The sequence below is a fragment of the Brevibacillus dissolubilis genome (genome assembly GCF_006170445.1).
Classification (GTDB): domain Bacteria; phylum Bacillota; class Bacilli; order Brevibacillales; family Brevibacillaceae; genus Brevibacillus_B; species Brevibacillus_B dissolubilis.
In genome coordinates this window covers 170,993-227,215 of sequence record NZ_VCNA01000004.1, presented here as the reverse complement: position 1 = coordinate 227,215, position 56,223 = coordinate 170,993, and the positions used below count along the sequence as shown (strand labels likewise).

57 protein-coding genes (2 of these 57 only partly in view) are annotated in these 56,223 nt (G+C 50.2%); 36 read left to right on the top strand and 21 right to left on the bottom strand.

Features of this window, described 5'->3' with window-relative positions:
- Positions 1-103, bottom strand: partial view of a DUF1885 family protein gene (locus tag FGI41_RS10200; protein ID WP_139490019.1) — the 5' end (the start) only. It extends 326 nt beyond the left edge of the window; 103 of the gene's 429 nt are visible here — the first part of the coding sequence; the start codon lies at positions 101-103; its stop codon lies off the left edge, out of view.
- 196 nt (positions 104-299) lie between these two features.
- Between FGI41_RS10200 and FGI41_RS10195 the strand changes: the two genes are divergently transcribed.
- Entirely contained in the window at positions 300-824 is a 525-nt protein-coding gene (locus FGI41_RS10195) for a MarR family winged helix-turn-helix transcriptional regulator (RefSeq protein WP_139490018.1), read from the top strand.
- A 53-nt stretch (positions 825-877) separates the two neighbouring features.
- Here FGI41_RS10195 and FGI41_RS10190 read toward each other — a convergent pair whose 3' ends face one another.
- A complete protein-coding gene (locus FGI41_RS10190; protein WP_176560205.1) occupies positions 878-1,894 on the bottom strand; it encodes a 4Fe-4S binding protein in 1,017 nt (338 codons plus the stop codon).
- Positions 1,895-2,054: 160 nt separating this feature from the next.
- Between FGI41_RS10190 and FGI41_RS10185 the strand changes: the two genes are divergently transcribed.
- The 4 genes from FGI41_RS10185 (at position 2,055) to FGI41_RS10170 (ending at position 5,869) form a co-directional block, all read left to right on the top strand.
- Positions 2,055-2,354 (top strand): DUF3055 domain-containing protein, encoded by a 300-nt coding sequence (locus FGI41_RS10185; protein WP_139490016.1) that lies wholly within the window; start codon positions 2,055-2,057, stop codon positions 2,352-2,354.
- A 166-nt stretch (positions 2,355-2,520) separates the two neighbouring features.
- Positions 2,521-3,336 (top strand): alpha/beta hydrolase, encoded by an 816-nt coding sequence (locus FGI41_RS10180; protein ID WP_139490015.1) that lies wholly within the window; start codon positions 2,521-2,523, stop codon positions 3,334-3,336.
- Between the two features lie 157 nt (positions 3,337-3,493).
- A complete protein-coding gene (locus tag FGI41_RS10175; protein ID WP_139490014.1) occupies positions 3,494-3,619 on the top strand; it encodes a GapA-binding peptide SR1P in 126 nt (41 codons plus the stop codon).
- A gap of 129 nt (positions 3,620-3,748) precedes the next feature.
- Positions 3,749-5,869 carry a TolB family protein gene (locus tag FGI41_RS10170; protein WP_139490013.1) on the top strand — a complete coding sequence of 707 codons (2,121 nt, stop codon included), beginning with the start codon at positions 3,749-3,751 and terminating at the stop codon, positions 5,867-5,869.
- Positions 5,870-6,986: 1,117 nt separating this feature from the next.
- Here FGI41_RS10170 and FGI41_RS10165 read toward each other — a convergent pair.
- Entirely contained in the window at positions 6,987-8,459 is a 1,473-nt protein-coding gene (locus FGI41_RS10165) for an aminotransferase class I/II-fold pyridoxal phosphate-dependent enzyme (RefSeq protein WP_139490012.1), read from the bottom strand.
- Between the two features lie 191 nt (positions 8,460-8,650).
- Between FGI41_RS10165 and FGI41_RS10160 the strand changes: the two genes are divergently transcribed.
- Positions 8,651-9,619: an NAD(P)H-dependent flavin oxidoreductase gene (locus FGI41_RS10160; protein ID WP_139490011.1), complete on the top strand. Its 969-nt coding sequence runs from the start codon at positions 8,651-8,653 to the stop codon at positions 9,617-9,619.
- 83 nt (positions 9,620-9,702) lie between these two features.
- Here FGI41_RS10160 and FGI41_RS10155 read toward each other — a convergent pair whose 3' ends face one another.
- A complete protein-coding gene (locus FGI41_RS10155; RefSeq protein ID WP_139490010.1) occupies positions 9,703-10,350 on the bottom strand; it encodes a YktB family protein in 648 nt (215 codons plus the stop codon).
- A 327-nt stretch (positions 10,351-10,677) separates the two neighbouring features.
- On the opposite strand from FGI41_RS10155, the gene FGI41_RS10150 reads away from it, so the two are divergent.
- On the top strand, positions 10,678-11,277 hold the full coding sequence (locus tag FGI41_RS10150) for a YkzI domain-containing protein (protein WP_176560204.1): 600 nt from the start codon (positions 10,678-10,680) through the stop codon (positions 11,275-11,277).
- 106 nt (positions 11,278-11,383) lie between these two features.
- Here the strand turns inward: FGI41_RS10150 and FGI41_RS10145 are convergent, their stop codons facing one another.
- A complete protein-coding gene (locus tag FGI41_RS10145; RefSeq protein ID WP_139490008.1) occupies positions 11,384-12,478 on the bottom strand; it encodes a PilZ domain-containing protein in 1,095 nt (364 codons plus the stop codon).
- A gap of 178 nt (positions 12,479-12,656) precedes the next feature.
- On the opposite strand from FGI41_RS10145, the gene FGI41_RS10140 reads away from it, so the two are divergent.
- From FGI41_RS10140 to speD, 3 genes are all read left to right on the top strand, one after another.
- Positions 12,657-13,172, top strand: a complete 516-nt coding sequence (locus FGI41_RS10140; protein WP_139490007.1) for a DUF4446 family protein — start codon at positions 12,657-12,659, stop codon at positions 13,170-13,172.
- A gap of 317 nt (positions 13,173-13,489) precedes the next feature.
- A complete protein-coding gene (locus FGI41_RS10135) occupies positions 13,490-14,095 on the top strand; it encodes a hypothetical protein (protein WP_139490006.1) in 606 nt (201 codons plus the stop codon).
- A 238-nt stretch (positions 14,096-14,333) separates the two neighbouring features.
- Entirely contained in the window at positions 14,334-14,738 is a 405-nt protein-coding gene (gene speD / locus FGI41_RS10130; protein WP_139490005.1) for an adenosylmethionine decarboxylase, read from the top strand.
- A 126-nt stretch (positions 14,739-14,864) separates the two neighbouring features.
- Here the strand turns inward: speD and FGI41_RS10125 are convergent, their stop codons facing one another.
- The 3 genes from FGI41_RS10125 to FGI41_RS10115 are packed head-to-tail and all read right to left on the bottom strand — an operon-like array spanning position 14,865 to position 19,089.
- On the bottom strand, positions 14,865-16,286 hold the full coding sequence (locus tag FGI41_RS10125; RefSeq protein ID WP_139490004.1) for a YhcN/YlaJ family sporulation lipoprotein: 1,422 nt from the start codon (positions 16,284-16,286) through the stop codon (positions 14,865-14,867).
- 49 nt (positions 16,287-16,335) lie between these two features.
- Positions 16,336-17,592 carry a hypothetical protein gene (locus FGI41_RS10120; protein ID WP_139490003.1) on the bottom strand — a complete coding sequence of 419 codons (1,257 nt, stop codon included), beginning with the start codon at positions 17,590-17,592 and terminating at the stop codon, positions 16,336-16,338.
- The gene (locus tag FGI41_RS10115; protein WP_139490002.1) at positions 17,593-19,089 is read right to left on the bottom strand and encodes a hypothetical protein; all 1,497 of its coding nucleotides are present in this window, start codon (positions 19,087-19,089) and stop codon (positions 17,593-17,595) included.
- A gap of 181 nt (positions 19,090-19,270) precedes the next feature.
- On the opposite strand from FGI41_RS10115, the gene typA reads away from it, so the two are divergent.
- The 3 genes from typA (at position 19,271) to FGI41_RS10100 (ending at position 21,950) form a co-directional block, all read left to right on the top strand.
- Positions 19,271-21,106 carry a translational GTPase TypA gene (gene typA / locus FGI41_RS10110; RefSeq protein WP_139490001.1) on the top strand — a complete coding sequence of 612 codons (1,836 nt, stop codon included), beginning with the start codon at positions 19,271-19,273 and terminating at the stop codon, positions 21,104-21,106.
- Positions 21,107-21,341: 235 nt separating this feature from the next.
- On the top strand, positions 21,342-21,668 hold the full coding sequence (locus tag FGI41_RS10105) for a YlaH-like family protein (RefSeq protein ID WP_139490000.1): 327 nt from the start codon (positions 21,342-21,344) through the stop codon (positions 21,666-21,668).
- Positions 21,669-21,680: 12 nt separating this feature from the next.
- Positions 21,681-21,950: a hypothetical protein gene (locus tag FGI41_RS10100; RefSeq protein ID WP_139489999.1), complete on the top strand. Its 270-nt coding sequence runs from the start codon at positions 21,681-21,683 to the stop codon at positions 21,948-21,950.
- 218 nt (positions 21,951-22,168) lie between these two features.
- Here FGI41_RS10100 and FGI41_RS24875 read toward each other — a convergent pair whose 3' ends face one another.
- Positions 22,169-22,342 (bottom strand): hypothetical protein, encoded by a 174-nt coding sequence (locus tag FGI41_RS24875; RefSeq protein WP_176560203.1) that lies wholly within the window; start codon positions 22,340-22,342, stop codon positions 22,169-22,171.
- Between the two features lie 302 nt (positions 22,343-22,644).
- On the opposite strand from FGI41_RS24875, the gene FGI41_RS10095 reads away from it, so the two are divergent.
- Positions 22,645-24,078 (top strand): hypothetical protein, encoded by a 1,434-nt coding sequence (locus FGI41_RS10095; RefSeq protein ID WP_139489998.1) that lies wholly within the window; start codon positions 22,645-22,647, stop codon positions 24,076-24,078.
- 6 nt (positions 24,079-24,084) lie between these two features.
- On the opposite strand, the gene FGI41_RS10090 is transcribed toward FGI41_RS10095, so the two are convergent.
- Positions 24,085-24,423: a DUF5665 domain-containing protein gene (locus tag FGI41_RS10090; protein ID WP_139489997.1), complete on the bottom strand. Its 339-nt coding sequence runs from the start codon at positions 24,421-24,423 to the stop codon at positions 24,085-24,087.
- Positions 24,424-24,533: 110 nt separating this feature from the next.
- On the opposite strand from FGI41_RS10090, the gene FGI41_RS10085 reads away from it, so the two are divergent.
- On the top strand, positions 24,534-24,986 hold the full coding sequence (locus tag FGI41_RS10085) for a pyridoxamine 5'-phosphate oxidase family protein (RefSeq protein WP_139490192.1): 453 nt from the start codon (positions 24,534-24,536) through the stop codon (positions 24,984-24,986).
- On the opposite strand, the gene hlpB is transcribed toward FGI41_RS10085, so the two are convergent.
- The 4 genes from hlpB to FGI41_RS10065 all read right to left on the bottom strand — a co-directional run bounded on the left by hlpB (position 24,983) and on the right by FGI41_RS10065 (position 29,455).
- A complete protein-coding gene (hlpB, locus tag FGI41_RS10080) occupies positions 24,983-25,294 on the bottom strand; it encodes an HNH nuclease-like protein HlpB (RefSeq protein WP_139489996.1) in 312 nt (103 codons plus the stop codon). The two genes, FGI41_RS10085 and hlpB, sit on opposite strands and share 4 nt — an antisense overlap.
- Before the next feature lie 90 nt (positions 25,295-25,384).
- On the bottom strand, positions 25,385-26,638 hold the full coding sequence (locus tag FGI41_RS10075) for a helix-turn-helix domain-containing protein (RefSeq protein WP_139489995.1): 1,254 nt from the start codon (positions 26,636-26,638) through the stop codon (positions 25,385-25,387).
- Between the two features lie 132 nt (positions 26,639-26,770).
- A complete protein-coding gene (locus FGI41_RS10070; protein WP_139489994.1) occupies positions 26,771-28,030 on the bottom strand; it encodes a tetratricopeptide repeat protein in 1,260 nt (419 codons plus the stop codon).
- Between the two features lie 384 nt (positions 28,031-28,414).
- A complete protein-coding gene (locus FGI41_RS10065) occupies positions 28,415-29,455 on the bottom strand; it encodes an aldo/keto reductase (RefSeq protein WP_139489993.1) in 1,041 nt (346 codons plus the stop codon).
- A 570-nt stretch (positions 29,456-30,025) separates the two neighbouring features.
- Between FGI41_RS10065 and FGI41_RS10060 the strand changes: the two genes are divergently transcribed.
- Positions 30,026-30,574, top strand: coding sequence for a DUF3238 domain-containing protein (locus FGI41_RS10060; protein ID WP_176560202.1), 549 nt, complete (start codon positions 30,026-30,028; stop codon positions 30,572-30,574).
- Positions 30,575-31,014: 440 nt separating this feature from the next.
- Here FGI41_RS10060 and FGI41_RS10055 read toward each other — a convergent pair whose 3' ends face one another.
- Entirely contained in the window at positions 31,015-31,662 is a 648-nt protein-coding gene (locus FGI41_RS10055; protein ID WP_139489991.1) for a YhcN/YlaJ family sporulation lipoprotein, read from the bottom strand.
- Positions 31,663-31,910: 248 nt separating this feature from the next.
- Between FGI41_RS10055 and FGI41_RS10050 the strand changes: the two genes are divergently transcribed.
- The 3 genes from FGI41_RS10050 to FGI41_RS10040 all read left to right on the top strand — a co-directional run bounded on the left by FGI41_RS10050 (position 31,911) and on the right by FGI41_RS10040 (position 34,729).
- The gene (locus FGI41_RS10050) at positions 31,911-33,245 is read left to right on the top strand and encodes a PhoH family protein (RefSeq protein WP_139489990.1); all 1,335 of its coding nucleotides are present in this window, start codon (positions 31,911-31,913) and stop codon (positions 33,243-33,245) included.
- Positions 33,246-33,622: 377 nt separating this feature from the next.
- Positions 33,623-34,051 (top strand): hypothetical protein, encoded by a 429-nt coding sequence (locus FGI41_RS10045; protein ID WP_139489989.1) that lies wholly within the window; start codon positions 33,623-33,625, stop codon positions 34,049-34,051.
- 93 nt (positions 34,052-34,144) lie between these two features.
- Positions 34,145-34,729, top strand: a complete 585-nt coding sequence (locus tag FGI41_RS10040) for a hypothetical protein (RefSeq protein WP_139489988.1) — start codon at positions 34,145-34,147, stop codon at positions 34,727-34,729.
- Positions 34,730-35,149: 420 nt separating this feature from the next.
- On the opposite strand, the gene FGI41_RS10035 is transcribed toward FGI41_RS10040, so the two are convergent.
- Positions 35,150-35,644, bottom strand: a complete 495-nt coding sequence (locus FGI41_RS10035) for a hypothetical protein (protein ID WP_139489987.1) — start codon at positions 35,642-35,644, stop codon at positions 35,150-35,152.
- Between the two features lie 90 nt (positions 35,645-35,734).
- Between FGI41_RS10035 and FGI41_RS10030 the strand changes: the two genes are divergently transcribed.
- From FGI41_RS10030 to FGI41_RS10015, 4 genes are all read left to right on the top strand, one after another.
- Positions 35,735-36,373 (top strand): MBL fold metallo-hydrolase, encoded by a 639-nt coding sequence (locus FGI41_RS10030; protein WP_139489986.1) that lies wholly within the window; start codon positions 35,735-35,737, stop codon positions 36,371-36,373.
- A gap of 98 nt (positions 36,374-36,471) precedes the next feature.
- Positions 36,472-36,630, top strand: a complete 159-nt coding sequence (locus FGI41_RS10025; RefSeq protein WP_218015224.1) for a cbb3-type cytochrome oxidase assembly protein — start codon at positions 36,472-36,474, stop codon at positions 36,628-36,630.
- 127 nt (positions 36,631-36,757) lie between these two features.
- The gene (locus FGI41_RS10020; RefSeq protein WP_139489985.1) at positions 36,758-37,192 is read left to right on the top strand and encodes a MarR family winged helix-turn-helix transcriptional regulator; all 435 of its coding nucleotides are present in this window, start codon (positions 36,758-36,760) and stop codon (positions 37,190-37,192) included.
- A 50-nt stretch (positions 37,193-37,242) separates the two neighbouring features.
- Positions 37,243-38,601, top strand: coding sequence for a CapA family protein (locus FGI41_RS10015; protein ID WP_255298414.1), 1,359 nt, complete (start codon positions 37,243-37,245; stop codon positions 38,599-38,601).
- A gap of 222 nt (positions 38,602-38,823) precedes the next feature.
- On the opposite strand, the gene FGI41_RS10010 is transcribed toward FGI41_RS10015, so the two are convergent.
- Both FGI41_RS10010 and FGI41_RS10005 read right to left on the bottom strand, forming a co-directional pair.
- Positions 38,824-39,885, bottom strand: a complete 1,062-nt coding sequence (locus tag FGI41_RS10010; RefSeq protein ID WP_139489984.1) for a coiled-coil domain-containing protein — start codon at positions 39,883-39,885, stop codon at positions 38,824-38,826.
- Positions 39,886-39,908: 23 nt separating this feature from the next.
- Positions 39,909-40,988 carry a hypothetical protein gene (locus tag FGI41_RS10005; RefSeq protein WP_139489983.1) on the bottom strand — a complete coding sequence of 360 codons (1,080 nt, stop codon included), beginning with the start codon at positions 40,986-40,988 and terminating at the stop codon, positions 39,909-39,911.
- A 100-nt stretch (positions 40,989-41,088) separates the two neighbouring features.
- On the opposite strand from FGI41_RS10005, the gene FGI41_RS10000 reads away from it, so the two are divergent.
- Positions 41,089-42,207: a class I SAM-dependent methyltransferase gene (locus FGI41_RS10000; RefSeq protein ID WP_139489982.1), complete on the top strand. Its 1,119-nt coding sequence runs from the start codon at positions 41,089-41,091 to the stop codon at positions 42,205-42,207.
- 522 nt (positions 42,208-42,729) lie between these two features.
- Here FGI41_RS10000 and FGI41_RS09995 read toward each other — a convergent pair.
- Together FGI41_RS09995 and FGI41_RS09990 are read right to left on the bottom strand one after the other, a co-directional pair.
- Positions 42,730-43,002, bottom strand: a complete 273-nt coding sequence (locus FGI41_RS09995) for a DUF2626 family protein (protein WP_139489981.1) — start codon at positions 43,000-43,002, stop codon at positions 42,730-42,732.
- 96 nt (positions 43,003-43,098) lie between these two features.
- Complete coding sequence (locus FGI41_RS09990; RefSeq protein WP_139489980.1) at positions 43,099-43,818, bottom strand: helix-turn-helix transcriptional regulator; 720 nt, start codon at positions 43,816-43,818, stop codon at positions 43,099-43,101.
- 229 nt (positions 43,819-44,047) lie between these two features.
- Between FGI41_RS09990 and FGI41_RS09985 the strand changes: the two genes are divergently transcribed.
- From FGI41_RS09985 to FGI41_RS09975, 3 genes are all read left to right on the top strand, one after another.
- A complete protein-coding gene (locus tag FGI41_RS09985) occupies positions 44,048-44,428 on the top strand; it encodes a Spx/MgsR family RNA polymerase-binding regulatory protein (RefSeq protein ID WP_139489979.1) in 381 nt (126 codons plus the stop codon).
- Positions 44,429-44,855: 427 nt separating this feature from the next.
- Entirely contained in the window at positions 44,856-45,614 is a 759-nt protein-coding gene (locus FGI41_RS09980; protein ID WP_139489978.1) for an enoyl-CoA hydratase/isomerase family protein, read from the top strand.
- 153 nt (positions 45,615-45,767) lie between these two features.
- Positions 45,768-46,490, top strand: coding sequence for an RsfA family transcriptional regulator (locus tag FGI41_RS09975; protein WP_139489977.1), 723 nt, complete (start codon positions 45,768-45,770; stop codon positions 46,488-46,490).
- Positions 46,491-46,565: 75 nt separating this feature from the next.
- Here the strand turns inward: FGI41_RS09975 and FGI41_RS09970 are convergent, their stop codons facing one another.
- Complete coding sequence (locus tag FGI41_RS09970; protein ID WP_139489976.1) at positions 46,566-47,033, bottom strand: N-acetyltransferase; 468 nt, start codon at positions 47,031-47,033, stop codon at positions 46,566-46,568.
- Positions 47,034-47,239: 206 nt separating this feature from the next.
- On the opposite strand from FGI41_RS09970, the gene accC reads away from it, so the two are divergent.
- The 9 genes from accC to bshC all read left to right on the top strand — a co-directional run.
- A complete protein-coding gene (accC, locus tag FGI41_RS09965; protein ID WP_139489975.1) occupies positions 47,240-48,574 on the top strand; it encodes an acetyl-CoA carboxylase biotin carboxylase subunit in 1,335 nt (444 codons plus the stop codon).
- Between the two features lie 36 nt (positions 48,575-48,610).
- Positions 48,611-48,823, top strand: coding sequence for an acetyl-CoA carboxylase biotin carboxyl carrier protein subunit (locus FGI41_RS25425; protein WP_139489974.1), 213 nt, complete (start codon positions 48,611-48,613; stop codon positions 48,821-48,823).
- A 72-nt stretch (positions 48,824-48,895) separates the two neighbouring features.
- Positions 48,896-49,792: a hydroxymethylglutaryl-CoA lyase gene (locus tag FGI41_RS09955; protein WP_139489973.1), complete on the top strand. Its 897-nt coding sequence runs from the start codon at positions 48,896-48,898 to the stop codon at positions 49,790-49,792.
- A 21-nt stretch (positions 49,793-49,813) separates the two neighbouring features.
- Entirely contained in the window at positions 49,814-50,587 is a 774-nt protein-coding gene (locus tag FGI41_RS09950; protein WP_139489972.1) for an enoyl-CoA hydratase, read from the top strand.
- A gap of 76 nt (positions 50,588-50,663) precedes the next feature.
- A complete protein-coding gene (locus tag FGI41_RS09945) occupies positions 50,664-52,205 on the top strand; it encodes an acyl-CoA carboxylase subunit beta (RefSeq protein WP_139489971.1) in 1,542 nt (513 codons plus the stop codon).
- Positions 52,206-52,563: 358 nt separating this feature from the next.
- A complete protein-coding gene (locus tag FGI41_RS09940) occupies positions 52,564-53,478 on the top strand; it encodes a ketopantoate reductase family protein (protein WP_139489970.1) in 915 nt (304 codons plus the stop codon).
- 24 nt (positions 53,479-53,502) lie between these two features.
- Entirely contained in the window at positions 53,503-53,889 is a 387-nt protein-coding gene (locus tag FGI41_RS09935) for a DUF3397 domain-containing protein (protein WP_139489969.1), read from the top strand.
- A gap of 27 nt (positions 53,890-53,916) precedes the next feature.
- Positions 53,917-54,477 carry a helix-turn-helix domain-containing protein gene (locus FGI41_RS09930; protein ID WP_139489968.1) on the top strand — a complete coding sequence of 187 codons (561 nt, stop codon included), beginning with the start codon at positions 53,917-53,919 and terminating at the stop codon, positions 54,475-54,477.
- 125 nt (positions 54,478-54,602) lie between these two features.
- Positions 54,603-56,223, top strand: the 5' portion of a protein-coding gene (gene bshC / locus FGI41_RS09925; RefSeq protein ID WP_139489967.1) for a bacillithiol biosynthesis cysteine-adding enzyme BshC. 26 nt of this gene lie beyond the right edge of the window; the window shows 1,621 of its 1,647 coding nt (coding positions 1-1,621); its start codon is at positions 54,603-54,605; its stop codon lies beyond the right edge, outside the window.

The window sequence follows — 56,223 nt, the reverse complement described above, 5'->3', positions numbered from 1 at the left end:
TTTTGTCAATGTAGCCTTGTAAAAGCGTTTTCACATCAGCAAGTGAAATAGCGGATGCAGATGAACCCTCAACAAGATATATGTAGGCAGATTGCATGTTCACGTTGATTTTCACTCCTATGGATCTTTCATAACATTCCTTTTTCTAAGTGTAGCATTCCTGCCTTTCTTTGACAACTGAAGAAGGTTTAGCGAAAATAATTGATTATATTTTCTGAAAAGTGTACAATGAGAAAAATGTTATATTTATTAATTTTTTATTATAAAAGACAGAGTGAAAGGCTGGGGGAGTGTCGACTATGCAGGACGCGTCGATCCGTCAAGTGTATGAAGCGTTAAATACGTTGCGGGCCATTAATGTTGTGAATAAGGATGACTGGGAAAAAGCAGCCAAGGCGGCTGACCTTGATTCATCGGTACAGTTAAATATTTTGTGGATCATCTATTGCTACGAAGGTGTGCGTGTGACGCAGATCGCCGAATGGACGTTCTGGCACCCATCCTCCATCGTGATTCATATTAAGAAGCTGATGGAAAAGGGTCTTGTGACCATTGAAAAATCTGATGTGGACGGCCGCGTGGTTCATGTCTTCCCTACGCTTGCCGGGAAGCTGGCCATCGAGAACAGCCGTAAGAACGCACCAACGATCTTCCGTCTGACCAATGCGCTTGAGCGTCTTCGTGAGCGCTACAGTCCAGTTGTCGTGGAGCTGTTCTTTGAATGCTTGGCCTTTTTGGCAGAATCCTTGCACGGTACGGAAAAAGTACGCTGGATTCAGGAGGGCGAAGACAGGCTTCCACAAAGCAAAACATCAGTCGGCTAAAATTCCCAACATAATATTCACAACATTAACAGGCCAAAAAGAGCCGCTCCTGGTTACGGAAGCGGTTTTTTGGCGTTGTAGCTGCTTTGGCTGAGATTAGTACCACGCGGCACAGGAAAAATGGTGACGCGGCGGACAACGGTTCTGTTCTGCTGATTGGCAATTGCCATTTCTATCATATAATTATGACCAATATCAGCAGCATCTGTGTAAAACAGCAGCGGTCTTGTGGCAGACGAATCTCCAGGGACGTTGATTTGCTCGGGAAGCTTGGTCTGCCAATGCCCAGGGATGCCGTTATAGGTGATGGAGAACTCATTTGGAATTTTTTTCATATTCTCAATAGTAAGCTCATAACTAAAAATATACTTCCCGTGCGATGGAATTCCATCCAGCTTTTTCGCCACATCTGCATAGAAGCCGGAGCGGTTGAGCGCAAGCATGGTGGTCACAGAGATCAGGGAGACCATCACGACCAAGAGACCAATCCGTACCGGGGTGAAAAGACGCTTGGATGAAGTACCTGACGAGAACGCATTCTGCAGTACACCATAGGGGCAGGCCTGCTGACAAAAGCGCAGGCGAAAGCGGTACGTCATGAAAAAAAAGACGAGACAGGAACCAATGAAGAAAAAGCCCTGTATATTAGCAAGAGAACCTGTCGTGATCAATCCCCATAACTCGACGGGAGCCATGAAGTAGCTGAGCAGACAGAACGCGATGAGTGGAGCTGCAATCAGTGACACGAGCAGATCAACCGTGTGACGGATGAAGGGATTGCGCATGTTGGGCGACTGGTTCAGCCGGATCAGCAGGTTGGAGAACGTGCCGTGCGGGCAGACAAAACCACAAAACATCCGATGAGCAAACTGACTCAATGTTACAAATGTAAAAACAATGGTTAATATCACTAACAAGAGGATGTACCCTTCGGAAAAGGCAAACTTTTCACGAAATAAATAAAAGTGGAGGTGAACCAAGTCCATCCGGAACAGATCCAACAAGGGGACGAGGAAGAACATCACGAGCGCAAGCAGCTGGACAGCGGGACGCGTATAGGGTAGGCTCATTCGACTCTTCCCCCTCATGTAAGTGGGTACATGATTGTTTTTCGCTTTTTGCACTGCTTTTATCATGACAAAAGCATGACAATATCGTGACATACTGGTTCTTGGCCCAAGAGAAAACGAATAGGCTATTATAATCAAAAAATTGATGGGAGGGGTATGGATGGAAATTTATGATAACCTGTATGATGTGAGTGAGAACGCGAACGTGCGCTTTTTCGGTTTTGTGTCTCAGAAGCAACGGTATGATTTTGGAATCGTTTACACGCACCGTTTTTATGGCAAGCCGCTCGTCATCTGTATGCAGACCGGACAGTCAACCCTTCTCAGCTCTGAGGATGCCGTGAATCCGACCTATCTGCAAAAAATTTTCCGCCTCGATTGCCCGGATGAAGCAGATGAACTGTCAAGATTTTTCCAGGAGAACCTCCCTTCGCTTCCGTTTGAGGAAAACCAATACTAGATGCAACCACAAGAGCAGCCGTGCAGCATACGGCTGCTTTGTTTTTCAAGCGGAGAGGCTTGGTGGGGCCTGATGGCAGGAGACTTTTCCTTCTGCCTTTTTCTGTTTATAGTAAAGGAATAACCGGAAGCGCTTTCGGCAGCAACTGAACGGGAGGGAAATAAAGATGAATTTGTACATAAAAGATTGGCTTGTGCCGGATGCTAAGGGATCAGTGGTGCTCATCCACGGGACAGGGGAGCATAGTGGACGGTACGAGCATGTGGCAGAGGAGCTGAACCGGTACGGGTATAACGTCTATTCAGGTGATTTGCCGGGATTTGGGCAGTCACCGGGGGTGAAGGGGCATATTAACCGTTTTGACGAATATATAGAGGCTACCGAGCATTTCTTGAACCGTGCGATTGCGGCAGAGCCAGAGGGGCACCCGATTTACCTCTTGGGACATAGCCTGGGCGGTCTGGTGGTGACCCGCTTCGTACAGACCTACGCTGACCGTAAGCGGCTGGCTGGGGTGATCCTGTCCTCTCCATGCCTCAAGGTGCTGATGGAGGTCCCTAAGTGGAAAGAAGCCCTCGCTAACCTGCTGAATCAAGTCTATCCTACGCTACGCGTCGCCAGCGGCATCCAGCCGTCCGATGTGATGCGGGATCAGGTGATCCAAGCCAAAACCAAGGCAGACCCGTTTTATGCCACTACACTAAGCGTACGTTGGTTTAATGAGTTGAACCGTGCGATGCATGATGCTGGAGCCGATGTGGGCAACATCGACATTCCGCTGTTGATTCTGCAGGCGGGTGCTGACCGGTTGATCGATCCAAAAGGGGTAGAGGAGTTTTTCGAACGTGTACCGGCTGTGCAGAAGAAGCTGGTGATGTTTCCTGGCTTTTATCATGAGATTTTTAATGATTTCGACCGGCAAAACGTTTTCGATGAGATGATCAGCTGGTTGCAGGAGCGGGAAGCCAGCCTAAAGGTGTAAATGTGACATACTAATTAAATGATGAAAAAGGCGGTCTGTTCATGAGATCGCCTTTTATTTAACTATTGACGTATTTAGTATGTCATATTATTATGAATGTATCATAACAATAAGTTGTGGGTACATTTGAAACCAATCACCTTGGGGGGACTTATTTATGGGTACAATCGTTTGTCAAAACTGCGGAAGTGTTATTGATCATTTCGAATCCAATCAAGTGAAAACGCTTTACGGAGTTTGCAACTGCCCTTGTCCGCGCGACCAGAAGAAAGATAAAGAATAATTACCATAATCGTCGTAAATGATGTAACCCTTTTTCTTGATGACTCGTCATTAAGAAAGAGGGTTTTTTGATGGTAGGAAACCTGTATAATGGAGAAGTAGGATTGAACAGAATGGAGGAATACGTATCATGAATAAAAAGCGCGTCCAAGGCTTTGTGGCCGCAACACTCATGGCTACTGCCTTGTGGAGCGGGTCTCCCGTGCAAGCGGCTGGCGGCATCGGCTATGAAGAAAAGCTTTCACCGGAAATGCCAAGCCCTACACAAGCAGGGATCGACATTTCAACTGACTACGCGGTATGGATTAATGAGGACGACGATGATCAGGGGATCGTTGTCTACGATATGGATAACGGTACGAGCTTTGTAGTGGCTGCCAATGGGAAGGATAAGCTGCTCCCAAAAGTGGACGGCAAATATGTTGTCTGGATCGACACCCGTCATGATTCCCAAGGCGATATTTACCTCTATGATATCGACAAAAAACAAGAAAAGCGTCTTACCACAGATGCAGCCGTTCCCTCCCAATTAGCTTTGGAAGGTAAATACGTAGTGTGGACAGATAAACGCGGCGGTAAATCCGACATCTATGCGTATGACATCACAGCGGGAACGGAGAAGAAGCTCACTGCAAGCGGTGTGGCAAGCTCCCCGGATATCGACCGCAGTCTGGTTGTGTATGAGGATACCCGTCATGGCGACTCCGATATCTTCACATATGACCTCTCCACCAATACAGAGAACAAGATCGTCAGCAGCAAAAAAATCCAAAAACATCCGTCGATCGATGGTGACACCATTGCTTATGAGGATAACCAATACGACGGTTATTATGAGATCTCCACATACGACCTTCGCACCAAACGCGAGAAGCGTCTTACCAACGGTGCTGACCGTCCGACCAATCCACGTGTCTCTGGCGGCTATGTGATCTTTGAAGAAGATGACTCCCTCCAATTCATGGAGGTAGGCGAGACCTATGTTGAGACCATCGAGCGCGATTACTACAAAAAGATCGTTCATGCGGCAGATGGTTACAATGTGTTCTACACCACCTATGAAGACGGTGAAACCACAGGCCATATCTATGATATTGACGAAGAGGAAGAGGTCTCTTTTGGTGCTGAGGCCGACAATCCAAGCTTACCGGCAGCAAGCGACAGATACGTGGTTTACGTGACAGAGGTTGACCGTAGTGATGTGATTATGCTGATGGATTTGGCAAGCAATCAGGCCAAAATCATCTCCAATCCGGATCACGATTCCTCCCGTCCGGTCGTAACCGATTCGTGGGCTGCTTTTTATGATGACTCAGAAGATGTGCTGTATGCGTACGAGATCAAAACCGGCAAGCTAAAAGCCGTCTCTGAAGAGGATGAGGATGTACCTGTCGAAGAAAAATATGAAATCGACAAAGGCAACCTTGTCTGGCTGAATAAGCAGGGACGTAACTATGTAGTGACCCTGACAGGATTAAGCCGTCTGACCCACCAAGAAATCGCCTCCGTCCGTTCTGAACCACACAGTGTAGACGTGTATGGCAACTTGGTTTCGTATGTGGAAGACAGCGGCGATGAAGGCGAACTCAATCTCTACGATTACACCACCGAAACCTTGGAGTACCAACGTGACGGTGTGATCGAGAATGCGCAGATCGGCGACGACTATCTCGTATGGTCTGAAAAAACGGAAGAGACCCAAACATGGGACTTGTATTACTACAACATCGCTTCCAACCGTGCTTTCCCGCTCTTCAAGAGAGCCACAGGCGACCAAGTCCGTCCGCAAGTTTCCCGTGGGATGCTCGTGTTCGAAGACAACCGCCGCACCGATCCAGGTGAATATGAATACCAAGCTTACGATCTGGAAGAGATGAAATACAGCTACAGCATGTCAGGTGAAGCGGTGGCAACACAGGCTAACCTTGGTGGTAACCGTCTCGTATGGGTGGACGAACGTGAAAAAGGTGAGCCTGTCCTCTACACGATGGAGGTAGGCGAAGCACGTGATGACGACGACAGCACGGTTCCTCCTGATGTTGGTGAGTACAAGGAGTATGTATTTGAAGATCTGATCGCAGATGATTCATTCTTTGACATCGTCAACGATACAGACCCGGAGAAAGTCGTTTTCGTGTTCTATGCGGATACGGATGACGAGGTCTCCTATGATCTGACTGAGATTGAGGATATCATCGAATTGATCGTGGATGTACCGGCTGATGAAGTACTGGTGCGTATTTACGAATAGATTGTTCATAGCAGACGGAGGCCGTTAGGGCTATCTGTCTGCTTTTTTTGTTGTGGTGGGAGAGGAGTAGTTGGCAATCCGTGCGCCTTGTTGATCCCCCTTCGTAAGAAGGGAAGACTGTCCGCTCCGAAGGATTCACCAGGAGCACCGGGCAAAAAAAGAGTATTCAAGGATGATTGAAGTTTGCCCTAGAAGCATTGATGTGGATGGGAGAGGAGGAGTTGGCAATCCGTGCGCCTTGTTGATCCCCTTCGTAAGAAGGGAAGGCTGTCCGCTCCGAAGGATTCACCAGGAGCATCGGGCAAAAAAAGAGTATTCAAAGATGATTGAAGTTTGCCCTAGAAGCATTGATGTGGATGGGAGAGGAGGAGTTGGCAATCCGTGCGCCTTGTTGATCCCCTTCGTAAGAAGGGAAGGCTGTCCGCTCCGAAGGATTCACCAGGAGCACCGGGCAAAAAAGGTTTACTCGAAGATGATTGAAGTTTGCCCTAGAAGCGAGTTCGAAGAAGTCTCTCCTGATGAATCCTTCGAAGCTAAGCAGGGGGATCAAAGAGGCTTACGGCTTGCCAACTCCTCCTCTCCCAGCCAACTGGAGTGGATAGAATAGAGAAAGCGAAAAGATAAAAAAACAAAAAATAAAAGCAGGGGGGCAAGCTGATCTACTTTTACTGCTATGTACTGATCTGCTTTTACCACGTAGCGACTTCAAAATCTTCTTCTTTTTAAAGCAGCTCCCTGAATCAATCCCACAGCCTTTCTTCTTTTCCCACTTCGCCTTCCACAACCGCAGCGAGGGGAGAGACGGGGCTGGCAAGCCGTGAGCCTCTTTGAACCCCCCAGCCCAGCTCCGGTTGCTCCACGGGGAAAAAACTCCCTTGTAGCGGCTCCTAGGGGCAAACTTCAATCATCCCCGAGTAAACCTTTTTTGCCCCCTGCCTCCCCAGTGGAGCAGCCGGAGCGGACAGTCCCTCCTTCTTCCGAAGGGGGCTTCAACAAGGCGAACAGCTTGCCAGCCCCGTCTCTCCCCCTTCTCGGTAGCATGAATATAGCAAGTAGACAAAACAAAAAAAGCCGGAGAATGATCTTCCCCAGCCTTTTAAAGCAAAACGATATGAAATTAATCCCCGATTGCCGTCTGACGCTTCACGACCTTAATCGTCTGAATCGTCTCATCCTCCGGCCCCTGCACAGGCAAGCCCACACGCAGGTTCTCTTGGATATACTGGATATTTTCCTCTGTGATCACTTCACCCGGCATGAAGATCGGAATCCCCGGAGGATACACCATGATGAACTCGGTAATAATCCGACCAGCAGCCTCTGCAAGCGGAACAACCTCTGTCTCTGCATAGAACGCATCACGAGGGGAGAGAGAGATCACAGGGATGCTTGGCAGAGTGACCGCAGGTGGTTCCGTTGCTTCCACATGAGAGAATTCAACAGACAGGTCAGTAAGAGCCTTGATCAGCTGACCAACCGTCTCTTCGGAGTCACCCGCTGTGATGAAGCAGAGGACATTGTACAAGTCGCTCATCTCTACTTCGATGTTATACTTCTCACGCAACCAGTTTTCTACTTCCCAGCCTGTGATCCCGAGGTCACGGACATGGATCAGGAGCTTGGTTGGGTCCATTGCATGGGTGGCAGGCTGACCGAGGATTTCGGTGCCGATGCAGCGGATGCGAGGGATTTGGTTGATTTGCTCACGGGCATTGTTGGCAAGACGGATGGAGCGTTCCACCAGATCATGACCATTGAGTGCCAAGTGTTGACGGGCTGCGTCGAGGGACGCGAGCAGAATATAAGAAGTGGAGGTAGTGGTCAGCATGCTCAGTACCGTTTTGACACGGTTTACATCGACCAGACCTTCACGTACGTTCAGAATGGAGCTTTGCGTCAGAGAGCCGCCCAGCTTGTGTACGCTGGTTGCAGCCATATCAGCACCCGCCTGCATCGCAGAGAGTGGCATTTCTTCGTGGAAGTTGATATGCACACCATGTGCTTCATCGACCAGTACCGGAATCTCATAGTTGTGAGCCGTACGCACGATCTCGCGCAGGTCACCGGCAATCCCGAAGTAAGTCGGATTGATAACCAGCACGGCTGCTGCATCTGGGTGTTTTTCCAGTGCTTTGCCTACTGCTTTAGGTGTGATCCCGTGCGCAATCCCCAAGCTCTCGTCCATGACAGGATGGATGAAGACAGGGATGGCACCGGCAAAAATCACAGCCGCCAGTACAGATTTATGCACGTTGCGTGGCAGGATAATTTTATCGCCAGGGTTGCAGGTCGCCATGATCATCGCCATGATCGCACCGCTTGTCCCTTGAATGCTGAAGAATGTATGGTCAGCGCCGAATGCTTCAGCGGCAAGATCCTGTGCTTCTTTAATCATTGCTTTTGGGTGGTGCAAGTCATCCAGCGGGGCAATATTGATCAAGTCAATGGACAGGGCATTCTCCCCGATAAATTCACGGAATGTTGGATTCATGCCCATTCCCTTCTTATGCCCAGGAATGTGAAATTGGATAGGATTACGTTTGGCATGCTCAAGCAGGCCGGTGAAAAGAGGAGTTTTTGCTTGTCTCATTGGGTTTTCGCCTCGCTTTACCGAAAAGAATATGTGAAAAAAACGACAAACACGAGTATAGCAAAATCAAGGGGGAAAGCAAGTATTTTTTTCACTTAAAACAGAAAATACACAATTGACTAGCAGGAGTTGGCAGACAAGTCAGAGAAAATAAACAGAAAATAAATGAAAAGGCAACGAAAAAGGAGGCGATACGCTTGCAAACACGAGTTTCGGAACTCTTAGGAGTGAAGTATCCGGTGGTCCAAGGTGGACTTGCCTATTTAGCATACGCAGAGCTGGCCGCTGCGGTTTCAAATGCAGGCGGGTTGGGACAAATTACCGCGATGTCCTTGCCGTCCGCAGACGCATTGCGCGAAGAGATCCACAAGGTCCGCAAGCTGACAGACAAGCCGTTTGGCGTCAACTTTGCCATCGGACAGCATGGACGCCCGTATGAGCATATGCTCGATGTGGCGATCGAGGAAGGGGTCAAGGTAGTATCCGTGACAGGGGGCAATCCGGAGCCGCTGTTCCGCCGTATGGACGGCCACGACATCAAGAAGCTGGTGCTGGTCGCAGCGGTTCGTCAGGCGCAGAAAGCAGAGTCCATCGGGGCAGATGCGGTCATGGCAGTCGGACAGGAAGGCGGCGGTCATCTGGGCCGTGATGATATCGGAACCTTCGTCCTGATCCCGCGTGTCGTCGATTCGGTAAACATTCCGGTGCTGGCAAGCGGCGGGATTGGTGATGGCCGAGGTATTATGGCAGCGCTTGCATTGGGAGCAGAGGGTGTCGAGATGGGAACCCGTTTTATCGCCACCCAAGAGTGCGTCCATGCCCACCAAGCCTACAAGGATGCATTGCTGGCAGGTACTGAGCACGATACCGCCGTCATCAAGCGCACACTGGGCGCGCCAGCCCGCGTCGTCCGCACTCCGGGCTCTGATCATATCCTCACGCTGGAGCAAGAGGGCAAAGGCTACGAGGACCTCAAGGAATTCATAAGCGGGGCACGCAACCGTACCTTCATCTACGAGGGCAATCCAGAAGAGGGCTTTGGCTGGGCTGGTCAAGTCATCGGCCTGATCAACGACGTGCCTACGGTTCAAGAGCTGTTCGACCGCATGTTTGGACAGGCGACAGCAATCGCAAATCGTCTACAAATTGTCACAAAATAATTTCATCAGGGTGTTGTCAAAAAAAGAAGAACAGGTTCTTTTTCAAAATTAAGAAGAAAAAGTACCTGTTCTTTTGCATATAGTCAGATAAGTGAGTGCTCTGAACCTCTGCTCAGCGCATAAAGCTTGGTGAGGATTGAAAACGTTTCATCCAAGCGTGCAAGCAGCGCATCACCGTCAGCCAGTACCGGGTCATTGCGGTCGATGTTGATGCCGCAAAGGATCTCCGCTTTTTTGACCGTCTGCAGACGATGGATCAGCGCAAGCACCCCGTCTTTGCCCAGGTCTGCTTGGGTCGTGCTCTGTGGTGACATATGATCAGGTGACCAGCGGAAGTGGTCAGGCACGAGCGAGAGGATCTCATCGATCTGTGTCTCCATCGCTTGACCAATCTCACCTTTGTATGGTGATTCGTAGATCAGGGCGAACCAGACGAACAGATGGGTTCCCCACATGCCAACCTGAAAATGCGGATGCTTCTTGTACCCTCGTTTATCGTTAGCCCAGGCCACCCATGTATCAGCCGGGGGATTGACCGTTCGGCGTGCATGCTTTGCCACATGAAAAAACATTTCTTGACCCGTTAAGACGGACAGAGAGGGGGCGAAGTGTTCACCGAGCAGGTTCAACTTGGGTCGGACGATCTCCTTGAGTGCATCCATCCGGGCATCAAGACCCTCAATTGCGAACACGTCGAAATCTTCTGCATGAAAACCTGTGAATGTTGGCATGCCCCAAAACTCCTTTCTGCAAAAAGGGCTTTCGTTTTTGTCAAAAAAGCCGCAAACTTCCCATATGATATCATAATCAAGTGGAAAAGCATACAAATCCATTCCCAGTAATATACGGTAGAAGTAAGTACAGAAAAATTAGATAATTACACTGTAAAGCTTGATTAAACAATAGGCAAATTGGGAATACAGAGGATAAGCACACATTTTACAAAAATGCAGTTTGGGGGAATAGCAAAAGACCTTAGCGAATAATATGATATACAACCCACTCCCCGATTGAGCCAATAAGTTATCAGAGTATTCTGTCAAAGGGAGGGAACTATTATGAAAACCAACAACCAACTAGAGTACTGCAGTCTGACGGTCTGGTTTACCCGTACTACGCTCAACGAAATGATGAGCTCACTGGTACAGATTGGTCTAGACATCTCTTGGAGGGAGACGCCGGAAGAGTTTCGTCTCCGTGTCCAGACCGCATTCGGCGGCTACGATCTCGTTTTCCGCAAAAACCGCGATTCCTTCCAACTGACAGGCTTGGACACCGCAGTACGTGACATCCGTTTAGCCATGGTGCTCTACCATTTTATCGAACAGACAAAAGGTCATGCAGTCGTCAAAATCATCAATGAGAATCAAATCCTGGTCAAAAACATCCGTTATGGTGAGGCCGTGAGAATTGTTGAGATTAAAGGAGCTGAGAAAAAAGTGATCTACGAAAAAGCATGCAGTGTAACCATGGACCAGGTGATTGCCGCTTTGAAACGTCGTGATGCTGAAGAAAGAATTCCGGTGTTGCGTTTGGAATTGGATTATGAGCTTGCTACCCTCCACGATGCCATGAAATCGAAGGATCAAAGCCAGATTGAAGCATCCAAAGCAAGACTCCATCAACTTCGTCGGGAAATGCTGCTCCTCGAAGTATAAGGACAGGTGACAATGGAGACCGAGATGAATCAGTCAAAAATATGAGAAGCGGCACATCCATTCAAAATGGTGGCCGCTTCTTTATGTTGCTTATACATATGATCTATTATTGATCGTCGTCTTCCTCATCATCATCAGATGAATCGCTTGCGATTGGTGCCAGATCATCCTCGGATGAATCGGCGCGCGGTTCGATTTGCTCCAGACGTGCTTCCATGACAAACCGGATGATCGCTTCCTGATCCTGATCCTTTTCCCCGATGTCGATAAACTCCAGATGCAGGTTGATCGCTTCTTCTGTCAGCACGCGTGTCACCACGGTTACATAAGTCTCAATCACTTTTCCGGTGTTAGGAAGGGTAAAGGTGAGGAAGTAGAGCATCGCTTCTTCGATGTCTGCCGGGGCCTGTACCATGATCCCACCGCCACCGATGTTAAGCGCAATAGCTGGATAATCGGTATCATTGCCGACAGAGCGGATGATCGCTTGCATCGGTTCTTTTAAGTTGACGCGCATGAATTTGCGGCGCTGTTTCTTTTCATTCTCTGCTTTGCGCAGCTGCTCGGCGACGGAGTAAGCGATCATAGAGCGCTGATCCTTGCTGTCAAGCTCTAGGAACTGCATAGAGGTAACCGTTTCCAAGCGGGCGAATTCTTTCCGGACCACCTTGGCGACACCCATGATTTTACGCGGAGAGTCAGGCAGCTGGAACGAGAGCTTGAGTACCGCTTCCCCATGAATGAACTTGGTAGTCGAAAAACGCAGTCCATTGCCGCTCATATCAATAATCGTACCCGTGCCGCTCTCATAGCCGTCCGGGAACAGCGGAACAAATGCCACAGGCAACGGAGCCACCGGTTTGACACGGATGAACTCGCGCTGTTGGTGATGCACCATTTCAAAAACAGGCAGCATGCGCAGGATCATACGCTGCTCTTCACGCAATTCGATTTCGAGCTGGGAAGAGGAGAAGGTGTATACCCCGGTTTTGTCCACAAAGCGGAATTCAGCCTTGGAAACGGCCAGATCTACTGGCACCACATCTGGGAAGAGAGCGAGGAATACAGCTGAATCTTGGTCCACATGCCCGACGAGCGCTTGTGCGGTCATAGGGGCTTCTTGACCCTCTACATAAAGGGTAAGCCAACCATTTTTCTCAACGGGCAGCATCGGTAAAAACAACAGTGACGGATCTGACATGGGGACACTCCTTTAGCATATTTATCGCGTAAATGTATATTCAGTATAGAACATTTTAACAAGTGTGGAAACGTTGATTTTGGTAACTGTACTTGTCATTGAATCCGAGTGGACAGGAATGTACAATAGGATAGGGATTTAAGGATTGCATCAGTCAGGAAAGGAAGAAAATTGTAAAATGAATCAGCTGCTCACCCTCTTGCAAACACCTTATGCAATGCTTGTGTGTTTGTTATTGATTTTGTTAATGTTTTTCGTTATAATCTTTCAGGGCATTCGGATCAAAGGCCTGCAGAGGAAGCTGAATAGGCTTTTTACCAAGAGTGGTGGAGGCAGCATGGAGGAAGCATTGTTCCGCCTGCTGGACCAGATGGACGCTTATTCTGAAAAACAAAACGATCAGCAATTCGTGCTCAACCGCTTGTCTCAAAAAGTAAGCAACCAGGCGGCCAACCTCTCTGTGGTCCGCTACAACGCATTTGGTGATACCGGTAGCGACCTGAGCTTCTCACTCGCCCTGCTTGATGATCACCAGAACGGTGTCGTCATCACCAGTATATATGGTCGCGAAGAATCCCGCACCTATGCAAAACCAATTGAATCCGGGAAGTCCCCATATAACTTATCGGATGAAGAGCTGATGGTGATGAAGAAAGCTACCACATCTATGCAGAAAATTGAGCAAAACCGCTGATTCGAGAGGATGATTGCGGTTAACCCGGTTTTATCCTCAAATATCGGTGTTTTTAAGGAATCCTGACTCTTAAAGAGCAGGATTTTTTGCGTTGAACGGTGTATAATAATTAATAAGAAGTACACGTTTAATCTCTTAAAGTAGGTGATCCGCCTTCATTACCCAATTTGAGTTTCGACTCACGGGGCAAGGCCAGGTACTACAACGATCTTTCGTCGATACTTAGCGTCTCTTCTCCGTTAACTTTATTCTCAGGCAGATCAGTTCTGTAAACCGTCCAATGTTTTGGACAAAAACGGAGAATTGGGGAGATAAGTATGGCACAGCGTTTGGCGACCAACTACTCGAACGCTTTTTTTACAATGACCGAACAAGAGCTTAATGATTTTGTGAAGCTCTTCGCCGCAGAAAACTTCCAAGTCCAAGTAAAAGTTTGTGATAACGGAGATCGTGATATTGTCATTGAAGACAAAAACGGTGAGATTGAGCTTTCTTTCCGACGTTCAGGAGCACGTTACTCCTGCGAAAGCTCTTATGTCATCAAGGATCTGGTGCTTGCGAATGTGATGCGTAAAGCCATGAAGACCTTCAAGGGACACGGTATCGTTCATCGAATTTATGAAGGATTTACGATGGTGTACCACTATGACGAAGGTTCCGTCACCAAAATCGAAGAGCTTACCGGTGAAGGTGAAGAAGGAACCGATATCTTCGAAGCGAGCAACACGAACTATGCCCGCGAACTCGATCAGCTGTTCCAACAGACTGGCAGTGAACAAGAGATCCACCATTTGCGCGAACAGACCGACCGTCTGTTGGATCTGCGCAACTGGGCAAAACAACAACTTCCTGTAAAAATCACGTCCATCGATGAAAAACTGACTGTCATTTCTCATCGGTTGTTCGTTTTAGAAGCGTACTAAATGGCAGAATGGGTGTCTTCGGGCACCCATTTTTTATTTTTCCATGATTTTCTCAAAAAAAGGGTATTGTCAAAATCGGCGATACATGATACTTTTAATTGCGTTGGAAATAACACATTAGGAACCAGGATTCACTTCAAGGGTGGAAACGCGAGAGAAACCGCCCCCGTTAGTGAATGACGCAGGTCCTAGCGATGTTTCAATATTACACAATTGCTAGGAAGGGGGAACCGAAAGAATGGAATACTCTACTTTCGGAAGACACGTTGCCATTGACACATGGGGAGTTCAATTTGATCTATTGAACGATGCCGAATTCTTGAAAAAACACATGATCGAGGCTGCAGAAGCATGCGGCGCAACTGTACTCAGCGTACAAGCAAAGCAATTCTCTCCTCAAGGAGCCACTGTTTTGGTTCTTCTCTCGGAAAGTCATCTTTCCATCCATACCTACCCAGAGGTTGGTTTTGCTGCACTGGATTGCTACACCTGTGGCGAAACTGTTGATCCACAAGTTGCGATCGACTACATGGTAGAAGTACTCAAGCCTGAGAAGTTTTACGCGAAGAAAATCGTTCGCGGCCAAGGTGAACTCGAAGTAGTTGAACCTGTGGTGAAGACTCCAGAAGCTTCTAAAAAGTAACATTGATTTCGTATTGATTGGAGGTGCCATGTGCGCCTCCTGTTTCATTTTTATGGGACTTTTGCTTTCACTGGGAAAAAAAGGAGTGTAGCGGCCTCGTGTGGGCTGTCTACGCTCCTTTTTTGTTTACCGGTGGAACTGGGTATTCATCTGCGGTAAATCACGGTTCTGGTAGGAGTAGTTGTAGCTGCCAGGGTAGGCGTTGCCGTAGGTGTTGAGGTTGGCTCGGGTATCGAGTTGGCGGATGCGGTTGATGATGTTGTTGTCAGAGGTGATATGCAAGCGGTAGCCGGGAGTTTGTGCGCGGATCGCTTCGTACACCTGGCGTTCGACGACGCGGCGCTGTTCGGTGTCACCGGGAGCCATGCGGGTGTTAACACCGACTACAGCATCGCCGCCTTTGACCAGCGCGGTTGCGCCTTCGACACCGGGAATACTGTCAGCAACCTGTGCCATCAGAGCGGCTACCTGGTGGTTGTAGCCTCGCCTGGGAAATGTACCGGGTGCCGTGGTTCCGGTTGTCCGGGTGGTTTGATTCGTGGTGGTGCTTGTTTGGTTTTGGTTATTGGTGGTGTTGTCGGAGGTTTGGGTGGTTCTGTCGGCGTTGCCTGTTTTTTTGTTGCCGTGAATCCGCAGGTCAGATACGGCAGGGTTAATTGAGTTGTAGTGGCTGTAGGCATAGAGCTGGCCCATATTGGTTACGCCGTTCGTGCCGTACACACCGTAGATGCCGTTGGAGCCATAGAGGGTTGGCACTTTGTTCATGCCGGGGGTTGTGGTTCCGAACGTGCCGTTCATGTCGCTGCTGCGGGTGAGGGTGGTGTTGCCGGCGGTACCGTTGTTGCCATTGTTTGTACCTGCGTTGTTTGTTTGGTTGGTTGTGGTGTTGTAGCGGTTGCCGAAAATACGGTTGCCAAAGCCGGTGGGGCCATAAGTTCCAGTGCCATTGTTGCCGGGCACTCCGAACAAGGCACCGTCGCCATAGTTGGTACCGGTTCCGTAGCCGTTGTACGTGCGGTTGTAGCCAGTCGTTCCAGTGCCGCCGTAGCCGTTGTAGGCACCGTTTGTACCAGCTGTGCCAGTGCCGTAGCCGTTGTAAGCGCCGTTTGTACCAGCCGTACCAGCGCCGTAGCCGACCGCTCCTGCTCCAGCAGTACCGGCCATACCTGCACCACGGTATGACTCGCGGTAGCCGACACCGTTTCTGTCGTAGATGCGGTTGGTTCTGCGGTTGTTATTTTCGCCGTAGCTGTTGACCGTCTCCATGTTCTCAGATGTGGCAGTACCTGCAGAGAACTCGTCAGCGTAATCAGCACGGCTGCTCAGACGGGGCCCGTCGATGTCACGGCCAAACGGTCTGGTCGCTCCAGTGGTGAATGGGAAGCCTGGATTGTGGCGTTCCCGACCGTCGATGCGCTCAGCCTGATGCAGGGTGTTGGTCGTGTGTGGGCCGATCGCTGGACCGGTCGCACTGTCAGGACTTTGGCCGCAAGCGCTGAGCATCGTGACGATGGTGAGGCAAGAGAGCGGATAAAGCCATTTTTTCATAAGATAAGCCACCTCCACTCTTAGTTTGGTAGGTGGAAGTGGCGCTTACTCAGGAAGTGCTGTCCAACAGACGGGCAGGCAAGGCTAAGCCGGGGCGGTCCCAGCCGATTTTGCTGACCAGCTCTGCTTCGGTGGCGCACAGGATGGATGTTAAGGAAAAAGAAAGCGGAAAAGCTCCCCGGCAAACAGGGCGTCCGCGCTTAAACAGAAACGCTTCGGGAACCCATGCAGACTCTTCGGCCCATGGGGCATAGGACTCAGGTAAGGCGAGTGTTGGGATATAGAGAACCTCTGGCTTGAGGCGGAGCCATTCGCGGAAATGGTGTACCGTGCCAGCCGCAAGACGCAGGGCTTCTTGGGAGTAGCTTGGGCCGGGTGAGAGCTTGTGTTCAAATGCATCATGGGGGGCGAGGAAGGCGGGTTTTTCCACTTGTTTTTCCACCCGAACCGGGGAAAGCAGGGTGACGGCTGCTGTCCGGTTGCCCTCGGCGCTGAAACGCTGGCTGCCAAGTGCCCACGGGACATGCGGATCATAGCGCAGGGTCAGGCTTGTCTTCGTCGCGCATTGCTCAAGGAAGGAGTGAGCAAGGGACAGGCTGGCTGGATTCGTCAGATGGACACCCAGACCGCTGTGAATCAGGGTACCCAAGGCTTCGGGAGAAAACAGGAGAACAGTCTCTTGTGTCACCTGATCCAGTTGATCTGAGACAGAGAGCGGAAAACGGGAAAACCATTGCCATTCTGTCTCCAGATACGTCATCTCCCGCTCAGAGGGGAAGAGTCTGCCACGGTGGCCGAATGGAAAAGACAGGTCTTTTGGCGTAAGTCGGATGGCAGTGCCCTCGTCTTCCAGCTGTAAGCCTTTGGAGTGTGTCACGGTGCGCTTGTGGACGGTCAGGGTGGCGTCAAAACCGTCCGGCAAGTCTGGCATCTCTTGGCGGTAGACGGCTTGGGCGATCAGGGGATCAAACAGAGGGACGACGGGGAGGGGGGCTTTGCTTGGCTTGACAAAATAACGGTAGCCATCATGCAAAAAGCGCTGCTCCCGCCATTCACCAAGAGGCAGGGAATCAGCATGGAGAAGCTCACGTGTCAGCTGGTGGAGTGAAATACTGCCGTCCTGCCAGATCAAGGTGAGCATCCCTCCGATAGCTTGCTCCCTGCCAGCAATATCGCCGCTCGGGGCACTGTCCATCGTCTGCGACTCATTGAGTTCATACCGGAACGCAGCCAGCTTGGAAATCCTGCGGTTCTGCTCCACAGCATCAGTCAGTTGATGGTGAAAATCGGTGTGTTCCATTTTCATTCAGATTCCCCTTTCGTTTTGCTCGATTCCGGCAAAATGGAGATAGGAGTACAATGGTGCGGACATGGTCCAGTACGTCAGATGTGGATGGACTGATGACAATGGCTTTACCTGACTTTTTTGATCTGCTGGTGAATCCGATGTGGGGGACATACCACCCACGAAAGACGGCATCAGAGACTCAATCGAACCAGTTAACCAGACCGGGGTGACGGGTACGAGTCTTTTCTGTTCGTAGCGGTATAACCGTCTGGGACGTAAGCCGAAGCGTCCGGTTGCAGGATCTGCGTGGAATCGGTCGACGCCTTCCAAGAGGTAAAAATCTTCTTCATACAATAACCCGCGTTGATCCAAATGACGGCTGGCCTGTTCCGCGCAAGAGAAGGGGTGTGGATGATCTGGATGAGTAGTGGGATCAACAGGGGCAGAAAGATCCGAACGGTTAACGTGATCGGATAAAGCAAGCTCGGATAAGGCCAGCTCAGGCAGCTCCAGATGAAGATGGCACGAAAAGGAGTGTCCTGCAGCCGCTTCCCGCAAAGCAAGCAGGCCTGCCAAGTCCAGACCGGAGCGGGTCACGATTGCGGATGGAACGAGCAGATAGCCATAGGGATGCATCGGCTGGTAGCTAAGTGCGCCTTCCACCGCGTCAGCTTGCAGGTGTGCAACAGTGTGTGGAACCGAATCGCTTTGATGAAGGAACCAAGTGGCAAGCAGATGGGCCGTAATCTCTATGTCCATCAGGAGTTGCAGATCAAGCTTGTCCCAATTCAGCCGGGGATGAGGTGGCATGGGCAGGCAAGTGTCAGCCCGTTGTCGTGTCTGATGCCAATGTACGATCTGCTCATCTAATGAAGAAATCCATAAATCACCAGTTAATTCCGGTAATGTGGGGGCTGTGGCTCCGTGTTCAAAAGAGTGGGTAATGCCAACGGTTGGGAGCATGATCTGATCTCGGACATGTCCACGGAAAAAGGAGGTCCGATGGGTGGTGCCGTCACTTCGCGTGATGTAACAGGTTTCCCGGCGGAGTGTCAAGGTAGTGGTCAAGGCGGGGAGGGAGTAGGTGGACAGCACATGACGGTGATGGGCTTCGATCTGGGTCAAGAGCGGTGTCTTTTCCCAAATCAGCTTGTCCGGGTCAGGTGTGAGCAGTGGAGGGTAGCGGGATTCAAGCTGTTGCAGCCGCTCGAACCCGGCTGCGAGCAGTGGGCTTATTCGGGTATGTTGACGTGCCTGGTGAAAACAGGCGATAACCGCATCTGGTGTGGAAAGATCGGTAGCAGCCTGACCAATCCCGCCCTCTGGAGTCCGTACCCAGATAATCATGCGCCAGCCGGTTGAGGTGATGGTTTGGCGCTGGGTTCCTTGTTTCCAGAGATATTCGCGTCCATCATGTTCGTGTACATATACATGGGCAAAAACTCCAAATGTATCGGCCGTACTTATGACCATATGGGTGAGTGAAAGAGTCAACGGTGAGACGAGTTCGTTCATCGGCAAGACCTCTCTTTGCTGGGCAAATATCCCATCTATTGTACCATTACGGACAAAGGGAGGTCACGGTTTGGCCGCGTACAATCGTTATCAAAAATACGACAGAATTCTACAATTTTGACATTGAGAAGTTAACATGTTCCTGCTATTATAGAGGTTATGCATACCCGAGGAGGAATTTATGAAACGCCAAGATATTCGAAACATCGCAATCATTGCACACGTTGACCACGGTAAAACCACATTGGTTGACAAGCTGCTGATTCAATCTGGTACCTTCCGAAGCAACCAGCAGGTGGAAGACCGCATGATGGACTCCAATGACCTCGAGAGAGAGCGTGGAATCACCATCCTGGCAAAAACCACCTCTGTGAAATACAATGACTACACCATCAACATCCTCGACACACCTGGTCACGCAGACTTCGGTGGTGAGGTTGAGCGTATCATGAGCATGGTCGACGGTGTTCTTTTGATCGTTGACGCGTTCGAAGGCTGTATGCCACAGACCCGTTTCGTACTGCGTAAAGCACTCGAAGCTAACGTAACTCCAATTGTTGTCGTGAACAAAGTAGACCGCGAAAACGCTCGTCCACAAGAAGTCATCGACGAAGTATATGGTCTCTTCATCGACCTCGATGCCAACGAAGATCAGCTGGACTTCCCGGTTGTCTACGCATCCGGTCTGCAAGGGATTGCAGGTATGACGCCTGACAGCCTGCAAGAAGACCTGCGTCCACTCTTTGATACCATCATCGAACACATGCCTGCACCTGAAGCAGACGTGGAAGCTCCTCTGCAAATGCAAGTTACCATGCTCGACTACAATGACTTCTTGGGCCGTATCGGTATCGGCCGTATCTACCATGGTGAGATCAACGTGAACGACATGGTGGCTGTATGCAAACGCGACGGCTCCGTGAAAAAGCTTCGCGTCCAAAAACTCTTCGGCTTCTCCGGCCTCTCCCGTGTGGAGCAAAAAACCGCTCGTGCGGGTGATATCGTAGCGATCGCAGGTCTTGAGGACATCAACGTGGGTGAAACCATCTGCTACCAAGACAAGCCGTTGCCATTGCCACTCCTCAAAATCGACGAGCCAACCCTGCAAATGACATTCCTCGTCAACACCAGCCCGTTTGCAGGCCGTGAAGGGAAACACGTAACATCCCGTAAGCTCCGTGACCGTCTGATGTCTGAGCTTGAGACCGACGTATCCCTGCGCGTAGACGAAACCGATTCTCCTGACGCGTTTATCGTATCCGGCCGTGGTGAGCTTCACCTCTCCATCCTGGTAGAGAACATGCGCCGTGAAAACTATGAGCTGGCAGTATCTAAGCCTGAAGTTATCATCCGTGAAATCGACGGCGTGAAAAGCGAACCGGCTGAGCGCCTGATCATCGATGTTCCGGAAGAGTACACCGGTTCCGTGATGGAAACCCTCGGCTACCGTAAAGCCGAGATGGTGAACATGGTGAACAACGGCTTCGGTCAAGTTCGTCTTGAGTTCATCATCCCATCCCGTGGTCTGATTGGTTACCGTACCGAGTTCATGACCATCACACGCGGTTATGGCATCATGAACCACTCCTTTGACAGCTACCGTCCATTCGCAACAGGCGATGTGGGTGGCCGCCGCCAAGGTGTACTGATCTCCAACGAAACAGGCGTGGCGACCACATACGGTCTGATGTCTGTAGAAGACCGCGGAATTATGTTCATCGAGCCTGCAACCGAAGTATATGAAGGTATGATCGTCGGCGAACACAACCGCGACAACGACCTAACCGTTAACGTATGTAAAGAAAAGCATGCGACCAACGTCCGTTCCGCGAACAAAGACGAAACCGTGAAGATGAAAACTCCACGTATCCTCACTCTCGAAGAAGCGCTCGAATACCTCAATGACGACGAGCTTTGCGAAGTTACACCGAAGTCCGTACGTCTCCGTAAAAAACACCTCAACAAGTCCGATCGTGAGCGTGCATACAAAGAGAAAAAATGGCAGACACAAGCCTAACCTATATCTCTTGAACAAAAACCGACAAAAGTCGTTTGGAGAGCCCCATCCGGGTTCCCAGACGGCTTTTCTTTTTTGACAGGGGAAGAATCAATTGCTAAAGTAGATGTGTTACAGGTTGTTTTTTGGAGACGCCGATCGAGGAGAGCGTGAATAGGCCGATGAGATCGTGTATGGCCGCGAGTTGCGTGAGCAGGGCTTGGTCGGATAGATAGAGAAGGAGAGGGAAAAAACGATGGAATGGATGGAGCTTGCGTCCAGTTATGAGGTTTCACCTGACAAGGTGCTTACGTGGTATGATCAGTTCCGGTTAGGGGCGGATCATTACCGTTTTTGGATTATTTATGTATATTTGCTTGCGGTCTATTATCTGGGGTTTGCGACACGGATTCGGATGCCGATCTTAAAGACGGTGATGCTGCTTTTGTTTATCGGGGTCGGTTCGCTTGTGTTCAGCATTCTTGATACCACATTGCCGGTGCGGGGCGGTCTGTTCGTCGCGGTGATCATTCTGGTGATCGTGAAGCTGCGCATCAAGCCGGATCAATCATCGCGCCGATAGGAGTGAATCCATATGAAGCTGCAAGATGTGATTTATAACTGGCTGCAGATCCGGGTCGTGGCTGAGGCTCGTCCGGATGACCGTTCGGCACAGGAGACGGAGCAGTTTTTTCACAGCATCCTGAAAGAGGATCATCAGGTGAACGAGGTAGCGCATGCCAAGGTCGAGGACGTGTATGCGGTTCACTATACGATCGGGGAAGAGGAGCATACGGTGACCTTCGACGCTGAGGTCATTGACAGCCTGTTGGACGCGATTCAGGACGAACCTAAGTATCAGTAGGGATTGGGCAAGAAAGGGGCACAGTGAGCCTCTTGGAAGGGTTTTAGAACGTTTCGGCAAAAGGGAGCGTGTTTTGCTCTTTTTTTGTACAAGTGAATAAAGAATAGTTAAAGTAAAAACCCGCCATCTTTTGAGTAGAACGGCGGGTTTTTGCTGTGCGATGCGGTTTCGGGCCTGGCGCAAGCCGCAACGGGTACGGCGTGCTTCTGAACCAGTCGTTAGTCACGCACCGCGTCAATCGCTCCGAGCACCACATGAGCCAGACCGAAGCCGGCCACGCCCCATGCATACGGGTTGTCCGCACGGAAGTTGTTATGCTTGCTGCGAAGCATGGAGACACCTGCGGCGGTAACGGCTGTACCGAGTACGATTGGAACAATACCTTTGCGCATTGGTTGTTCACCTCCGTGCTTATTGTGTGCGAGTGGCTGGGGAGTCACACACGGAGGATTTATGTACCCGAGCCAATAGGTGGGAGGCCCTTTTTATGCAAACGGAACATTTTTTTGAACCACTATTGCAACTTTTGTTGGAACCCTGTCGTCTAGAGCAACAGAAACGACACACAAAAAGAAAAAGACCACCCAATAACAGTCGCAGCCGAGGGTAGACGGCACGCCTGAGGAAATGGTCACAAAAGAAAAAACAATCCACGATCTATTCTACCCGAAAAGTCCGAAAGGGGAAAGAACAGATGAAGAAGTATATGAACAAAACAGTCCTCAGCCTCCTGACCGTAGCAGCGGTAGCAGGCGGTGCCCTCACTCCAATGATGGTAAATGCCGGTGCCAGCACCACAACCGAAGAAAAAATCGTCCTGCCAGGGGATGTCCAAGAAAATTACCGCTATAGCCTGAAGACTCTGGAAACCGAAAACAAGCTGTTCCTTGAGATGCTTCTGGACAAATACGCAGATGATCTGTATGTGGTCATCGACCATGAGGACTTCAAGCTGGATAAACCGCTTGAGGATGTGCTTACTACCTACGGAGCCAACTGGAAAGAGACCCTTGAGGCTTACTACAATAACACCTATCTGGTGGTCCGCTTCGATGACAGCGAAGGCTTCCTCAACTATTACTCCGCCCAAGAAGATGGTGTTACATATGTCCGCGGCAGCGTTGACGAGGATGTGACCAAGGTCAGGCTGATTCTGCCGAACGGAACCAAGGTGGATGTCCTCCAATTCACCGACGGCAAGTTCTCTGTGAGCATCCCGGAAGTAACCGGCACCAACCAGAAGGTGAAGCTGGAAGCCTATGTAGACGGCCAAACCAGCCCGATTGAAACCGTGGAAGTGACTCTTGACGATGTAGTGGAAACCGATCAGAACGTAGTCGTTAACACCTTTGGCTTCTACAACCCGTCCAAATCCGAAGTTCGCGTACAAGGGATCGCCAAAAAATCCGTCGACAAGCTGGTTGTCGTCTACGGCACGGTCCGCCAAGAAGTAAAACTGCAAGACCTCTGGAGCGAGGTAGGCAGCTTCTCCACCACATTCAAGCTGGCCGAGAAGCCTACCGTGAAAAAAGCGACCATCGAAGCGTATGTAGACGGCGTGAAGGTAGAGACCGAAGAGGTGGAGATCGAAAACATCTCAGCTGTCACCCCGCCACCAGCTACCCCAGCACCAACCGCGAAATACAGCATCAAAGCGACCGCACAGTTCAGTGCCAAATATAAAATCGTCAATGTAAAAGGTACCGTTGCGGCGATCTCGCAACAATCCAACACGACCGCAACTGCAGCGGGTGACCTGAAGCTCTACATCATCGCACCGGACGGCAAAAAGCATGAGATCAGCGTGGCAGATGGTGCGTTTGAAGTCAACCTAACTTTCCAAAACCGTTCCTTCAGCGCGAAAAACGTCCGTCTGGAGCTCTACAGCGGCACGACTCTCGTAGGCCAGGCTGATGTCGCGTACGGCATCCCGAACAACAAAATGACCCCTCCTGCTGTGACTCCGGCAGCTTCCGGCACCATCAAGGTAGAGGTTAAGGGCGGCAAGGTTGAGGTCAAGAGCGATGATGACCATGATGAAGATGAAGACGACAATGATGACAACAAGAAACAAGGTAACGGAAAAGGCAATGGCAACGGGAATGGAAAAGGGAAAGACAAGAAATAAATTCGTTTAATGATTGTATGACTGGACATATTCGATGATCTGGCGGACATAATCGCCGATGATCGGAATCGAAAGAAACTGCGTCAAAAGGGAACCGAGTAGCGCGAGCACAATCGCGGTTCCAATCGTCAGACCTAAGCCCCGCGCAAGTCCGGCCAAGAAATTGGTCAGGAGCAGCTTGCGTGGGGCTGTATAATTTTGCACGATATCCGCGAATCGGATATCTTCGAGGAAAACAGCCACTTTGTTCAAGGTATGGTTCAGTTTTCGGACCTCATCGAGCTCGACTAACAGATGCTCGATTTTGGCGCTGAATTCCTCCAGTTGATCAGGTGGTTTGGACATCTGGCACTCCTCCTTTTGTGTGATAGGCAGACAGGCCATTTTTGCGTTTGCGTTCCCGTATCTGGCTGGGTAAAATATACTTACAATATGTACCAAAGGGGGATGACATGATGGCAGAAACCGTTGCAAATTCACTTTCCGAAGAGTTGTTCCAGCTCCTGCAGCAGGAACGCTTCACAACGCTTGGCACAATTGATCATGAAAACGGTGCACCGTCTCTATCGGCAATCTCCTGGGTAGCCGCAATCGATAAGCATACCATCCGTTTTGCTGTCGACAACCGCTCCCGGATTATCCAAAATATCAGCAAAACACCAAATGTCGTACTTAACGTGATCGGGGCTGGCTCCACCTATGCGATCAACGGAACCGCAGGTCTTTTGACCGAAAAGATGGAGGATGTGCCGCTGAAGCTGGCGAATGTGGAAGTGAAGATCGAATCCGTACGCGATATCATGTTCTATGGCTCCCGGATCTCTGTCGAGCCGCAATATGAGAAAACGTATGATAAAAATGCAGCCGCCAAGCTTGATGCCCAAGTGATGACGGCACTGAAAGGCTAGCGGTAGCGCTTTCTTTCATTTGATTTTTTGACCCGCACCAATGTGGTTGCGGGTTGTTTTCGTATCCATTTGAGATAGCTGTCGATCTGCTCGTCCGCTTGTAAGGCTTCGATGGTAAAGAGACCGTCGGCCAGCTGGCGGTTGGTATAGATGGCGTGAATCTGTTTATGGCAGGGGATGCAGAGGTCTGCTGTGGGCATGAACGTACCGCCGTACTCTTTGGGGGTCAGATGGTGGACAGTCGTCTCTACTCCGTCACGCCTGCACAGCTCGCAGGTGGAGAGAGGGGTTTTGGTCTTTGGGGCCATACGTCACCGCTCCTTTTTGTCTAGTATGGTTCGAAGCAGGAGCGGCAAAACGTAAAAGAGCCGAAATTTGATCATTCGGCTCTTTTTTGGTTAGGACAGGGACTGTTCGTACAGACGGGCTGCTTCCTCGTATTCGTGGCGTTGCATGTGGACGCGTGCGAGAAGTCGGTAGGTATGGGAGAGAAGCTCCTTGTCCGCCTCTTCCCCGAAGCTGTCAAGCACCTGTTTTAAAAGCGGGAGAGCGGTATCCGGCTCCTCGGCTTCCAAGGCGGTCTCGGAGAGCAAAAGCAGGGCTTTTGGCGTTAATTCTGGATGGACGAGCAAAATGATCTGCTCGCACAGCTCCCGTGCTTCGCTGATGCGTCCCATCCGTTTGTAGAGGACAGCGAGATGGAAGGAGGTCTCGTTAGCCTCTTCGCTTCTGCCGTGCTGTGCAAACACCGGAATGGCTTTTAAGAAGTACTCCTGCGCTTGCTGGAATTCTCCCTGATCACTCAGGATTACGCCCCATGCGGCATGAGCGACAGCCACGTCTGCTTCGTTTTGAAGAAATTGGAACAGCTCGATGGCATATTGGATGGACGTGATCGCATCATCTACCCGCCCGATCGCTTGAAAGCACGCAGCAAGGGACAGCTCCAGCTCGCCGCTTTTGTACATGATGCCGTTGGTGGTGTTCAATTCTTGTGCGTACAACAAATGCTCGATAGCAGTCTGGTACTCGCCGAGCCGCTGGTGCATGACGCCAAGATGATACATCACCGAGATTCGCAAAAGACCGCTGACCGCGTTATAGTGAACCACTTCCAATGCTTCGAGCAGAGGACGGATCGCTTTTTGTGCCTGGTTGTGCTTGCAGTAGAAGCTGCCGAGAGAGTCCAGCAGACGGACGAGTGGTACCGGGTCATCCTGCTCCCGTGCGGATTCAAGACCATACAGGTACAGCGGTTCCACTTCATCGATACGCCCGTCCGCTTCGGCCAGCTTGCCTTTGGCCCAGTAGTAGATTCCTTTTTCACTGTCGGGAAGGGTGACACCGTGGAGCTTGAGCACCCACTTGCGGGCGATTTCCCATTCCTGCTCATCGATGCGGTTGATGATATGGCGCATCGCGTTTTGTATTTCGACTAGTGAGAACGAGGGATTTTCCGATTCGCTCCACAGATTTTTCAAGTCTGTATCCAGACGTTTTGCTAATTGTTCCAGGATTTCCGGAGAGGGGATTACCAACCCTTTTTCAATTTGACTGACATAGCTGCGGTTGCAGATACCTTCCGCCAGTTCACCTTGGGTCAATTTCATTTTTTTGCGGAATTCACGGAGACGTTTCCCTACGTGTGACATAGATGAGCTCCTTTTAATCACTATTTTGTTAGATGTGATCTCTATTATACTACATCATGTATGCATGAAAAATCCCTTGGTTTTACCATGTGGGCAAAAACCAAGGGAATAAGAAACCGCTTATATAATAACTTAGTAGTCATATTTTTCATAAATGCGGGCAATGGCTTCCTTGTCATTGCTTTTGATGCTGATGTTGACCAGTTCGCGGTAGGCTTTGATCACGTAATGCTTGATTTGATGGCGGGTGAAGAATTCGAGTGATTTTTCCAAGTGAATCAAGGCTTGGTCTACTTCGTCCAGCTCATTTAAGACAGTGGCATAGTTGAGATTGATCTCCGCCAAAAAGTGCTCGGTCGTCGCTTTTTCGATGATGGATTCAAGCAGTTCTTTTGCTTCCCGATAGCGGCCTTGGTGCTTGTAGAGCTGGGCCAGCTCGTTGGTAGCGTTGATCGTCCAGTGACGGTTGCTCATCTTTTGGTGAATCTCGATGGAGCGGTTCAGGAATTCCTCCGCTTTTTCGTATTTGCCAATCACCCGGTAGAGGATCGCCAGGTTGGTGTAGGTATTACCCTCTTGGCGGTCATTTGGGTTGAGCTTGAAGACTTCGAGAGCCTGAAGGTTGTATTTTTCCGCTTTTTCGTATTCCTTGATGTGCAGATGGCATATTGCAAGTCCCATGAAGATCATCGCGCTCTTGTACATCGTGCCGTACGCCTGGTTGAGCTGAACGGCTTGATTGAGCAATTCGATGGCGGAGAAGTATTCTTCCAGGTTCCCGTGCATCATCGCTGAGGTGTAGAGCAGAGAGATGCGCAAGAGTCCACTGATTTCAAAACGGGTCACCAGCTGCAAGGCTTCGTTCAGATGCGGAATCGCCTTTTTCGGCTGGCGGGTCATACAGTAAAAATAACCGAGAGATTGCAGAGCGCGCACGGTGACCACCGGATCATCCCCTTCGCGGGAGAGGAGGATGGCACTGCGGTAGAGCGGCTCTACCTCTTCAAAACGCTGGTCGTTCTGAGCGATTTCTCCTTTGGCCCAGAGAAAGATGCTCTTGTCAGCAGGATTCAACTGGGTGCCGGAGAGCTTGTAGACCCATTTGCGGGCAATCTCCCAGTCGTTGGCTTCGATGCGGTTCACTATATGACGAAGGGCGTTCTGAATCTCGACTTGGTTAAAACCAACCGGAGTTTCAGTTTCGCTCCAGAGCTCACGCAGGTCTGTCTGGAGTCTCTTGGCCAATTGTTCGAGGATTTCAGGAGAAGGAATGACGTTGCCCTTTTCGATTTGGCTAACGTAGCTGCGATTGCAAATGCCTTCCGCCAACTCTTCCTGAGTCATGCGCAGGTTTTTGCGGAAATGACGTAAACGCTTTCCCACGTGATTCATCGGGCATCCACCTTTATCTTTTTTTATATTTAATTATAGCAACGAAATTAGGAAATTGACATAATTTTCTCAAACCATTAATATTGATGATATCGTAAAGAAATATTATTATAAATTACAAGAGGTGATTTGTGTATGAAAAAGTTTGTCAGAGCAGTAATGGTTACATTGGCACTCGTCGCTGTTTTCGGGGGCTATACAGGCACCACAACAGAGGCAGCTAAGGTCATCAGCGAATCAGACGCTTGGGGATAAAAATTTTTAGTTATTCTATAAGCGCTTTCAGAGAGATAATCCATTAAGGATTGGCAATTATATACTACTTCTCAGATGTATAAGAAAAGTTCCCGGATGATTCCCGGGAACTTCTTTATTTTTATAGGGTTATTTTTGCAGAACCGGGGTTGGTTTCGTCTGAGTATTGGACATGTGTTGTTTGAGGCGCTCATCATAACCGCCAGTCCACAGACCTACGATGGTGTCGTACTCTTCTTTGGTGAGTGGTTTTACTTCAGAAGCGAGCGCGAATTCTTTGAGGTTGGCTTCGCTTGTGATGTTAGGCAGAACGGTTACGATGCTTGGCTGGTAGAGGGAGAATTGGATTGCGAGTTGGCCGATGGTGCGCTCGTCGCCGCCGAAGAGGCCTTTTTCTTTCATCTCGCGGACAACGTCTACACCTGCTTGCATCCAGTTGGTTGGACGGTGGCTGCGGTGGTCGTTTTTGTCAAAATGCTTGTCTGGGTCATATGTACCGTCGAGCAAGCCGGATGCGTGAGGTACACGAACGATCAGGGCGCGTTTTTCTGCGTCTGCCACCGGGATTACGTTGCGGGCTGGATCTTGTTCTACGATGTTGTTGATGATTTGGATTGCTGCGTAGTCAGGGCGTTTGAGAGCGGCGATGGATTCATCTTCCCATCCGATGTCTGGACCCATTGCAGCACCGAAGTAACGGATTTTTCCTTCTTTTTGGAGCTGCTTGAGGGTGTCATGGATTTCCTCAGAGAGGACAGCTTCCATACGTGGGTTGTGCAGCTGGTAGAAGTCTACGTAATCGGTGCCCATACGCGTCAGGCTTTGCTCAAGAGCGTAGCGGATGTGTTCTGGGGACCAGTTTTGTGGGAGCTCAGAGTGACCTTGGCGCTCGCCTGGGAGGTTGTAGATATCATAACCGAATTTGGTTGCGAGAACGACTTTGTCGCGGATGTCGCCAAGCGCGTCTTTGAGGATGGTTTCCCCAAGACCATTGCCGTATACGTCGGCTGTATCGAAGAACGTGATACCGTAATCGTCATAAGCGGAACGGAGGAGTTTTTTCCCGAATTCTACGTCTGTTACGCCCCACCATTTGGTTGCGACAGACCATACACCAAAGCCAACTTCGGAGACGCTCAGGTCTGTGCCGGGAAGTGTTCTGTATTTCATGCGGATCTCTCCTTTGAGGATAAGATTGTGATTTTTTAGCTCGTCCTTATCTTACCACGTTCTTTCTTGAAGGTGAAATGTGGGAGGTTACATGTTTGTGAAAAAATTCTCTTTTGGTGTTTTGGGTGGGGGAGAGGGCGATGGTTCGAGGGAATTGGACCGATTAGCCCCTCAGCGGGGGAGCGTTTTGGTGGCCGCTACGAAAAAATCAAGGACAGGACGGGTCAAAAAATTTCGGAGAAGAGGATTCAAGCGAAGGGGTTTGCCCCTGGGAGGATTCGGGGAAGAAGATCTGTCCTTGATTTTTTCTTCGCTGGGCAGGGGGGCTAAAAGGTCCCTTCCCTCGAACCATCGCCCTCTCCCCGACAGCTGTAGAAGTAAAAACCAAAAAGGAATTTTTTAAAAGATGTGAGGGGAAGGATGGGGGAAAGATTTTGAAAGAATATAAATAAGGTTGGGAAAAGATTTTTGAATGAGTGAAAAGATTGGAAAAAGGTGGGGAAGAAATGGGAGGAAGGTGAATATATATGGTGATAAATGTCGATGGAAGAAGGAAGGCGTTGCGTGGAGATGGCAGTGTTGATCCGGTTTCAGACGTTTATCAAGGAGAAGCAGTTCCGGTTTTTGGGGGCTTGGTGGGAAGGGGATGGACGGGAGTTTGAGTTTAATGGGGGATATCGGACGCGGCACGATGTGCTGATCGACTTCGTCGGGCAGACGGTCCGGCAAAAGCGGCTGACCGGGCTTACCTGCAAGTCGGACGAGGCAGATGTGCCGGTGGAAGAGAAGACGTGCGGTCAGGCCAACGCGGATGAGATGTCCGTACAGCATGTCCTCTGGCATCCCGACCATGTCCAATTCCACGTCCGGGGCAGCGCCAAAAACCCGCTCGTAGGCACGGCTTTTCCGCTTGATTATGAGTTCGATGTGGTAGTACGCAACGACGAATACAACATGGTCACCCTGTCTGGCCGACATGATGGTGCACCCTGTTATGAAGTGTATAAATGTGCGTCGTTTAACAACTTCGTCCCACTGCCGCTGTACAGATGGAACAGCCAGTCCCTGCTGCGTCTTGGGGGGATTATGGAGATCAGGGTTCCTTCGATAACGGGGTAGGGGCTGGGATGAGGGGAGACAACGCTGAGTTATTGAAAAGCTGAATGGATCATCAGGAGTAGAGACAGAAGAAATAAGGAAGTCCTGGTATGAACGGTCCATAGGATAGGCACTGGAAGAAGGCATGGGGGCATTGGGATGAACCCACATAAGAACAGTAATAACATATAAATGAATGTAAGGAATTGCAAGTCGCAATAAGGAGTTATAAGGTTGTATAACGAAGTATAAGGCGATGAAACGGTGTAAGATTGAGTTTATCGAACGTTGGATGGTAAACAGAAAATCTTTTGGCTGGACGAATCTTACAGCCTGTTGAGAAGAGGGAGCGATTCCACCCGCTCCCTCTTCTCGCGCACCCGAAGTATGACTGGCTCCACCACACAAAAAAGCATCCCTGCTCCAATCCAACCTTGGAGAGAGATGCTTATTTTTTTACCTTACCGCCCAGCGCCTTGCTGTTGTTGTGTCTGCGGGGTCGGCTGAACATTTTTATTAGAAGGGATCTGCTTGTTACCGCCCTGCGGCGCATTCGGAGACTTGTTGATCTCCTGCTGGCGTTGCTTCGTGATCGGCTCTTCACGACGTTCTACATCGCGCGGCAATTGTGGGATGATCCGGCCGACGATATCGGCCAGCTCTTCGGTCAGACCGACGAGGGGACGTCCTGCCTGGATGTCGGCATACATTTCGCGGAGGCGTTGGACGATGTCTGCGTCAGCGGTGACGATCGCATTGGCTCCTTGTGGGTCTTCCTTGAGTGCTTCGGCTACAGAATACTTGATCACGCCCACTTCTGGACGGTCGAGGTTGTCGCGTACATCGATCCCGACGACAGCCCAGTTACCTAGTACGACAGCAGTGGCCCCCTTAACGTCCTTGACGCGGGAAGCGAGTTGAGAGAGGCGGTCTGCCTTGGCTTGGGCGGATTCATTATATTTGGGTGTTGGTGCGGTCTGCGGTACGCGTTGGGTGGCTTGCGTCTTGCTACCTGGCTGTGGTGCTGCTTGGTTGGTCGGAGATGGGTTTTCGGTGTTGCAAGCGGTCAACATCAAGGTGAGACCCAGCAACGCGATAAAACGTTTCATACAGAAGCAACTCCTTTCAGCAAAATTATGTACATCAGCCCTGTTTACCTGATCCAAAACGCCGGGGGATGAAAGTGCAAAGAGTGAACTCGACCGTATTATGAGCGTGATTGATGGTTTTCATTCGTAAAAGAGACTCGTCTATCTCAACCTGTCCCGTCATACACTTTAATAAAAATCGCCCGCTAAAAAGACAGACCACCACGAACTGCATAATCTATATGAGATGGGTATTAGGAGGCGAGACATTGAAGAAAATCTACGTACTCGACACGAACGTACTCTTGCAAGAACCTATGGCGATTTATTCTTTTCACGATAACGAAATCGTCATTCCAGCGGTGGTACTCGAAGAAGTGGACTCCAAAAAACGCTACATGGACGAGATCGGGCGCAATGCCAGACACGTCTCCCGGCTGCTCGATGGACTGCGCGAGCTTGGACATCTGCACCAAGGAGTCGTCCTGGAGACAGGTGGAGTGGTGAGGGTCGAGCTGAATCATTCTTCGGTAACCAAGCTTCAACAGCAATTTCACGAAGTTACCAATGATAATCGTATCCTCGCCGTAGCTCTGAACCTTCAGGAGGAAGAAAATCAGTCCGCGACTCCACGGCCGGTCATCTTAGTTACCAAAGACGCCCTGATGCGTGTCAAAGCTGACGCGTTGGGTCTGACCGCCGAAGATTATCTCTCGGATCGGGTCGTGCGTGAGTTCTCCCACTTTTACCACGGATATGAGAAGCTGGTCGTGGCATCAGACATCATCAAGACCTACTATGCGAACCGCAAGCTCTCCTTATCCGTCCATTTTCCAAAAAGGGGCTTTTACGCCCATCAGTTTTTGATTCTCAAGGATGAATGTAATCCGTCCATCTCCGCGATCGGCAAGGTGGATGGGGATGCCAAGCACTTGGAGATGCTCGTCACTGAAGACGAGTCCATCTGGGGCATCAAAGCACGCAACGCCCAACAGCGCATGGCGATTGAGCTGTTGCTTAGGGACGATATCCCACTGGTCACACTGACAGGAAAAGCAGGGACAGGGAAGACCTTGCTCGCACTGGCGGCGGGGCTTCTGCAGATCGAGGACATGCAAAAGTATAAAAAATTGTTGGTGGCACGTCCGATCGTGCCGCTTGGCAAAGATATCGGTTATCTGCCAGGGGAGAAGGAGGAGAAGCTCCGTCCATGGATGCAACCGATTTATGATAATTTGGAATATTTGTTTAATGCAAAAAAACCAGGCGACTTGGAAAAAATCCTGCAAGGCATGGGCAGCATACAAGTGGAGGCTCTCACCTACATCCGTGGACGCTCCATTCCTGAGCAGTTCATCATCATAGACGAAGCACAGAACCTGACCAAGCATGAGGTCAAAACCATCCTGACCCGCGTAGGGGAACAGTCCAAGATCGTGCTGATGGGAGACCCTGAGCAGATCGACCATCCGTATCTGGATGAGAGCAACAACGGACTCACCTATGTCGTCGAGATGTTTAAGGATCAGAAGATGGCGGGACACATCAAGCTGGAAAAAGGCGAACGAAGCATTCTGGCACAGCTCGCCGCTGACCTGCTCTAAGGTTTTTGACGAGTGGGGTGTATAAAAACCCAAAAGTCCGACCATACTAACATCATCGAGCCAAGCGGTCACGCCACACGGAACTCACCACGGTAACGTGCACCCATCAGCCTTAAACTGGTGGGACACTCTACTGGGAGGTTGAAGAGCCGCACAACGTGTACATGATGGTGGAAACAACCAGTCTTTTTAGAACAACTACCTTTTAGGAGGTTGACGTGCTAAAGAGAATTTCGGAAGTACCCCATTGCAGCTTGCCGCTCGATGTGCCGTCTCCTTCATGGGAGGCGGTTTTCTTTTTGATGAGGGCAAAAAATCAGGACAGGCATAGACTGACAGGCCCCTCCATAACATGTAGGGAGAGGGGGAGGAAACAGATGGTTACGATGGACTCATCGATTGCTTTTTTAATCTATATCACGGCTGTATCGAGTGCCGCTGCCGGTGTGACCGAAGCGATGAAGTCAGCCGTTCCTTTTTTGGCTCATGATTATGTACCCAAGAACGATTCGATCGAAGCCCAGAATCTGGCACTAAAGTTCACACAACTCAAAAAATTCCTGAACCTCGTCATCTCCGTTATCGCAGCCGGAATTCTTTTTGCGATCATCGGCATTGACCCGGCGGCGATCCTGACCCAGAACCAGCAGATCTCCCTGATGAACCAGTGGGGGATGGGCGTCTGGGCGTGGGGACTGGTGGCGGTATTCGGCTCCCCGATGTTTCATTCGCTGCTCAAGATCATTCAGGGCTTCCAAGAAACCATGAGCGACAAGCTCCCCGGCAAACCGACCAAAAAAGTATGATCCCGACCCGGCATGCGCTTGCCCCATCCCGTCTCCTGTTATAAGATAGCGATACCACTAAGGAATTTTCGGTAAAAAGGAGACGTACCTGCGATGTTTCGTGCCAAGAAATCCATCACGCTAAGCATTCTCACTGCATTCACACTCATGGTAAGCGGCTGCGGCCCCACCAATGAAGCCGGACCTGCTGAACAGCCCAACCAACAGCAGGCTGCCAAGTCGGGTGCCTTTGACCCTGAAAACGCCCAAGAATATGGCCTCAAGGGTGCCTACATCGGACAGGGCATCAAGGAAGCAATGGATGCCCTCAAGCCTGATAAATACGAATTCATGGATGCCGTCTCCCGTGCAACCCTAAGCATCGACCAGCTCGCAGCAGGGGAAGGCAGCGTCGCCATGGGCATGCTCATGATCGGCCAATCCCAACTGATCGTAAAAGTAAAAGCAGGCGCCGTCCAAAGCATCATGACCGGCGGCATCTCCCCAGCCGATGCCCCCAACATCACCACAAGCCGAGGTCTGGCGTTGTATGATTCACCCAGCAAGGTAAAAGAACTGTACGGAGAGCCTGCATCCGCAGAAAAAGACTGGGTGTATGAAGGCAGCAAGCAGCGGATGACGCTCAGCGTGCATAACGATCAGGTGATTGGGATGAAGTTTGAGCCTGTCGGGCAGTAGGGTTTTAGTGAAAAAATGTTGTAATGGTGAAGATGATGAGCCTATTTGAACAGGTGTAGAGAAAAAGAACAAAGAGAAAGCTTTTCCTTTTGATCCTACTGACATGGATGGAAGGAAAAGCTTTTTCTTTGTTCTTTTAAATTAATCTGAGCGAGTAACGATGGCTGGTTCGAGCGGAGGCGGCTGGCAGGTTGCAAGCCTCTTTGGACTCCCTTCCCAGCGGAGCAAAAAACAATGGTGATTAGGCTTCTTCGAATCCACCTAGGGCAAACCCCTTCGTACGATTCCGCTTCCTTGAACCCTTTTTGCCCGATTGAACCATTAGTTTTTGTGAAGCGGACAGTCCAATCCCCCTTCGGGAGTCCAAGAAGGCGCGCAACCTGCCAGCCGCCTCCGCTCGCTCCCCCCCCCCCCATACAACTACGAGCGAATCCACTCTAACTGAACATCAAAACGCTTCGCCACACTCTCCACCAATTCCACATGATTCTCATCCACCACATACACCGTCTCATTTTTCCCACGAAGCACCGACAACACATTCAGCTTCATCTGCTCCAATGCACTCACACGTTCATTAGCCGCTCCCGAATTCAGATCCACCCGGCAAAAGGCAACAAGGTGATCATACAGATACAGCCGCCCATTTACACTCTCAAACCCAAAATCGGTCAGGCGGTCCCCCAAAGCTCCTTCGGGCAGTCTCCACAGTTCGAAGCGTTCTCCAAGCGCCTGATATTTTGTAAGTACAGCACTCAATTTTTCCAGTTCTTCTTCACTGTCGACGATAAACAGCTTCTGGTCGCGGTCAGCTACCTTCACCTCATCGCCGATCTTGTGTACCATCTGCGCGTAAAAACCGGGCAGTTTGCCGCTCGGGATCTCCATCTCCAAGCCGTATGCACGTTCTAACATTGTTTCCCCTCCGTTGGCTCTGTTACTATAATAAGGTAATGTAATCTTACCTGATTGGGCACAGATGAGACAAGAAAGGGGAAGTACAGCGTGAACATAAAAGTCAAAGCAGTTCCATTGGGAGAGGGTTTTGAGACCAATGCCTACTGGATCAAAAATGAAGATACAGGGGAATCCCTCGTGATTGACCCGGGATTTCATCCAACCCGTCTGATCCGCATGATCCGCGAAGAAAATGTCGTGGCAATCCTTCTGACCCATGCACATCTCGATCATATCGCAGGCCTTGAAGAGCTGCGCAGAGAGACCAAAGCACCTGTCTATATTCATCCGGACGAACAAGAGTGGCTGTCTGATCCGCGACTCAATGGCTCCGCCCGCTTCGGCATGGCACCGATCATCTGCAAGCCAGCCGAGCATGAGCTGGCTGATGGACAAGAGCTCAACCTCGCCGGACTCAACATTCAAGTCCTGCACACACCGGGGCACTCACCAGGCAGCTGCTCCTTTGTGATTGGCAAGCATTGCTTTGCTGGCGACACGCTCTTTTTCCAATCCGTTGGGCGGACAGACCTGTGGGGCGGTTCTCACAAGACCCTGATCGACAGCATCCAAGACAAGCTGTTTGAACTCGACGATGATACGATCGTCTATCCGGGCCACGGACCAAAAACAACGATTGAAGCAGAAAAAACACATAATCCATTCGTCAGCGGCAGAATGGGCTAATCGTATACATAAAAATTAGCAAAACCGAACAGGCTAAACTTACCAATGCCAACACGAACACCAACACCAACACCTTTTACATACAGGAGGGGTATCAGATGTTTCTTGGTATGACGTGGAGCGCCTGGACGCTTTTGCTGACGATGTTGTGCCTGAGCGGTTCGGCTGTGCTGATCTGGTACTGGGCGCGTAAAGAAGGACAGTTCAGCGATGTGGAAGCTGTCAAATACCGTATGCTTGATGACGATGAGACATAAGGACAGGGGAAGGGGTCGGCCCTTCCTTTCTTATTGCCTAAACGATTTGGATTCTTCATTTGCCTATCCCGTCAAAATAATATATGCTTGACTAATAATGTTTGTGGTGAATAATGGGGATGATAAAATGGCAGACGAACGTAACCAACATATATGTGACCTTGATTGCGCTATGTTTGAGTTAGGCAGATACTTTGTCAACCAATGGCTTTCACAAGAATCGGAGCTAACCAGCAAGCAGTTGATTCTGCTGCGTACCCTTTATGAGAACGGACGCTGTACGGTAACGGATTTGGCGAATGCGCTGCGTCTCTCCTCCAGTGCTACGACGATCGCCCTCAATAAGATGGTCAAAAGCGGCTATATCAACCGAATCCGCGATGAAAATGACCGCCGCGTCGTGTGGGTAGAGCTGTCGGAAGCAGGCTTGGAGGGTGTGCAAAGCGCTATTGAGAAGCGACGGATTGTTCTACAGAAAGCGATGAGAAGCTTGACGTCTGAACAAATTCAGGTTATGGTACAAACATTGCGGCAAATGAATTCCAATTTGGAAAACTTCTAAGTCAGTCTTCGGACTGGCTTTTTTGTTAGACAGACAGGAGAGAAAAAGCAATGAAACACTATCGAACAGGAATGCTTGTCTTCGCGCTGATCTTTTCCTTGGTGCTATGGATCGGTCTGTCCGGTGAATCTTCCCCTGTTTTTTTGCAGCACCAAAGCGAGGAGACACTGGCTGGAGACGAGCAACCCAAGATGTCTGCCGCGACGGCTGTCAACACGAACCCATCGGCGGCTCAGCAGTCTTCAGACGGGGGCGGGGGGAAGGCAGAGGGACTAGCGGATCCACCAGCAGCCGTCCCAGCGGCAACAAATCAACCGACCGAGTCTTCTAAACCAGCCGGGCCAATCAAGCCAGCCCGACTGACGCTGACCACTGTCGGCGATATCATGGTTCACCAGGAGCAGATCGACGCTGCCTACAATCCCAAGACCAAGAGCTATGACTTCACATCATCCTTTGCCCAAGTGATCCCGTTGCTTACGGACAGTGACTTGACCGTCGGCAATCTGGAGACCACACTGGCAGGGCAGGCATCGCGCTACACTGGCTATCCGCAGTTCAACAGCCCAGAATCACTCGCACAGACCCTGACAAAAGCAGGCTTTGATGTCTTGACTACCGCCAACAACCACTCACTCGACCGGAGGGAGGCAGGGGTGCTCAGCACATTGAATCATCTGAAACAGGCAGGGATTTTATCCACAGGGACTTTTTCTACTCCAGATGAACGCAATAAGCCCCTGTTCGTCGAGAAAAACGGCATCAAAATCGCCTTCCTCGCCTATACATACGGAACCAACGGAATCCCGATCCCCAAAGGGAAACCCTATCTCGTCAATCTGATCGACCCCGCGTTGATCAAAAAGGATATCACCGCCGCGCGAAGTCAGGGAGCGGATATCGTCTCGGTCTCGCTCCATTTTGGCAACGAGTATCAGCGGCAGCCAAGCCCGGAACAGCGCAAAATGGCCCGTTTTTGTCTGGAGGCTGGTGCTGATCTGATCTTGGGACATCATCCGCATGTCGTACAGCCATATGAGTGGCAGACGATCCCACAGGCAGACGGAACGACCCGGCGTGGATTAATCATGTACTCCCTGGGGAATTTCATCTCCGGACAGCGGGGGGACTACAAGGACGTCGGAGCGATCCTGCAGGTGACGATCACGAAGCCTTCTGGCGACAAAAAAGCCGTGCTGCAAGATGCCCAAGTGGTCCCAACCTATGTCCACCTCTCACGCCCTGGTGGGAAACGGAGCTACGTGATCTATCCATTGCCGCAGACCCTCGCCGCCCAGACGCAAAAGAAAAGCCTTCCAGCAGACGTCATCCGCAAGATGGATCAGCTCTACCGTGCGATCAGCGTCCACCTGCGTCAACCGGCGACGATTCCTAAGCAAGCCCTTTAACTTTCGATTACGTGAAGCGCAACTCCATAACCTGTTCCCTATGAAGCAGGGCAGGGCAGGGACAGGGGCAGGGGAACTGTTCTCCTATACAAAAAACACGATCCCGTCGCAGGCTTACAAGCTGTCATCAAGGCAGCAAGCCGGACAAGATCGTGTTTTTTTCTTTGGAAGCGTTTGGAAGCGTTTGGGTGCACGGATGAGGAAACCGATTGAGCGCGCCATCTAGAACGGTAGCTCGTACTTCATCGTCAGCGTAAGCTTCGCGTCCCGCAGGCTGATCGATTCCACCCGGATATTGGGGGTAAGAGCAGCGGGGTAGAAGCCGAGGTTGTACTCCTTTTCCAGCTCCTCCATCGAACTGGCCGGCAGTTCAAATCCATCATACTTCAGCTGCTGGATATGAAACTTCAGCTCGGTCGGGGAGACCAGTTCATAGGAGCCGACCAGCTTTAGTGTCATCTGATCATACTGCCCCTCGACTACAAGCTGATCGTTCGTGAATTGGAAGCGGGAGCTTTGGAACAGCTCATTTTTGGAGACGAGGAATTCATTGAACTCGTCTTCCTCAATGGTCAGCGTGTGACGAAACAAGCCTCTGGACTGTAGATTCTCAGGTGTCACCAGCTCGGGCAGCTGCATCATCACCTGTGCCAGCACACCAAAATAATTGCGGAATACCGGTAATCCACGCGTCCGCCAGTCATCGATCAGGTGTGTCATCAGACCTTCGATGGAGGTAGGATCCTTTAGCTTTTGCAGGTTGGCTTCTTTTTCCTTCTGTACGGCGAGCATCTCGGCCAGGCGTTTTTCATAATAAGCACGGGTCGTCTTCACCTGGGACAGACGCTCTTGCTTCTTAGTCTGAAGCTGCTTTGCGGTCTCGCGCTCCTGCTGAAAATCCTCCAGCTTCTTGATATCCTGTTCAAACAGAGCTTGCAGGAAGTAGAGCGAGAAGAGGAAATCGTTAAAATTCTCGGCATCAAACAACAGTGTCAAAATCGAGGTGCGCTCGCCTTTGTAGTAGGCCAATGCGACCTGACCGGCATGCTTGCCCATCGCGTCAATCACGGTCGCTTGACGCTTGAGATCAGCATCCAGAGAGACGATCTCGTCCCCCAGCTTGGCTTCCTCGACCTGAATCAGCTCCAGATTGCGCTCCAGTTCTTTTTGCGTAAAATGCTGCTGCAAAATCACTTGCTCTAAAGAAGGACCCTCCTCCGCTGCGGCATGCAACGGAGCGAGGGCTATTGTCAGTGCAAATATACAGATGAGTAATCTGTGCATATCCCTTCACAACTTTCTGTTTCTTACATCGAGCCCATCATCTGCATCATTTCGGTGTAAGGGATTACTTCTCCTGCTTTTGGAATGCCGATTTCCCACTTCGGTTCAGCATTGATATTGGTTGTTTTTTGGTCCACGGTGATACCGAAGTCGACGGTCATGTCTTCACCCTCAGGCTTTACGGTGACGTCCAGATCGACGAGTGTGTAAGGCAGGTGGTTCGCTTTATCCACAGCGAGGATCATATCCAATTTCTTCAGGTCCATCACGGATTTGAGCTCTGCGGCATCCTTGTCAAAATCTTTGACCAGATCAGCCAGGTTGGTTTTGCCTTCTTTGAGTTCTTCTTCTGTCATGGCATAAGCTTTTTGCAATTCTTTATCAGCCAACATGGCGTCGATGAGTTCAGGTGCTACTTTAGCTGCAAGGGTCTTGAGGAACGGCAGGTAGGTTTCGTTGGTGACATACATCTTCACGATGCGCTCTGCCTCAACGCCTTCTGGGAGCTTGAATTCTTCTTTTTTCAGGTCGATGAAGTAGGTGTCCTCGAGATTTTTGCTGAGGGAATCACTTGCCTTGATGATCAGCTGACGCTGTGCTTTCAACTGGCTGGCCATGTCGATTGGCTCTTCTCCTGTGGATTTAGCCAGTTCTTTGTAGTCGAGCTCGACGAATTTTCCTTGGAGCTGTTGGGTCTCAGCGAGGAACGGAAGCGCTGGAATTTTTACCCACATCTTATCTTGATTCATCACAATCGGCATGTTAAAATTTGTTGTCATGCCTTGCAGATCAATGCTTGCATCCAAAATCATTTCGATTTGAAACGGCTCCAGGGAGACTGTACCACGATATTTCAGCTCGGATTTTTTCAGAGCATCCAAGACCATTTTGGCTTGTGGATCTGCTTCTACATCGGCACCTTTCGCATCGGCCCGCATTTTCAGGGAGCCATCGAAGCTATAGGATTTGATATTGAGCTGCTCCTTGTACGTGTCAAACAGCACTTGTTTGGCCGAGCGCTGGTCACCGCATCCAGCTACGAGCAGTGCCATCAGGGCAAAGATGAGAAACAGGGTGAAGCCAATTTTGTTTTGTCTGTACATATGTTCCTCCTAAATGGAAATAAATGATATCTGCCCATTATAGCGTTATTGCCTGCTTTTGTGTGTGAAAAATAATAAAAACCAGATTAGGTGATCAAGTATGAATCCACTGGAATTGTCTATACAGGCAGAGATTAATCAGAGTGAAAATCACTCGATTTCATTTGTACGCTTCATGGAGCTTGCCCTATACCACCCTCGGCATGGATATTATCGGCAAACCAGACCCAAGGTGGGCAAGGACGGTGATTTCTACACCAGTGCAACCGTTCACCCCGTATTTGCCGAAACACTCGCAGATGCCGTTCTGACGATCTGGAGAGAGCAGGGAATCGAGGAGCCGGTGCTGGTCGAAGCAGGCGGTGGAACCGGGCATCTGATGAAGCACATGCTTACCCACATCCAAAACACGGCACCAGACGTCTATGGACGGATGAAGGTGATGATGATCGAGATCAGCGGCTATCACCAGGAGCTGCAGCGTCAGGCCTTGGCAGAATTCCGATGCCCACAGGTCTGGTATCCGACGATTGAGGCTGCAGCCGAGGCAGAATCCATCGAAGGCGTGATCGTCTCGAACGAATGGTTCGATGCATTCCCCGTCCGGATGCTGGACAAGACTGTAGAAGGCTGGCGCGAGGTAGGCGTTACGTGGCTGGAGCAGGAGGAGCGGTTCGCAGAGGTGCATCTTGATACATTCTCAGGAGCCCGAGAGGAAGTGGATGTACTTGAGAAGCTATTGGTGGAGCTGCCAGCTTCCCTGCCTGTCGGGATGCGGATTGAGGTGAACACAGCCGTAGCCGGGACGATGAAAGCGATTAGCGACCTATTGCACCGCGGCTCTGTCATCACGATTGACTATGGGGACCGCCAAGAGGATCTCTACCATCCAAGCCGCCGCCGTGGTACCCTAATGTGCTATCACCGCCACCAAGCCAGCGACAACCCGTATCAGCTGGTGGGGGAGCAGGATATCACCGCCCATGTGAATTTTTCCGAATTGATCCGTCGGGGGGAAGAGGTAGGATTGAACGATGTCTCGTTCCAGCGCCAAGACCAGTTCCTCATGCAGCACGGCATCCTGCACAAAGCCCAGAGCCACAATGACCGCGATCCGTTCACGTCCCAAGCAATGAAACGCAACCGTGCCATCCAGCAGCTGCTGATGCCAAGCGGTCTGGGCGGGATGTTTAGGGTTTTGGTTCAACGGAAGGGATGACTGGGATATCAAGGCAATGTGGAAATATGTGCTATATAAATAGGAAAAAGTAAGTGGTGTAGAACGAGGAAAAGAGAATAGAACACGAAGAAGGATACAAAAGTGTGCCTGGGTAGGAGGCATTTTTGTATCCTTTTGCTTTATCTTTTGTCTTCCCCATTTCTCACATCATTACCCCAGTCTTTTTCTTTTTTTGACCGTCGATCTCGAAAGCTGGCTGGAGGTGGTTCCTGTGACACGCGGAGAGCCTCTTTGAACCACCATCTCAGCTCCGAGGGAAGGAAGTGGGGTTTACTTCTTCGAGTCTGCTCAGGGGCAAACTTCTCCGTTCGAATCCGCTTCCTCGAACCCTTTTTGACCCGTCCCACACTTCCTTTGCTCGGAGCGGACAGTCCCAACCCCCTTGCGGTGGTTCAACATAGGCGGCTCCGCGTGTCACAGGAACCACCTCCACCACAAAAGCTAAGAGACCTCCCGGTCATAAAAATAAAAAAAGACTGGGGATCAATCCCCAGCCCTTTTTTACATGATAGAAAGAAGAAGTGAATGTTCTCCACCAGCACCAGCCGGCGGCATTCCGTAAAACGTGTAGTAAGTAAAACCTACGAACGAGAAGAACATAAAGCAGAAGAAAATTCGTAGATAGGTTCTCTCGGACAAATTCATGTAGCCAAGCGCCAAGAATGTCGCGGTTAAGCCGAAGAACAAAAGCGCCATTTTCATCAATTCGCCCCAGAAGGCCATCAGCGCGATCATTAATGTCCAGAAGCTGAGAACACGATACATGCGATCCATGCGTTTCCCTCCTTTGGCAAGTATTCCTTATAGAAAGATTTCCTTACCCATTATAATGGACATGTCGAAGCGTGTAAACGGGAAGGTATGACGGTTTTATGACGGGTGAGAGATCGGAGGGATTCGTACAACCCTGTAACTGCAAGCTTGACACCCGGCGTGCATTTTTTCTTCCTCTACTAACTCAATTTCTCCAAAGTACGCTTCAAATATTCCTTCTAACAAGGCATTGTGCATTTTGCAGACGGCATTGGGATACCGTTTGGCTACTTCAGAGAAGGTGCAGTTATACACGCGGAAGCGGTACGTTGATTCGTTGATTTGTTCAATATCAGGTTGGAGTCCCTGAGCGACCACCAGCTGAAAAATGCTGTCCATTAAATCTTCTTGTGTCACCTGCTCCAAATCTATATTGGTCTTTGCCATGGCGCGCTTAGCCGCTTCGACTCCCATTCGTCTACCCATTCGAACAAGTCCTTGTTCACCAGCTTCACCGAGTGATACCAGTGTCTCAATAGCAATATCGGCCAGAAGCTGATAATCACGGGGTGGGAACTGGAGGCTGATCACTTGCTGGGACAGAGAGTACAGACGGCTCGGACGGCCGCCTTTTCCACTTTTGTCGGAAACGGATTGCAACAAATTCACATCCTCCAGTTTGGTCAGGTGGAGGCGTGCAACGTTCGGGTGGATCTTAAAATGTTCTGCTACCTCGTGGACGGTAACCGGATTTCGTTTGTTCGTGACGAATTGATAAATGGAGAATCGAGTGGGGTCGGCCAAGGCACTCGTGAGTTTCTGGGCGTCCTGTTCCATGCCCTCGCCCCTTTCAAAATACATTTTAACTCTTAGTGTAGCCCATTTTGCCGCCGATGTTAAGCGATAACTGACAAATTTGGCACATTAGCAAGAAATGACGAAAGATTTTATATTAAACACTATTGACATAGTATTTAATTTCGGAATAGAATTTACTATATAATTTAAAGTCAAAAGTGATTTTAAAGACTGACATATCACTCTGCTAAAAATGGAGGAATGGATTATGGCAGTAGCATTGCAAAGTCAAAGCCAAAGCGTCTTAACCTTTTACACATATCCAAGCTGCACATCCTGTCGGAAAGCCAAAGCATGGCTGACAGAAAACGGCGTGACATACCGGGAACGTCACCTGTTCAAAAATCCTCCGACGAAAGAAGAATTGCTTGATATCGTTAAGATGACCCAAAACGGTCTGGATGAACTTCTTTCCACACGCAGTCAGAAGTTTAAAGACCTTGATGTAGATATTAACGATATGACTGTTTCTGAACTGCTGGAGATGCTCAGCGATGATCCAGCACTCTTGAAGCGCCCGATCCTCACGAATGGTGAGCATTTGATCGTGGGTTATAATTCTTCTGCTATGAAAGAATTTTTCTTGTAATATAGCCTTTCTTTGAAAGAGACGAGACTCGGTGAGTTTCGTCTCTTTTTCATTTGCTTTTTTGGCTGGTTGGGGGAGGGAGGATGAGCCGGGTTCCCGTGCGCGCCTTCTTTAAACCCCAACGGGGGAAGATTTGACTGTCCGCTGCGGAAAAAGAAAGCACAGGGCGGGTCAAAAATTTCTTCGAAGTGAAGTCAAGCGTAGCGTTTGCCCCTGAGCGGATTCTAAAGAAGCGGGCTGAGCTTTCTTTTTCCTTCGCTGGGTGAGGGGTTTAAAAGAGGCTTGCACGGGAACCCGGCTCATCCTCCCAGCGGGGCCGCAGAACCAAAAAGAAATGCAAAGAGACAAAAAAGAAATATAAAAGTGGTGAAAGCTCTTTCAAAAGTAAGATAAAATAAGGAAAAAAGGATACGGAGAGGATTACCCCATGAATACCATACTGAATCACGTTGAAAATGGGATTGCCACGATTACATTCAACCGGCCAGAAGTACGTAATGCCATCAGTCTTGGGATGGTAGACGAGCTTCATACGGTGCTCGATGAATATAAAAACGATCCGGCGGTCAAAGTCATTGTCTTTACCGGTGCGGGGAATGCCTTCATCTCTGGGGGTGACCTGGAGCAGTTTCTCGCTGTGCGGGGGGAGGAGCAGGCCCATCCGTTATTACATAAAGCAGCCCGTCTATTAACCGAAATCGATCAGTATCCGAAGCCGACCATTGCGATGATCAACGGGGCGGCGATCGGGGGCGGGTGTGAGTTTGCCACGTCCTGCACGTTCCGATACGCGAGTGAGCGTGCCAAAATCGGCTTTGTACAAGTCACGATGCACATCACCACCGGATGGGGCGGGGGCAGTCGGCTGTTGGCCAAACTCTCGGATTCACAGGCGCTGAGCCTGCTTTTGACAGGAGAAAGACTAACAGCAAGCAAGGCATTGGAACTAGGTTTTATCGATCATGTTAGTTCAGAAGATGCGTTGTCAGGGGACGTGTACGAGTTTGCCGGCAAGATAGCCCGTCAGCCGCTAGAGAGTATCGAAGCTTATATGAGACTTGTTCAATGGAAGAAGCAAGGGGTGCCGTATCAGGAGCGGATCGAGCGGGAAGTGCGGCAGTGCGCGCAGATGTGGGGAACGGAGCAGCATGTCGGAGTCGTTAACCAATTTTTAGAAAAAAAGTAAGATGAGAGGTTCTAGATAGATTATCCCTTCCGTTTAAATCATACCTTGTCTGGAGATACTTTTTTCTAGTAAAAGCGATTCTATGAATGCACATAAGAGCATAGGTATAAAGTAAATCGTTTTCATTAGAAAAATTCGGGAGGGACATCATATATGGTAGCCTCAAGACAAGATGCGTGGACGGAAGACGATGATCTGGTGCTGGCCGAAGTCACGCTGCGCCATATCCGCGAAGGAAGCACACAATTAGCTGCATTCGAGGAAGTCGGCCAGCGCCTCGGGCGGACGGCTGCCGCGTGCGGATTTCGCTGGAACAGCACCGTCCGCAAACAGTACGAAGCAGCCATTGCGATTGCAAAAAGTCAGCGACAGCAAATGAAAAAACTGGGTAAGGTGGCTCAGACCGAATTCGCGGATGATGCTGCTTTTGTGGCGGAAGCCGAAGAGACCAAAGCGCCCGCCGCTGTGTATGAAGAAGAGGAGCCAGTCGAGGTCCCGGTGGCAAAAGCGTCGCAGGCCAAAGCATCAATTCCTGCACCTGCACCCGTATCTGCATCCAGCACCGCCTTCGTCGAAACAGATGAGCTGCAGATTGATTCTGTCATCCGTTTCCTGACCGGGCAAAAAGAAATTCTCCGCCGCTTCAAGCAGCTGGAGCGTGATTATGAAGCACAGAGCAAGGAGCTTCGTGCCCTGCGTGAAGAAAACGAGCAGATCAAAAAAGACCTACAAAAAACCCAAGATGTCAGCGAAGATTATAAAGCGCTGGTCCAAATCGTGGACCGTGCCCGCAAAATGGCGTTCCTCAAAGAAGAGGAGAACGACAAAGCCATTTTCAAAATGGACCCCAACGGCAATCTGGAGCGAATCGAATAGCAGACATAAAAAAAAGAAGCGGTGACATGACCGCTTCTTCGTTTTGGTTGGATTGTCCGTGATCCGAGTACCGGACTATTCCTGCATGGTAACGCCTTCCGGCAGCCATACGTACGGGTTCTCCCCACGGTCACGTACCGGATTGTACTTCACCGCGACGAAGCCCATTTTGTTCCAGAACTCGTCAGCGCGGCAGCGGGAGTTGGTCTTGATCGGCAGACCGAAGCTCTTCGCGTGCTCCACCAAGGCTGTACCCATATCTTTACCGCGATACTCAGGCAGAACTTCGAATTTCCACAGCTCGAAGTAATCCTGTGCCGGTTCAAAATAACGGTCATATTTGCCGTCGATTTTATACATGCTCATTCTGGCTACCAGACGACCGTCATCGTAAATCCCGTAAAAAGGGGAGTCGGAATCGTTTTCCACGATGTTGGCTTCGAGATCTTCTTTCATCGAAAGCTCTTCCAAGCCGAACTCACGAAACCTTTGAAACTCTTCCAGCGTCTTGTAGTTGATGCGCAAGCGTTTTACTTCATACATGAATAAAGCCCCCTCTCAATCCGAAAATACCAACTTTATTATACACAAAATACCCTTGAAATTCTCTACCGGATTGGAGCATGTTGGATGTTTTTTTGGCAACGTGTCATTTTTGCAAAGATTTTTTTAATTCCTGCTAGAACATTCCCGAGAGAAATGGCAAAATAGGGGTAACACACTTCAACATCAAGGAAGGGAGAGTACCTATGCAAAAAGTGCTGATTGCGAACCGTGGAGAGATCGCAAGACGAATTATCCGTACTTGTAACGAACAAGGAATCGCCACTGTCGCTGTCCATTCAGAGGCAGATAAAGATATGCCTTTCGTACGTGAAGCAGATGAAGCCGTCCACATCGGGCCGCCACCTGTACCGCAAAGCTACCTCAATATCGAAGCCATCATCCAGGCGGCGAAGTCCACTGGAGCCGACGCGATTCACCCAGGCTATGGCCTGTTGTCTGAGAATGCCAACTTCGCCAGACGCTGTATCGAAGAGGGACTTACCTTCATCGGTCCATCCCCTGAAGTGATTGCCAGCATGGGGGACAAAGTAACCGCACGCCAGATCATGCGTGACGCCGGAGTACCGATCGTACCAGGCTTTGAAGGTCAGATGGATTCCGTAGACGAAGCGATTGCCCGTGCCCAAGAGATCGGCTATCCGGTCATGCTCAAGGCAAGTGCAGGCGGCGGCGGAATCGGCATGCAGGTCTGCAACAGCGATGATGAACTGCGCCAAGCCTTCCAGTCTGCCAAAGGCCGTGCCAAAGCATACTTTGGTAATGACACGATGTTCTTGGAAAAATTCGTGCAGAACCCGCACCATATCGAGGTACAGATCGTAGCGGACACACACGGCAACACCTTCCACCTGCTTGAGCGCGAATGCTCCATCCAGCGCCGCCATCAAAAGGTGCTCGAAGAAAGCCCGTCTCCGTTCCTCGATGCAGCGACCCGTGAGAGCATCTGTCTGGCCGCTGTCAATGCAGCCCGCGCTGTCAACTACACAGGTGTTGGTACAGTCGAGTTCATCATGGATGAAAATAAGACATTCTACTTCCTGGAGATGAACACGCGCCTGCAAGTAGAGCACCCGGTAACCGAAGAGATGACCGGTCTGGATCTCGTCAGAATGCAGCTCAAGATCGCGCAAGGCAAAGAGCTCTGCTTCAAACAAGAAGATGTCAAAGCGCTCCGTCACGCCATCGAAGTGCGGATCTACGCAGAAGACCCTGTGACTTTCTTGCCGTCCCCTGGTAAAATTGAAGAGTATCAGCCACCGGTAATGGAGCATGTACGCATCGATGACGGTGTAGAAGCAGGCACATTGGTCACCCCGTTCTATGACCCGATGATCGCCAAGGTAATCGTCAGTGGACAAGACAGAGCCGAAGCGGTACAACGCGCATCAGAAGCTTTGAAAGCGTTTCATATTTCCGGCATCAAGACCAACCTGACGTTCCTGCAAGAAGTTTTGGCAGATCAGGATTTCCAAGCAGGGTTGTACACCACCCAATTTGTTCAAAATAAAAAGAAGTAGTCACAAAACCGAACCCATAACTGGAGGACGATCCTTATGAAAAACGTAACAGCTAACATGGCAGGCACAGTCATCAATGTATTGGTAAACGCAGGTGACACCGTATCCGCAGGTCAAGACGTCGTTGTACTCGAATCCATGAAAATGGAAGTGCCTGTGCAAGCAGATGCAGACGGCAAAGTAGCAGAAGTAAAAGTAAATATCGGCGACTTCGTTAATGACGGCGATGTATTGCTTGTGCTCGAATAATTTCATTTGTGCGAAAACCAACTGAGCGTTCGCTCGTCGGATTTTACGCAGAGGGAGAGGCGGGAGTTCACGATGAAGGTACAAATCGTGGAAGTGGGGCCGCGCGACGGCTTGCAGAATGAAAAAGAGGTCGTAGCCACCCCGGACAAAATCCAACTGATCAACCATCTTGCGGCGGCGGGCCTCACGCGCATCGAGGCGACGTCGTTCGTCAACCCGAAATGGATTCCGCAGCTCGCGGACGCCGTCGAGGTGATGAACGGCATCACCTTTGGGCCGGGTGTCACTTACAGTGCACTCGTGCCCAATCTGCGCGGGTTGGAGCGGGTCAAAGAAACCCGTCTCCAAGAAGTGGCCGTCTTCATGTCTGCCAGTGAAAAGCATAATATGAGCAATATCAATAAAACCATCGAAGACACCTTCCCTGTACTGGCGGAAGTGGTCAAAGAAGCGACAGGCTTAGGATTGCGCGTACGCGGATATGTCTCCACCGTGTTCGGCTGTCCTTATGAGGGCAACGTACCGATTGAGCAGTCGCTCAGAGTGACAGAGGCATTGTTTGAGATGGGCTGCTTCGAGGTCTCAATCGGCGATACCATCGGAGTGGCGACCCCTCTCCAAGTACATGAGAAATTCGCGGCGCTTGTCCGTGAATTCGGTGCAGAGCGTCTGGCCGGACATTTCCATGATACACGTGGGACAGGGCTCGCCAATGTGGTGGCAGCTCTGGAGGAAGGCATCCGCATCCTGGATTCTTCCATCGGCGGTCTCGGGGGCTGTCCATATGCACCGGGGGCATCCGGCAATATTTCGACAGAGGATTTGGTCTATCTGTTACACGGCATGGGCTATGAGACAGGTGTCGATGAGGGCAAGCTGACCCAAGCCGGACTTTATATCCAAAACCAACTGGGCCGAACCCTGCCATCCAAAGTGCTGCAGGCCAACATCGCCCAGGCGTGCAACTGACGGAAGGGGAGGTAAGCGAGCATGACAGTTACGTTTCGCAAAGAAGGACAGATCGGGTTTCTGACGATTGAGCGTCCAGAGGTTTTTAACTGTTTGAATGTTGATACACTTGCGACGATGCGTGAACACATCGCTGAGATCGCACTGGATAAAGAGGTGCGTGCCGTCATCGTGACAGGTGCGGGGGAAAAAGCCTTCTGCGCCGGAGCCGACCTCAAGGAACGCCGCACGATGACCGAGCAGCAGGTACAACGCTTCATCCGTCTGATCCGTGATACCTTCACCGAACTGGAGCGTCTGCCCAAGCCGATCATCGCAGCGATCAACGGAGCTGCTTTTGGCGGCGGGACGGAGCTTGCACTCTCTTGCGACCTGCGCGTGATGAGCGAGACTGCACAGATGGGGCTGACCGAGACCTCGCTTGGCATCATCCCAGGTGCGGGCGGGACACAGCGTCTGCCGCGCATCGTCGGCAAAGCCAAGGCAAAAGAACTGATCTTCACCGCCCGCCGCATCAGCGCGCAAGAGGCACTACAGATTGGTCTTGTCAACCGCATCGTGCCACAGGCGGAAGTGATCAACACAGCGGTCGAGCTTGCCAACGAGATCATCGCCAACGCTCCAATCGCACTGGCCCAAGCCAAATACGCCATCGATTTTGGGATGGAAGTAGATTTGGCGACCGGTCTTGCCATCGAGAGCAATGCGTACGCGATCACCATCCCGACCAAAGACCGTCTGGAGGGCCTCGAAGCGTTCAAAGAAAAGCGCAAACCAGTCTACCGCGGCGAATAGAGGATGCGCTCCACACGATTCTTTTTACCCGTTCGAATCACCTGTACGGATTTACGAAACCAAAGGAGGTACTCCTATGAGCAACCAATTTGAAGATACCCTGCGTGAGCGCATTGCCGAGATTCACAAGGGCGGCGATGAAAAATACCACGTCAAAAATAAAGAACAAAACAAACTCTTCGTCCGCGACCGCCTGAAGCTGTTGTTTGACGACGAAAGCTTTATGCTCGAAGACGGCCTGTTCGCCAACTTTACCGCAGGTGACCTGCCTGCCGACGGCGTTGTGACCGGAATCGGTAAAGTAAACGGCCAAACCGTCTGCGTCATGGCCAATGACTCCACGGTAAAAGCAGGTTCTTGGGGCTCCCGTACCGTAGAAAAAATCATTCGTATTCAAGAGACCGCTGAAAAAATGCGCGTCCCAATGGTTTATCTCGTAGACTCCGCAGGTGCACGCATCACCGACCAGCTGGAGATGTTCCCAGGCCGCCGTGGTGCGGGCCGCATTTTCTACAATCAAGTGAAGCTCTCCGGTAAAATCCCGCAAGTCTGCGTTCTGTTCGGACCATCTGCCGCAGGTGGCGCCTATATCCCGGCATTCTGCGACATCGTGATCATGGTAGACAAAAATGCCAGCATGTACCTCGGTTCCCCACGCATGGCGGAGATGGTCATCGGTGAAAAAGTGACGCTCGAAGAACTGGGCGGCGCCCGTATGCACTGCTCTGTCAGCGGTGTGGGTGACGTACTCGCAGCGAATGAAGAGGAAGCACTGGCAGCAGCACGCCGTCACCTGTCCTTCTTCCCTGCCAACTACACCGAAAAACCGCCAGTTATCGAGGGCAAAGCACCAAACCCGAATGCAAAAGATATCACCACCATCATTCCAGAAAACCAAAACGCTCCGTTCAACATGCATGATTTCATCGATGCACTGGTGGATGAAGGCTCCTTCTTCGAAATCAAAAAGCTGTTCGCCCAAGAGCTCGTAACCGGTCTGGCCCGCCTCGACGGGAAAGCGGTCGGGATCATTGCCAACCAACCGCGTGTAAAAGGGGGTGTGCTGTTCGGTGATTCCGCTGACAAAGCGGCCCGTTTCATCACGCTTTGCGATGCATTCAACATCCCGGTTCTGTTCCTCGCTGACGTACCAGGCTTCATGATCGGGACAGCGGTAGAGCGCGCAGGTATCATCCGCCACGGTGCGAAGATGATCTCCGCGATGGCAGAAGCTACTGTGCCAAAAATCTCCGTCATCGTCCGCAAAGCATACGGCGCAGGTCTGTACGCTATGGCCAGCTCCGCATTCGAACCAGACGCTTGCCTCGCACTGCCTAATGCACAAATCGCCGTAATGGGTCCAGAAGCTGCGGTCAATGCGGTCTACAGCAACAAAATCCAAGCGATTGAAGATCCGCAAGAGCGCCAAGCCTTCATTATGGAGAAGCGCAAAGAGTACCAGGAGGATATCGACATCTACCTGCTTGCTTCCAACCTGATCGTCGATGGAATCGTTCCACCATCCGAGCTGCGCCGCGAACTGATCACCCGATTTACCGCATACAGCAGCAAGCAGCAAGTATTTACAGACCGCAAACACTCGGTCTACCCTGTATAACGAAAACGTTACCGATTGACAAAAGGCTGTCTCCTAACGATGTGGAGACAGCTTTTTGCTATCAACAGACGGGAAAAATGGTATATTTATTCAGTTGATTTAAAAAAATTCACAAAATCATGCATAATTGATCATACTGAACGGACCTAGGTAATATATACTGTTATAAAATATTTTCGAAAAATAACGTCACTTTCGGTCAAAATTTATATTCCGATTAATTAAATTAATTTACAAAGAAGGATTTTCGATAATTTTGTTGATTAAATTTCGTTTAACCTGTTTTCTATTCAGCTAACTTTTGTTATGCTTATATTAGGTAATTTTGGATATCAATTCTTCTCTTTGGAGGCACCCTATGCAAATAGTTGTAATCGGTGGTGGTTCTGTAGGCTTATTATTGTCGGCTCGTCTTCGCCTGGTTGGCGCAGATGTAACTTTAGTCACAAGAAGCCAGGAACAGGCATCAGCCATCCAACAACAGGGAATCACCTATCATCCTATGAATTCCAACATCGTCCAGATCCCCCTTCATGCACAGCCGTCCACAGAGGAGCTTCCATTTGCGGATTTATATGTGATTGCTTTAAAGCAGACACATATCCCACATATTTTGCCTTTGCTAAGCAAGATCCCACCTTCCTCGAAGGTCATTGCGCTGCAAAACGGCATGGGTCATCAGGATCTTTTAAAGGAGGTGCTTCGCCAAGATCAGGTCTACTTCGGTATCAACACAGAGGGGGCCCGGCGGCTGTCACCTATAGAGGTGGTGCATACGGGAGCAGGTATGTTGCGTGTCGGCCCTTGGGAAAAGATTACACAATCGGAATCATTGATTCATTCATTCGTACAAATATCCAATCAGGCTAAAATTCCAGCCGAATACGCAGAGGAGACAGCGAGCTTGCTTTGGAAAAAGCTGCTGGCCAATGCATGTATCAATCCTTTGACAACGATATTCGAAATTCCCAACGGTGGTTTGTTGGAGAATTCACTTACGCTATGTACGATGCGAAAGGTTTTTGATGAAGCCAAACAAGTTGCATGTGCATCTGGGGTAGAAATATCTGAGAAAGATTGGAAGGATATTCTAACGATTTGCCGAAGTACTTCCCTAAACCATTCTTCGATGCTACAAGACTTGTGGAACCAACGCCCTACCGAGATTGATGCAATCAATGGGTACATAGTCACGCTAGCTACGAAATACAACATACCTGTGCCGATGCATGAAACAATATTGCGCATCGTTCTCTTAAAAACAAGTTTGTAGCCTCAAATAGGGGAGAGGCTGCGGATGAATTTATTGATTAATACTTGGGGAGTTTTCACTACAGTACCGATTCTTGCATTTGCGCTGGTATACGCGGGAACATACTACTGGAAAAAGAGCCAACGTGTTGCAATGGATTGGTCTGTCAATGTTACAAATGTGTTTTTAATACATTCAGTTGTGGTGGCTTACCGGTATATTTGGCCGGAAGCGATAGCAGCTTGGTTTTGGATTTTTTTCCTTTTTGCATGCATCGCATCAGCTTTGGGCTATCTGCAAAAGAGACTGCGGGGAGAGTTGTCCTATAAAAAAATCGGGTTTTCCACATGGCGGATCTCGTTTGTACTTCTAGGCATTGCTTATTTGTGTTTGGTTAGCACCGGCATTTGGGTTACGATGCAGAGCAGTTAGGCGATAAATTAAAGGATGGTGTAGAGAATGAGCAGCTTACCAATTGAAATGATCGGCAATAAAATTCGTACCGTACGCAAGGAAAGAGGATTTACGCTGGAAATCATGGCAACCAAAACAGGCTTGAGCAAAGGTCTGTTAAGCCAAGTGGAGCGCGGTATCTCCCAGCCTTCTTTAGAGTCGCTGTGGAGAATCACGAAAGCACTGGAAGCTCCATTGATTCATTTTTTTGAAGATATCGAACATAATCATATTCATGTTATTCCTAAAGATAAGCGCAGAAAAATGGTATTTCCTGAATCTACCGGTACATACTCGCTTTTATCTGCAGGTGGGAATGCGAAGCTTGGCCTGATTGAGGTTCGTCTGCAGCCTGGTGAACAGACCCGTGATATGTTCGTGGCACAGGACGGAGAAGAGTGCCTGACTGTCATCACTGGTAATGTGATGATTCGCGTCGGTGAAGAGGAGTTCCATCTGGAAGCCGGCGACAGTATTTATTTTGATAATTCTCAGATCCATATTATCGCCAACATCAGTAATGAAGAGGCGGTATTGGTGTGGGCGCTGTCTCCCCCGCAATTTTAAAAATAAAGATTCTTTCTTTTTGGGTAGGAGGACACTTCGGAGCGGGGTGTCCTGTTTTTCGTTTGGGATGAAAGTGATATAATTTATCCATCTGACTATCGTTTTGAAGAAAGAAGGAACCTTTCGTGAATATATATACTCTTCCGCTTCCTTATGGCAATCCGCTGATCAGCGATTATGTGTCTGGGAAGCAGACAGCGTTATCCTTTTTACCCTGTAATCCGTATGCGACAGAATCTTATCAGAAGCGGCTCGAATCGCTGAAGCAACGGAAATATCCGCATCGGAACCAATTGGCGGACGGCTTGGCACAGTATAACCGTGAGATGGGGAATCATCCGGCGGCACTGGATCAGATTGAGCGACTGCGCCATGAGGATACGTATGTAGTGGTGGCAGGACAGCAGGCAGGTCTGTTGACAGGACCGTTGTACACGATCTATAAAGCGATCGATACCATCCGACATGCGAAACGGTTGGAAGAGCAGCTTGGTGTATCGGTCGTGCCAATCTTTTGGATTGCCGGGGAAGATCATGACTTGGATGAGATTAATCACACATGGGTGACGGGTGCGGAGGCGGAAGATACAGAGGCATACAAGCTGAAGCTGTCCACAGAGGTCAAAGGACGCATCTCTGCCAGCATGCTGCCGCTCAGCCAAGAAGAGATGCAGCGGGTCGTAGATGAATTCTTCGCGGGACAGACGGAGACGGATCACAGCAAGGAGTTGCGTGAGCTGTTGACGGGTACGGCGGGAGAATCCCAGACACTGGTCGATTGGTTTGCCCGGCTGATGGCAAGCTTGCTCGGGGAGCATGGCCTGGTGTTATTGGAATCATCCTCACCATTCGTTCGGAAGCTGGAAGCGCCGGTGTTTCGCCAAATCCTTTCTTATAATGAAGAAATTATGCAAAAGCTGATGGATGCCGAGCAGGCACTCAAGACGAATGGATACGGGGCACAGCTGCAGCTGGACGAGGCGCAGGCGAATCTGTTTTTCTATGAAAACGGTGAGCGGCTGTTGCTTGTCCGCGAAGGAGATACGTTCCGCGTGAAGCATGGGGTACAACGCTACACCCGTGCAGAACTGCTGGCCCTGCTGGAGACGGAGCCGGAGCGGTTTAGCAGCAATGTGGTGTCTAGACCGCTTGCCCAGGAGCACCTGCTTCCGACGCTTGCTTTTGTCGGGGGGCCGGGTGAGATTGCGTATTGGGCGTATTATAAGGCGTACTTCGAGATGCTGGGCTACGAGCTGCCAATCATCGTTCCACGTACCTCGTACACGCTGGTCGAGGGTGCGATGGAGCGGGTGATGGAGCAGGTAGGGGTGTCGATTGAGACAGTACTGACCGATTTTGCCGGCTGGAAGGAAAAATGGCTGTCTGAGCTGGAGGGCGGTGCGTATTTTGCCGGACGTTTTGCCCAGATCAAAGAGGAGCTGCTCGCGATCTACCGCAAGCTGGTGGGTGAGGTGACCGAATACGATCCAAGCCTTCGGGAGCTTGCTGAGAAGAATGTGGACCGATTATTGGATCAGGTGCAATTTTTAGAAAAGCGTACCGAGCAATCTGTCCACCTCAAGCATGACGTCGCGATCAAGCGGGTAGAGCGCCTGGAAGTGAACCTGCGTCCATCCGGCGGTTTGCAGGAGCGGACCTACACCGTAATGCAGTACCTGAACAGCCACGGACTTGACCTGGTTGAGCGTCTGCTTTTGGCGGAGGTACCGTTTGACGGGACGCACA

What these genes read in the sequence shown, in the direction of transcription:
- FGI41_RS10195 (WP_139490018.1), top strand. Translation starts at nt 300, where the DNA reads ATGCAGGACGCGTCGATCCGTCAAGTGTATGAAGCGTTAAATACGTTG.
- FGI41_RS10190 (WP_176560205.1), bottom strand. Translation starts at nt 1,894, where the DNA reads ATGAGCCTACCCTATACGCGTCCCGCTGTCCAGCTGCTTGCGCTCGTG.
- FGI41_RS10185 (WP_139490016.1), top strand. Translation starts at nt 2,055, where the DNA reads ATGGAAATTTATGATAACCTGTATGATGTGAGTGAGAACGCGAACGTG.
- FGI41_RS10180 (WP_139490015.1), top strand. Translation starts at nt 2,521, where the DNA reads ATGAATTTGTACATAAAAGATTGGCTTGTGCCGGATGCTAAGGGATCA.
- FGI41_RS10175 (WP_139490014.1), top strand. Translation starts at nt 3,494, where the DNA reads ATGGGTACAATCGTTTGTCAAAACTGCGGAAGTGTTATTGATCATTTC.
- FGI41_RS10170 (WP_139490013.1), top strand. Translation starts at nt 3,749, where the DNA reads ATGAATAAAAAGCGCGTCCAAGGCTTTGTGGCCGCAACACTCATGGCT.
- FGI41_RS10165 (WP_139490012.1), bottom strand. Translation starts at nt 8,459, where the DNA reads ATGAGACAAGCAAAAACTCCTCTTTTCACCGGCCTGCTTGAGCATGCC.
- FGI41_RS10155 (WP_139490010.1), bottom strand. Translation starts at nt 10,350, where the DNA reads ATGCCAACATTCACAGGTTTTCATGCAGAAGATTTCGACGTGTTCGCA.
- FGI41_RS10150 (WP_176560204.1), top strand. Translation starts at nt 10,678, where the DNA reads ATGAAAACCAACAACCAACTAGAGTACTGCAGTCTGACGGTCTGGTTT.
- FGI41_RS10145 (WP_139490008.1), bottom strand. Translation starts at nt 12,478, where the DNA reads ATGTCAGATCCGTCACTGTTGTTTTTACCGATGCTGCCCGTTGAGAAA.
- FGI41_RS10140 (WP_139490007.1), top strand. Translation starts at nt 12,657, where the DNA reads ATGAATCAGCTGCTCACCCTCTTGCAAACACCTTATGCAATGCTTGTG.
- FGI41_RS10135 (WP_139490006.1), top strand. Translation starts at nt 13,490, where the DNA reads ATGGCACAGCGTTTGGCGACCAACTACTCGAACGCTTTTTTTACAATG.
- speD (WP_139490005.1), top strand. Translation starts at nt 14,334, where the DNA reads ATGGAATACTCTACTTTCGGAAGACACGTTGCCATTGACACATGGGGA.
- FGI41_RS10125 (WP_139490004.1), bottom strand. Translation starts at nt 16,286, where the DNA reads ATGAAAAAATGGCTTTATCCGCTCTCTTGCCTCACCATCGTCACGATG.
- FGI41_RS10120 (WP_139490003.1), bottom strand. Translation starts at nt 17,592, where the DNA reads ATGAAAATGGAACACACCGATTTTCACCATCAACTGACTGATGCTGTG.
- FGI41_RS10115 (WP_139490002.1), bottom strand. Translation starts at nt 19,089, where the DNA reads ATGAACGAACTCGTCTCACCGTTGACTCTTTCACTCACCCATATGGTC.
- typA (WP_139490001.1), top strand. Translation starts at nt 19,271, where the DNA reads ATGAAACGCCAAGATATTCGAAACATCGCAATCATTGCACACGTTGAC.
- FGI41_RS10105 (WP_139490000.1), top strand. Translation starts at nt 21,342, where the DNA reads ATGGAATGGATGGAGCTTGCGTCCAGTTATGAGGTTTCACCTGACAAG.
- FGI41_RS10100 (WP_139489999.1), top strand. Translation starts at nt 21,681, where the DNA reads ATGAAGCTGCAAGATGTGATTTATAACTGGCTGCAGATCCGGGTCGTG.
- FGI41_RS24875 (WP_176560203.1), bottom strand. Translation starts at nt 22,342, where the DNA reads ATGCGCAAAGGTATTGTTCCAATCGTACTCGGTACAGCCGTTACCGCC.
- FGI41_RS10095 (WP_139489998.1), top strand. Translation starts at nt 22,645, where the DNA reads ATGAAGAAGTATATGAACAAAACAGTCCTCAGCCTCCTGACCGTAGCA.
- FGI41_RS10090 (WP_139489997.1), bottom strand. Translation starts at nt 24,423, where the DNA reads ATGTCCAAACCACCTGATCAACTGGAGGAATTCAGCGCCAAAATCGAG.
- FGI41_RS10085 (WP_139490192.1), top strand. Translation starts at nt 24,534, where the DNA reads ATGGCAGAAACCGTTGCAAATTCACTTTCCGAAGAGTTGTTCCAGCTC.
- hlpB (WP_139489996.1), bottom strand. Translation starts at nt 25,294, where the DNA reads ATGGCCCCAAAGACCAAAACCCCTCTCTCCACCTGCGAGCTGTGCAGG.
- FGI41_RS10075 (WP_139489995.1), bottom strand. Translation starts at nt 26,638, where the DNA reads ATGTCACACGTAGGGAAACGTCTCCGTGAATTCCGCAAAAAAATGAAA.
- FGI41_RS10070 (WP_139489994.1), bottom strand. Translation starts at nt 28,030, where the DNA reads ATGAATCACGTGGGAAAGCGTTTACGTCATTTCCGCAAAAACCTGCGC.
- FGI41_RS10065 (WP_139489993.1), bottom strand. Translation starts at nt 29,455, where the DNA reads ATGAAATACAGAACACTTCCCGGCACAGACCTGAGCGTCTCCGAAGTT.
- FGI41_RS10060 (WP_176560202.1), top strand. Translation starts at nt 30,026, where the DNA reads ATGGCAGTGTTGATCCGGTTTCAGACGTTTATCAAGGAGAAGCAGTTC.
- FGI41_RS10055 (WP_139489991.1), bottom strand. Translation starts at nt 31,662, where the DNA reads ATGAAACGTTTTATCGCGTTGCTGGGTCTCACCTTGATGTTGACCGCT.
- FGI41_RS10045 (WP_139489989.1), top strand. Translation starts at nt 33,623, where the DNA reads ATGGTTACGATGGACTCATCGATTGCTTTTTTAATCTATATCACGGCT.
- FGI41_RS10040 (WP_139489988.1), top strand. Translation starts at nt 34,145, where the DNA reads ATGTTTCGTGCCAAGAAATCCATCACGCTAAGCATTCTCACTGCATTC.
- FGI41_RS10035 (WP_139489987.1), bottom strand. Translation starts at nt 35,644, where the DNA reads ATGTTAGAACGTGCATACGGCTTGGAGATGGAGATCCCGAGCGGCAAA.
- FGI41_RS10025 (WP_218015224.1), top strand. Translation starts at nt 36,472, where the DNA reads ATGTTTCTTGGTATGACGTGGAGCGCCTGGACGCTTTTGCTGACGATG.
- FGI41_RS10020 (WP_139489985.1), top strand. Translation starts at nt 36,758, where the DNA reads ATGGCAGACGAACGTAACCAACATATATGTGACCTTGATTGCGCTATG.
- FGI41_RS10015 (WP_255298414.1), top strand. Translation starts at nt 37,243, where the DNA reads ATGAAACACTATCGAACAGGAATGCTTGTCTTCGCGCTGATCTTTTCC.
- FGI41_RS10010 (WP_139489984.1), bottom strand. Translation starts at nt 39,885, where the DNA reads ATGCACAGATTACTCATCTGTATATTTGCACTGACAATAGCCCTCGCT.
- FGI41_RS10005 (WP_139489983.1), bottom strand. Translation starts at nt 40,988, where the DNA reads ATGTACAGACAAAACAAAATTGGCTTCACCCTGTTTCTCATCTTTGCC.
- FGI41_RS10000 (WP_139489982.1), top strand. Translation starts at nt 41,089, where the DNA reads ATGAATCCACTGGAATTGTCTATACAGGCAGAGATTAATCAGAGTGAA.
- FGI41_RS09995 (WP_139489981.1), bottom strand. Translation starts at nt 43,002, where the DNA reads ATGGATCGCATGTATCGTGTTCTCAGCTTCTGGACATTAATGATCGCG.
- FGI41_RS09990 (WP_139489980.1), bottom strand. Translation starts at nt 43,818, where the DNA reads ATGGAACAGGACGCCCAGAAACTCACGAGTGCCTTGGCCGACCCCACT.
- FGI41_RS09985 (WP_139489979.1), top strand. Translation starts at nt 44,048, where the DNA reads ATGGCAGTAGCATTGCAAAGTCAAAGCCAAAGCGTCTTAACCTTTTAC.
- FGI41_RS09980 (WP_139489978.1), top strand. Translation starts at nt 44,856, where the DNA reads ATGAATACCATACTGAATCACGTTGAAAATGGGATTGCCACGATTACA.
- FGI41_RS09975 (WP_139489977.1), top strand. Translation starts at nt 45,768, where the DNA reads ATGGTAGCCTCAAGACAAGATGCGTGGACGGAAGACGATGATCTGGTG.
- FGI41_RS09970 (WP_139489976.1), bottom strand. Translation starts at nt 47,033, where the DNA reads ATGTATGAAGTAAAACGCTTGCGCATCAACTACAAGACGCTGGAAGAG.
- accC (WP_139489975.1), top strand. Translation starts at nt 47,240, where the DNA reads ATGCAAAAAGTGCTGATTGCGAACCGTGGAGAGATCGCAAGACGAATT.
- FGI41_RS25425 (WP_139489974.1), top strand. Translation starts at nt 48,611, where the DNA reads ATGAAAAACGTAACAGCTAACATGGCAGGCACAGTCATCAATGTATTG.
- FGI41_RS09955 (WP_139489973.1), top strand. Translation starts at nt 48,896, where the DNA reads ATGAAGGTACAAATCGTGGAAGTGGGGCCGCGCGACGGCTTGCAGAAT.
- FGI41_RS09950 (WP_139489972.1), top strand. Translation starts at nt 49,814, where the DNA reads ATGACAGTTACGTTTCGCAAAGAAGGACAGATCGGGTTTCTGACGATT.
- FGI41_RS09945 (WP_139489971.1), top strand. Translation starts at nt 50,664, where the DNA reads ATGAGCAACCAATTTGAAGATACCCTGCGTGAGCGCATTGCCGAGATT.
- FGI41_RS09940 (WP_139489970.1), top strand. Translation starts at nt 52,564, where the DNA reads ATGCAAATAGTTGTAATCGGTGGTGGTTCTGTAGGCTTATTATTGTCG.
- FGI41_RS09935 (WP_139489969.1), top strand. Translation starts at nt 53,503, where the DNA reads ATGAATTTATTGATTAATACTTGGGGAGTTTTCACTACAGTACCGATT.
- FGI41_RS09930 (WP_139489968.1), top strand. Translation starts at nt 53,917, where the DNA reads ATGAGCAGCTTACCAATTGAAATGATCGGCAATAAAATTCGTACCGTA.